This window comes from Herbiconiux moechotypicola (assembly GCF_024979255.1).
Lineage (GTDB): Bacteria > Actinomycetota > Actinomycetes > Actinomycetales > Microbacteriaceae > Herbiconiux > Herbiconiux moechotypicola.
The window spans coordinates 55609-111397 of sequence record NZ_JANLCN010000007.1; the positions used below are offsets into that span (position 1 = coordinate 55609).

Consider the following 55789-nt stretch of genomic DNA (forward strand, 5'->3'; position numbering starts at 1 on the left):
CGCCAGCTCGGCCTCAAGACGGCCGGGGTGATGGTGGAGGTGCCCTCGTCGGCCCTGCTCGCCGACCGCATCCTGGTCGACGCCGACTTCGCCTCCATCGGCACCAACGACCTCACGCAGTACACCCTCGCCGCCGACCGCCTGCTCGGCTCGGTCGCCTCGTTCCAGGACCCGTGGCACCCCGCAGTGCTGAAGCTCGTGGGCGAGGTGGGCAAGGCCGGCCGTGCGTCGGGCAAGCCCGTGGGCATCTGCGGCGAGGCGGCGGCCGACCCGCTGCTCGCGGTCGTGCTCGTGGGCCTCGGCGCCACCACGCTCTCCATGTCGCCGTCTGCGCTCGCCGACGTGCGGGCCGAGCTCGGGCAGTACACGCTCGAGCAGGCCACCGCGTTCGCCGAGCTCGCGCTCACCGCGTCGAGCGCCGTCGAGGCCCGCGCCGCGGTCACCGCCGCTGCCGCGGCGAAGTGAGACCAGCACCACCCCGCACCCCCTACCTCGCACCACCCCTGAACACCATCACAGAAGAAACGGAGAAGCCGTCATGACAACGACGTCACCCACCAAGCCGGGAGGGGCACGGGTTCGCGTTCAGCGATTCGGTACCTTCCTCTCGGGCATGGTCATGCCCAACATCCCCGCGTTCATCGCCTGGGGCCTCATCACCAGCCTCTTCATCGCTACCGGCTGGCTGCCGAACGGCATCCTCGGCGGCTTCGGCAACGCCGACCTGATCGGCTGGCAGGGCGCTGCGACCGCCCTCGCGCAGGCCGAGGACGGCACCACCTTCCCGCAGTACGTGGGTCTGGTCGGGCCGATGATCACCTACCTGCTGCCCCTGCTCATCGCGAACACCGGTGGCCGCATGGTCTACGGCGCCCGCGGCGGCGTGGTCGGCACCATCGCGACCATGGGTGTGATCGTCGGCGCCTCGGTGCCGATGTTCATCGGGGCCATGATCATGGGCCCGCTCGGCGCGTGGCTGATCAAGCAGGTCGACAAGATCTGGGCCGGCAAGATCAAGGCCGGCTTCGAGATGCTGGTCGACAACTTCTCGGCGGGCATCCTGGCCGGCGCGCTCGCGATCGCCGGGTTCTTCGGCATCGCCCCGGTCATCCAGGCCCTCTCGGCCGCCCTCGAGGCCGCCGTGAACTGGCTGGTGACCCTGGGTCTCCTGCCGCTCGCGTCGATCTTCGTCGAGCCGGGCAAGGTGCTCTTCCTCAACAACGCCATCAACCACGGCGTGTTCACCCCGCTGGGCATCCAGCAGGTGGAGCAGACCGGCAAGTCGATCCTCTTCCTCATCGAGGCGAACCCCGGCCCCGGCCTCGGCATCCTGCTCGCCTTCGCGATCTTCGGCATCGGCCTGGCCAAGGCGAGCGCGCCCGGTGCGGCGATCATCCAGTTCTTCGGCGGCATCCACGAGATCTACTTCCCGTACGTGCTGTCGAAGCCGCTCACCATCCTGGCCGCGATCGCCGGTGGCGCCACGGGCGTGCTGGTGAACGTGCTCTTCCAGACCGGCCTCCGCGCTCCGGCTTCGCCCGGCTCGATCATCGCGATCCTCGCCATGACCGCTCCCGACAGCTACGTGGGCGTCATCCTCTCGGTCATCCTCTCGGCGACCGTGTCGTTCCTCATCACCGCGGTCATCCTGCGGGCCAGCCGCAAGCGCGACCTGGAGAAGGGCGACGCCGCGGGCGACCTGTCGGCCGCCATCGCGCAGACCGAGGCGAACAAGGGCAAGGAGTCGAGCGTGCTCGGCAACCTGCGCGCCGAGGGCGTGCCGGCCGGCGACGCCGAGGTGGTGGCCGAGGAGACCTCGCTGCTCACCGACACCCGTCCGATCAAGAACATCGTGTTCGCCTGCGACGCGGGGATGGGGTCGAGCGCCATGGGCGCATCGGTGCTCCGCAATAAGATCAAGAAGGCCGGCATCGACGGGGTGACCGTCGTGAACAAGGCGATCGCGAGCCTGGAGGACGACGTCGACCTCGTCATCACCCAGCGCGAGCTGACTCCGCGGGCGCAGCAGCGCACGCCGAGCGCCGAGCACGTGTCGGTGGACAACTTCATGAACAGCCCCCGCTACGACGAGGTCGTGGCCAAGCTGAAGGAACAGAGCGGCGCCGAGTAGGCGTCGCGAGCAGAGGGAGAGGCCCATGTCCGTTCTGGAACCGTCGCAGATCAACCTGTCGGGTGCCGCGAAGACGAAGGATGACGCGATCGCCGAGGCGGCCGCCATCCTCGTGGCCGCGGGTGCCGTCACCGGCGACTACCTCGAGTACATGCTGCAGCGCGAGGCGACGGTCTCGACGTACATGGGCAACTTCCTCGCCATCCCGCACGGCACGAACGAGGGCAAGGACACGATCCTCGCCTCCGCGCTCTCGTTCGTGCGGTACGACGAGGCGCTCGACTGGGGCGGCGAAGAGGTGCGCTTCGTGGTCGGCATCGCCGGCAAGGAGGGCGGGCACATGGAGATCCTCACGAAGATCGCCATCGTGTTCAGCGACGAGGACGAGGTGGCGAGGCTGCTCGCCGCCGGCAGCGCCGACGAGGTGCTCGAGATCCTCGGCGACATCAACGAGTAAGAGAATCAGGGAGCACCCATGAAGGCCGTCCACTTCGGCGCAGGCAACATCGGACGAGGGTTCGTGGGGCTCATCCTCCACGACGCCGGCTACGAGCTCGTCTTCGCCGACGTGAACGCGGGGCTGATCGACGCGCTCGCCGCCAGCACCTCCTACCAGGTGCACGCGGTCGGCGAGAACGCGTCGACCAGCACCGTGACGAACTACCGCGCCCTGAACAGCGGCACCGACGAGGATGCGGTGGTCGCCGAGATCGCGACGGCCGACATCGTGACCACGGCGGTCGGCCCCACCATCCTGAAGTTCGTGGCGCCGGTGATCGCCCGCGCACTGGCCGCACGCGACGCCGCGCTCCCGCCCCTGGCGGTCATGGCGTGCGAGAACGCCATCAACGCCACCGACCTGCTGCGCGCTGAGGTGGTGAGCCGGCTCGACGGTGGCGAAGGGTCGCCGGCTCTCGACCGCGCCGTCTTCGCCAACACCGCGGTCGACCGCATCGTGCCGAACCAGGCTCCGGATGCGGGCCTCGACGTGACGGTGGAGGACTTCTTCGAGTGGGCGATCGAGGAGGGGCCGTTCGGCGCCGCCGTGCCGGTCATCCCCGACGCGCACTTCGTGCCCGAGCTCGCGCCGTACATCGAGCGGAAGCTCTTCACCGTCAACACCGGCCACGCCACCACCGCTTACCACGGCTGGGTGGAGGGGGCGACGACGCTCGCCGACGCCCTCTCGATCCCCGAGGTGTTCGCCGAGGTGAAGGCGGTGCTCGAGGAGACCAAGGCGCTCCTGGTGGCCAAGCACGAGTTCGATCCGGCCACCCAGGAGGCGTACCTGGAGAAGAACCTGGTGCGCTTCGCCAATCCCTACCTCTCCGACACTCCTGAGCGTGTGGGCCGGCAGCCGCTGCGCAAGATCTCGCGCCACGAACGGTTCATCGGGCCCGCCGCCGAGCTCGCCGAGCGGGGGCTGCCCACGGAGGCGCTGTTGCGGGCGGTGCGCTCCGCCCTGCGCTTTGACGCGCCGAGCGACCCGCAGACCGCCGAGCTCGCCGAGAAGCTGTCGACCCTCCCACCCGAGGCCTTCGCCGAGGAGGTGTGCGGCATCGCCCCCGGGCATCCGCTCTTCGCCGCGCTGGTGGGCACTATACGATCGGTCGACGCGTTCCGCTGATTGTCAAGCGGCGTTTCTTCGTGTAAGCTCGATCTTTGGTGTTTTCGGCCCATTTTGCATGAGCCGATCTCCGCATGACCAGCACATCCAATTTTAGTGACAGTGAGGCTATGGCCAAGAAAGACGGTGTAATCGAGATCGAGGGCGCAGTCGTCGAAGCTCTCCCCAACGCGATGTTCCGCGTGGAGCTGACGAACGGCCACAAGGTTCTCGCCCACATCTCGGGCAAGATGCGCCAGCACTACATCCGCATCCTCCCCGAGGACCGCGTGATCGTGGAGCTGAGCCCCTACGACCTCACCCGTGGCCGGATCGTCTACCGCTACAAGTAGGACGCTGCTGGAAAGTAACGGCCGAGCGGCACCCCGCACGGTACGAGGACAGCGAAGAAAGAAACGAACATGAAGGTCAACCCCAGCGTCAAGCCCATCTGCGAGCACTGCCGCGTCATCCGCCGCAACGGCCGCGTGATGGTCATCTGCAAGTCGAACCCGCGTCACAAGCAGCGCCAGGGCTAGTCCCACCCATACAACGGCAGTGCCAGAAGCGGCCCGGTGCGAACCGGGCCGTGGACACCCCCGGTAGGAGGCCGGGGCACAGGCACTGTCGCAGACCTCCACTCATCACCAGGAGATAGCCGCCATGGCACGTCTAGCAGGAGTCGACATCCCCCGCGACAAGCGCGTGGAAGTCGCACTGACCTACATCTACGGGGTGGGCCGCACGCGCGCGCTCAAGACCCTCGCCGACACCGAGATCTCGGGCGACATCCGCGTCAAAGACCTCACCGACGACCAGCTCGTCGCCCTCCGCGACTACATCGAGGGCAACTACAAGGTGGAGGGTGACCTCCGCCGCGAGGTCGCCGCCGACATCCGCCGCAAGGTCGAGATCGGCTCGTACGAGGGCGTCCGCCACCGTAAGGGCCTCCCGGTCCGCGGTCAGCGCACCAAGACCAACGCTCGCACCCGCAAGGGCCCGAAGCGCACCGTCGCCGGCAAGAAGAAGGCCGGCCGCTAAGAGCGCCGACTGACAGGACCAGGAGAGAATTATGGCAACCCCCAAGTCGGCCGTTCGCAAGCCGCGCAAGAAAGAGAAGAAGAACGTCGCCGTGGGCCAGGCCCACATCAAGTCGACCTTCAACAACACGATCGTCTCGATCACCGACACCACCGGTGCGGTCATCAGCTGGGCCTCCTCGGGTGGCGTCGGCTTCAAGGGCTCGCGCAAGTCGACCCCGTTCGCCGCGCAGCTGGCCGCCGAGTCGGCCGCCCGCCAGGCGCAGGAGCACGGCATGAAGAAGGTCGACGTGTTCGTGAAGGGTCCGGGCTCCGGCCGCGAGACCGCGATCCGCTCGCTGCAGGCCGCCGGCCTCGAGGTGGGCTCGATCAACGACGTGACCCCCCAGGCGCACAACGGCTGCCGGCCGCCCAAGCGCCGTCGCGTGTGACGCCCTTTCAGCACTGAACCACCGGCAGAGCACGTTCGTCGTGCTCTGCCGGTGAAGTGGTTTCCCACAACTCAATACCTCGCCACGTGAGTGTCATATAGCGGACACTCAGCCGAAAGGAATAACAGTGCTCATTGCACAGCGCCCCACTCTCACCGAGGAGAACATCTCGGAGTTCCGCTCGCGGTTCGTCATCGAGCCGCTGGAGCCCGGCTTCGGCTACACCCTCGGCAACTCGCTCCGCCGCACCCTGCTCTCGTCGATCCCCGGCGCGGCCGTGACGAGCATCCGCATCGACGGCGTGCTGCACGAGTTCTCCACCATCCCCGGGGTGAAGGAGGACGTGACCGAGATCATCCTCAACGTCAAGGGCCTCGTCGTCTCCTCCGAGCACGACGAGCCGATCACCGCCTACCTCCGCAAGCACGCGGCAGGCGAGGTCACCGCGGCCGACATCTCGGCCCCGGCCGGTGTGGAGATCCACAACCCCGAGCTGGTCATCGCCACACTCAACGACAAGGCGAAGTTCGAGCTCGAGCTCATCATCGAGCGCGGCCGCGGCTACGTGTCGGCCACCCAGAACCGCAGCGAGTTCTCCGAGGCGGGCCAGATTCCGATCGACTCGATCTACTCGCCCGTGCTGAAGGTCACCTACCGCGTCGAGGCCACCCGTGCCGGCGAGCGCACCGACTTCGACCGCCTCGTGGTCGACGTCGAGACGAAGCCGGCCATCTCGCCGCGCGACGCCATCGCGTCGGCCGGCCGCACGCTCACAGAGCTGTTCGGTCTGGCACGCGAGCTCAACTCGGCCGCCGAGGGCATCGAGATCGGCCCCGCGCCGGTCGACGCCGTTCTCTCCTCCGAGCTCTCGGTTCCGATCGAAGACCTCGACCTGTCGGTGCGCTCGTACAACTGCCTCAAGCGCGAGGGTATCAACACCGTCTCGGAGCTCGTCGCGCTCAGCGAGACCCAGCTCATGAACATCCGCAACTTCGGCCAGAAGTCGGTCGACGAGGTGAAGGACAAGCTCGTCGAGCTCGGCCTGTCGCTGAAGGACACGGTTCCCGGGTTCGACGGCGCGCACTTCTACGGCGGCTACGACGACGAGAACGTCTGAGACGCCCCGTCACCGCTGACCAACCCGACAACCTGACCCACACCTGGAGATAAGACATGCCCAAGCCGACCAAGGGACCCCGTCTCGGCGGCGGACCGGCGCACGAGCGCCTTCTGCTCGCCAACCTGGCTGCCGCTCTGTTCACCCACAAGAGCATCAAGACCACCGAGACCAAGGCGAAGCGGATGCGTCCGCTGGCCGAGCGCCTCATCACCTTCGCCAAGCGCGGTGACCTGCACGCCCGTCGTCGCGTGCTCGCGGTGATCGGCGACAAGGCCGTCGTGCACGAGCTCTTCACCGAGATCGCCCCGCTCGTCGCGGAGCGCGACGGTGGCTACACCCGCATCACCAAGCTCGGCTTCCGCAAGGGCGACAACGCCTCGATGGTGCAGATCGAGCTCGTGCTCGAGCCCGTCGTGGCCAAGAGCAAGCCGGCCGCCAAGGCCGCCGCTCCGGCTGCGCCCGCCGAGGAGGTCGTCGAGGAGGCTCCTGTCGAGGAGACCGCCGCCGACGAGGCTCCCGCGGAGGAGACCGACGCTGCGGAGACCGAGGCTGCTGAGGCCGAGGCGACCGAGCCCGAGGCTGAGGCCGCGGCCGACGAGGCTCCCGCCGAGACCGAGGAGAAGGACGCCAAGTAGCGTCCCGCCCCACCGCACGACGGCCCCGCATCCGAGAGGATGACGGGGCCGTCGTCGTAGGATGGCACGCGTGATCGACGCGCCGGGCCTCCACCGCATCCGGCTCGACCTGGCCTACGACGGCACCGCCTTCTCGGGCTGGGCCCGGCAGCCGGGTCTGCGCACGGTGCAGGGTGTAGTCGAAGAGGTGCTCGCGACGCTCTTCCGCCGGCATCCGCCCGCGCCGCTCGTGACGGTCGCCGGGCGCACCGACGCGGGCGTGCACGCGAGCGGCCAGGTGGCCCACCTCGACCTCGGCGAGGTCGCGTTGGAGAGTCTCGCCCGCCGGAGCGACGGCCGGGCGCTCCCTCCGGAAGCCCTGGCGCGCATCCTGGAGAGCCGGATGAACGGGGTGCTGGGCGCCGACTCCGACGTGGTGGTGCACCGCAGCTCGCTCGCCCCCGCGGGCTTCGACGCCCGGTTCTCGGCGGTGTGGCGGCGCTACGAGTACCGGGTCGCCGACCCGCGCACCCCCCGTGACCCGCTCACGCGGCATCGGGTGGTGCGGCACCCGGCCGAGCTCGACGTGGAGGCGATGGACGTGGCCGCCGCCGCCCTGCTCGGGCTGCACGACTACGGCAGCTTCTGCAAGCCGCGCGAGGGCTCGACCACGATCCGCACCCTGCAGGCGTTCCGGTGGCGACGCGATGGGTCGGGCGTGCTCGTCGCGCAGCTGCAGGCCGACGCCTTCTGTCACAGCATGGTGCGCGCCCTGGTCGGCTCGACCGTGGCGGTGGGCGCGGGAACGCTCAGCGGGGAGGAGCTGGTCGCGCTTCGCGATGCCGCAGAGCGCACCAGCCGCTTCCTGGTGATGCCCGCGAAGGGTCTGGTGCTCACCGAGGTGGGCTACCCCGACGACGAGGAACTCGGGATACGGGCCGAGCAGACGAGGGCGCGTCGCGAGCTCGGTTGACCGCCGGGGTGGTATCGCGTATTCTCTTTCTTTGGTGTGCGTGCTTTGCTGCGCGTGCATCCGATGTTGAGCCCTCCACTGGGGCGTTCCCGGCCATCGGCCGCGAACTCCTCCCGGAGCGGGATTCACGAACTCCTCACTCGAACAGAAAGCAGCACTACTGTGACGCGCACCTACACCCCGAAGGCCAGTGAGATCCAGCGCGGCTGGGTCGTCATCGACGCCACCGACGTCGTTCTCGGCCGCCTGGCCAGCCACGCCGCCGCCATCCTCCGCGGCAAGAACAAGGCCACCTTCACCCCGCACATGGACATGGGCGACTTCGTCATCATCGTGAACGCCGACAAGGTGGCGCTCACCGGTGCGAAGGCCGCGCAGAAGAAGGCCTACCGTCACTCGGGCTACCCGGGTGGTCTCAAGGCGGTCGGTTACGCCGAGCTGCTCGAGAAGAACCCCGAGCGCGCGGTCGAGAAGGCCATCCGCGGCATGCTCCCCAAGACCGCCCTCGGTCGCGACCAGTTCCGCAAGCTCAAGGTGTACGCCGGCGCCGAGCACCCGCACGCCGCGCAGCAGCCCACCCCGTACACCCTCGACCAGGTCGCCCAGTAGCGTCCCGCGTTCGCTCAGAGACTCAGACAACAAAGGACTTATCACCGTGGCGAAGATCGCAGACCAGATTGACGTGGCTCCCGAGAGCTACTCCACCGAGACCCCGGCCGAAGAGGCGCCCCGTGCGCCCCGCGCCGTCCTGAACGTGTCCGGCGGTGCCGTCGGCCGTCGCAAGCAGGCCATCGCCCGCGTGCGCCTCGTGCCCGGCGCCGGCACCCTCACGGTCAACGGCCGTGAGTTCGCGGACTACTTCCCGAACAAGCTGCACCAGCAGCTCATCACCGACCCCTTCAAGGTGCTCGACCTCATCGGCTCCTACGACGTGGTCGCGAAGATCACCGGCGGCGGCCCCTCGGGCCAGGCGGGCGCCCTGCGCCTCGCCATCGCGCGCGCTCTCAACGAGATCGACCGCGAGAACAACCGCCCGCAGCTGAAGAAGGCCGGCTTCCTCACCCGTGACGCCCGCGTCATCGAGCGCAAGAAGGCCGGTCTCAAGAAGGCGCGCAAGGCCTCGCAGTTCTCGAAGCGCTGATCGCACTTCGGCTCTACGCTTAGCCTATGGCTCGCCTTTTCGGCACCGACGGGGTGCGTGGGCTCGCGAACCAGGACGTCACCGCAGACCTCGCCTTGCGCATCGCGCAGGCGGGGTCGCGGGTTCTGGGCGCGGCCGCCCGTGACGCCGGGCGGCGCCCGGTCGCGGTGGTCGCGCGCGACCCCCGCCAGTCCGGCGACTTCATCGCCGCCGCCGTCTCGGCCGGGTTCGCCGCGTCCGGCGTCGACGTGCTCGACGCGGGCGTGCTGCCCACCCCCGCCGCCGCCTTCCTGATCGCCGACATCGGCGCCGACTTCGGCGTCGTCATCTCGGCCTCCCACAACCCGGCGCCCGACAACGGCATCAAGTTCTTCGCGTCGGGCGGCACCAAGCTGCCCGACGACGTGGAGCTGTCGATCGAAGCGGCGCTCGAGCATCCGCCCCTCGCGCCCACCGGCGCCGGCATCGGCCGCATCCGCCGTTTCGCCGACGCAGAAGATCGCTACGTGGTGCACCTGCTCACCACCCTCACGCACCGTCTCGACGGGTTGCACGTGGTGCTCGACTGCGCCCACGGCGCCGCCGCCGGCGTCTCACCCGAGGCGTTCAGCCAGGCCGGCGCCCGCATCACCGTCATCGGCAACGATCCCGACGGCATGAACATCAACGACGGCGTGGGGTCGACTCACCTGGCGAAGCTCGCCGAGGCCGTGCTGGCCGCGGGAGCCGACGTCGGCATCGCCCACGACGGCGACGCCGACCGCTGCCTGGCGGTCGACGCCGAGGGCCGCATCGTGGACGGTGACCAGATCATGGCGATCCTGGCGATCGCCCAGGCCGAGCGCGGCGCGCTCCGCCAGGACACGCTCGTCGCGACCGTCATGTCGAACCTCGGGCTGCGCGTGGCGATGGCCCAGCACGGCATCACGATGCTCGAGACCAAGGTGGGCGACCGCTACGTGCTCGAGGCCATCAACGAGAAGAAGCTGAGCCTCGGCGGTGAGCAGTCGGGGCACATCGTGTTCGCCGACCACGCCACCACCGGCGACGGCATCCTCACCGGTCTGCAACTGCTCAGCCGCATGGCGGCCACGCGCAAGAGCCTGGCCGAGCTCGCCGGCGTGATGAAGGTCTACCCGCAGACGCTCGTGAACGTGCGCGGCGTCGATCGCGACGGAGTGGCGAACGACACCGTGCTGGCCGCCGCCGTGGCCGAGGCCGAGGCCGATCTCGGTGAGACCGGCCGCGTGCTGCTGCGCCCCTCGGGCACCGAGCCGCTCGTGCGCGTGATGGTGGAGGCGGGCGACCAGGCCACGGCCGACCGCATCGCCGAGTCGCTCGCCGAGGTGGTGCGCCAGCGCCTCTCCACCGGTGTGGAGCAGTTCGGCTGATCCGCGGGGCGATCGCTCGGGCGACCGACAGGGCTAGAGCTTTCTCAGCAGCACCTTGCTGACCTTGTGGTCGGAGTCCTTGCGCAGCACCAGCGTGGCCCGTGAGCGGGTGGGGCGGATGTTCTCCATCAGGTTGGGCAGGTTGATGGACTCCCAGATCGACCGGGCCGTGTCGCGCGCCTCGGTGTCGGACAGGCTCGCGTAGCGGTGGAAGTACGACTGCGGGTTGGCGAAGGCGCCGCGCTGCAGGTCGAGGAAGCGGCTGACGTACCAGTCGGCGATGTCGGGGGTGCGGGCGTCGACGTAGATGGAGAAGTCGAACAGGTCGCTCACCGCGAGCCGGTTGGCCGTCGGCGGCTGCAGCACGTTCAGCCCCTCCACGATGAGGATGTCGGGCTGTCGCACCACCACCTGCGCCTCGGGCACGATGTCGTAGCTGAGGTGGGAGTAGAACGGGGCGCGCACCTCGGGGTTGCCGCTCTTGACCGCGGTGACGAAGCGCAACAGCGCCCGCCGGTCGTACGACTCGGGGAAGCCCTTGCGCTGCATGAGACCGCGGCGGGCGAGCTCGGCGTTCGGCAGCAGGAACCCGTCGGTGGTGACGAGCTCGACGCGCGGGGTGTCCGACCAGCGGGCCAGCAGCTCGCGCAACAGGCGCGCGGTGGTCGACTTGCCGACAGCGACCGAGCCGGCGACGCCGATCACGAACGGCATCGACTTCGAGCGCTCGCCGAGGAAGTCGCTGGTGTCGCGGTGCAACCGCTTCGCGTTGGCCGCGTAGAGGTTGATGAGCCGGGCCAGCGGCAGGTAGACCTCGGTGACCTCGGTGAGGTCGAGCGGGTTGCCGAGACCGCGCAGCTGCACGATCTCGGTCTCCTGCAGGGGCAGCGGGGTCGACGGAGCCAGGGCGGCCCAGTGCGCCCGGTCGAACTCGCTGAACGGGCTGAACTGCGCGATTCCGGGGGTGGCGGCGGATTCGGGCATAGGACTCCATCATGCCCGATCCACCTTCCAGGGTGGGCCCCGTCACCTCGGTTAGACTCGCTCGCATGTGTGGAATCGTGGGTTACGTCGGCTCGAACAGCAGCCTCGAGGTGCTGCTCGGAGGCCTGCGCCGGCTGGAGTACCGCGGGTACGACTCGGCGGGTGTGGCGGTCGTGGCCGACGACGGCACCCTCTCCACCCGCAAGCGCGCCGGCAAGCTCGCCGTGCTGGCCGACGACCTCGCCGCGCGACCGTTGGCCGACGGAGGCACCGGCATCGGCCACACCCGCTGGGCCACCCACGGCGGCCCCACCGACGGCAACGCGCATCCGCACCTCTCGGCCGACGGCCGCATCGCGCTCATCCACAACGGCATCATCGAGAACTTCGCGAGCCTCAAGCAGGAGTTGCTCGACGACGGTTTCACCTTCGACAGCGAGACCGACACCGAGGTGGCGGCCAAGATGCTCGGCCGCGAGTACGAGCAGGGCGACGGCCTGCCCGCCGCGCTCGCCCGGGTGGTGTCGCGACTCGAGGGCGCCTTCACGCTGCTCGCCCTGCACCAGGACGAGCCGGGCGTGGTGGTGGGCGCCCGCCGCAACTCGCCGCTCGTGATCGGGCTCGGCGAGGGTGAGAACTTCCTCGGCTCCGACGTGGCGGCCTTCGTGGAGCACACCCGCCGCGCGGTGGCCATCGGGCAGGACCAGATCGTCGTCATCACACCCGACAGCGTGACCGTGACCGACTTCGACGGCGCCGAGGTGCAGGCCCAGGAGTTCGAGGTGTCGTGGGACGCCTCGGCCGCCGAGAAGGGCGGCTGGTCGAGCTTCATGGCGAAGGAGATCAGCGAGGAGCCCGAGGCCGTGGCGAACACCATCCTCGGCCGCGTGGTCGACGGCCAGGTGGTGCTGCCCGAGCTGGCGGAGCTCGACGAGGTGCTGCGCGACATCGACCGTGTCATCGTGATCGCGTGCGGCACGGCGAGCTACTCGGGCCTGCTCGGCAAGTACGCCCTCGAGAAGTGGGCGCGCATCCCGGTGGAGGTGGAGCTCTCGCACGAGTTCCGCTACCGCGAGCCCGTGCTCACGCCCCGCACCCTGGTGGTGTCGATCAGTCAGTCGGGCGAGACCATGGACACGCTCATGGCGGTGAAGTACGCCATCGCGAACGGGGCGCGCACGCTCTCCATCTGCAACACGCAGGGCGCGACCATCGCCCGCGAGTCCGACGCCGTGGTGTACACCCACGCCGGGCCCGAGGTGGCGGTGGCGTCGACGAAGGCGTTCGTGGCGCAGATCACGGCGCTCTACCTCTTCGGTCTTCACCTCGGCCGGGTGCGCGGCACTCTCGACGCGGCGACCGGGGCCCACCAGCTCGCCGAGCTGCAGAGCATCCCCGCGAAGATCGCCCGGGTGCTGAAGAACGCCCCCGAGATCACGCAGCTGGCCAAGTGGATGTCGGACTCCCGCGCCGTGCTCTTCCTCGGCCGGCACGTGGGCTACCCGATCGCGCTCGAGGGTGCGTTGAAGCTCAAGGAGCTCGCCTACATCCACGCGGAGGGCTTCGCCGCGGGCGAGCTGAAGCACGGCCCGATCGCGCTCATCGAACCCGGCCAGCCGGTGTTCGTGGTGGTGCCGAGCCCCCGCGACCCGAACTCGCTGCACGCGAAGGTGGTGTCGAACATCCAGGAGATCCGGGCACGAGGCGCGCGTGTGCTCGCCATCGCCGAGGAGGGCGACGTGGCGGTACTGCCGTTCGCCGACGAGGTCATCCGCATCCCGCTCGCCGCCCCGCTGTTCGAGCCGCTGCTCACCGTGGTGCCGCTGCAGCTGTTCGCCATGGAGCTCGCCACCGCGAAGGGGCTCGACGTCGACCAGCCGCGCAACCTCGCGAAATCGGTGACGGTCGAGTAGTCGATGATCGTGGGTGTGGGGGTCGACCTGGTCGACGTGGCCCGCTTCACGCGGGCGCTCAAGCGCACCCCGAAGCTGCGCGAGAGGCTGTTCGCCGAGAGCGAACGCGACCTCCCGGTGCGCTCGCTCGCCGCGCGCTTCGCCGCGAAGGAGGCGCTCATCAAGGCGGTCGGCCACTCCACAGAGTTCCGCTGGCACGACATGGCGGTGGTCTCCGACGAGCACCGCAACCCGGGCTTCGCCGTGAGCGGGGGAGTGGCGGCGGCGCTCGCCGAGATCGGCGCCACCCGGGTGCACCTCAGCATGAGCCACGACGGCGGCAACGCGATGGCGTTCGTGGTGGCCGAGGGGGATGCGCGGTGAGCGGCGCGCAGTCGCCGGCGGTCCCCGCACTCCGCCGTGCGCACATCGACCATGCCGCCCTCGCGGCGAACCTCCGCCACGTGCTCGACACGGTGCGGCCGGCGGCGGTGATGGCCGTGGTGAAGGCCGACGCCTACGGTCACGGCGCCGTCGAGGTGGCCCGCACGGCAGTCGCGGCGGGTGCGGAGTGGCTCGGCGTGGCCGACGTCGACGAAGCGCTCGCGCTCCGCGACGCCGGCATCGAGGCGCCGGTGCTCGCGTGGCTGCACGGCCCCGATCCCGACTTCGCCGAGGCGGTCGCGCGCGACGTGACCCTCGGAATCAGCACCGCCGGGCAGCTCGCCCGGGCGGTCGCGGCCGGCGCACCCGAGGCTCCAGCCCGGGTGCACCTCAAGGTCGACACGGGGCTGGGCCGCAACGGTCTCGGCCGGGAGGAGTGGCGCACGGTCTTCGAAGCCGCAGCCGCCGCCGAGGCGGCCGGGCGCATCCGGGTGGAGGGCCTGTTCAGCCACCTCTCCGGAGCGAGCCCTGACGACGATCTCGCCCAGCTCGCGGCCTTCGAGGAGGCGACGTCGCTGGCCCGCTCGCTCGGGCTAGACCCTGGGCTGCGGCACCTCGCGTCGACCGCCGGCGCGCTCAGCCTGCCCGCGACCAGGCTCGACCTGGTGCGCCTGGGCATCGGCCTCTACGGGCATTCGCCGTTCGACGACCGCACCGCCGCCGAGCTCGGGCTGGTGCCCGCCATGCGCCTGGAGAGCCGCCTCATCTCGGTGAAGCACGTCGCCGCAGGCACCGGCGTCTCGTACGGCTACACCCACCACGTGGAGCGGGACTCGTGGCTCGGGCTGGTGCCCCTCGGCTACGCCGATGGCATCCCCCGGCACGTCTCGAACACCGGCTCGGTGTGGGTGGGCGGCCGCGTGCATCCGATCGTCGGGCGCGTGGCGATGGACCAGTTCGTGGTGGAGCTCGGTGAGCACGAGGCCCGGGTGGGCGATCGCGTGGTGCTCTTCGGCGACCCGTCGGCGCCGGAGGCCGCCCCCGAGCGCTACCCCGGAGCAGACGACTGGGCGCGGGCCGCCTCGACCATCACGTGGGAGATCGTGACGAGACTCGGCCGGCGCGTGGAACGGGTGCACTCGTGAGCGGCGCGGCACCGCAGCGCGAGGCGCTGATCGACCTCGACGCCTTCCGGCACAACGTGCGCACCCTCGCCGCCATCGCCCGCCCGGCCGAGACGATGCTGGCCGTGAAGGCCGACGCCTACGGTCACGGCATGGTGCCGCTCGCCCGGGCGGCGCTCGAGGCCGGTGCGAGCTCGCTCGCCGTGCTCGACATCCCGGCGGCGCTCGCGCTGCGCGAGGCCGGCATCACCGCCCCGATCTTCGCCTGGATGCACGACCCCGACGCCCTCTTCGGCGCCGCCGCGGAGGCCGACATCGACCTCGGCGTCTCCGCCGTGTGGCAGCTCGACGCTATCGCGGCCGCGGCGGCGTCGCGGGCTCCCCGCGTGCACCTCAAGATCGACACCGGCCTGAGCCGCAACGGCGCGACCGAGGCCGACTGGCCGACGCTCGTCACCGCCGCCCTCCAGCACGACCGCGCCGGCGCCGTGCGGCTGCACGCCGCCTGGTCGCACCTCGCCGATGCCTCGCCCGCCGACGACGCCCTCGCGCTCGCCCGCCTGCGTACCGCGGTGCAGATCGCCGAGGGGCTCGGCGCCCGTTTCGAGCGACTGCACCTCGCGGCCAGTTCGGCGGGAATCCGCGAGCCCGAGGCGCGGCTCGACCTGGTGCGCTTCGGCATCGCCGCATACGGCATCTCGCCCTTCGACGACCAGACCGGTCGCGAGCTCGGGCTCCGCGGCGTCATGACCCTCCGTGCTCCCGTCGTCTCGACCAAGCGCGTGGGCGCGGGCCAGGGCATCTCGTACGGCCTCACCTACCGCACCGAGCGCGAGACCACGCTGGCTCTGGTGCCGCTGGGCTACGCCGACGGCGTGCCGCGCATCGCCTCCGGTGCGGGCGAGGTGTGGATCGCGGGTCGCCGCCACCCGATCGCCGGGCGCATCGCGATGGACCAGTTCGTCGTCGACATCGGTGACGATCCGGTGGAGGCGGGCGAGGAGGTCGTGGTGTTCGGCCCCGGTGACCGCGGCGAGCCCACCGCCGAGGAGTGGGCCGGTTACGCCGGAACCATCGGCGACGAGATCGTGGCGCGCGTCGGCGCGCGGGTGCAGCGGGTGTACCTGGGCGAGCAGGCGGTGCGATGACGACCCCGGATGCGCCGGGCCGGCTCGGTGCGCTGGGCCCGGTGCTCGAGGTGGCCGACCCCGAGGAGATGCACGCCCTCGGCCTGTCGGTCGCCGAGCTGCTCGAGGCGGGCGACGTGGTGCTGCTCACCGGAGACCTGGGCGCGGGCAAGACCACCTTCACCCGCGGCCTCGGCGAGGGCCTGGGGGTGCGCGGCCCGGTGACGAGCCCCACCTTCGTTCTGGCCCGCACGCATCCGTCGCTCGTGGGCGGCCCCGCGCTCGTGCACGTCGACGCCTACCGTCTCGGCAGCGCACTCGAGCTCGACGACCTCGACATCGACTTCGCCCGCTCGGTGGTGGTGGTGGAGTGGGGTGCAGGGCTGCTCGAGTCGCTGGTCGACTCCTATCTCTCCCTCGAGATCGACCGTCCGCACGGTGCAGGAGAGGCCGAGCCTGACGAGGCCCCGATCGAGCCGCGCACCGTGCGCATCGCGGGTCACGGTCCGCGCTGGACGTGACCGTTCGCGCGAGCGGCCGGATGCGCACGAAGGTCGCGTAGGCTCGATCTGTGCTGCTCGCCCTCGACACCTCCGCCGGCTCCTCGGTCGCCGTGATCGACGGCGACCTGGTGCTTTCGGAGCTCTCCACCGAGGACACCATGCGCCACGCCGAGGTGATCGGCGAGCTCATCGCCGGAGCGCTGGGCGAGGCCGGGGTCGACGGCTCGCGCATCCGCACCGTCGTCTCGGGCATGGGCCCCGGCCCGTTCACCGGTCTCCGGGTCGGCATCGCCGCGGCACGCGCCTTCGCCTGGGGCGTGGGCGCCGAACTGCTGCCCGCCACGAGCCACGACGCCGTGGCGTTCGGCGAGTGGGAGGCGGGGTTCCATGGGCCGTTGCTGGTGGTGACGGATGCGCGCCGTCGCGAGCTGTACTGGTCGAGCTATGACGTGGCCGAGTCGGGCATCGCACGCACCGACGGCCCGGCGCTGTGCAAGCCCGACGAGGTGCCGTACCCGGACTTCGAGCGTGTCGACGCCACCCAGGTGAGCGCGGGTGCGCTGGGGCGGCACGCCTGGGCCGAGCGGCAGCGCGGGGTGGTGGAGGAGTTCGGCGAGCCGCTCTACCTTCGCGCGCCCGACGTGACCGTGCCCGGTGCGCGGAAACGGGTGTCGTGATGGCCGTCGACCTGAGGCCCGCCGTGCTCGCCGACCTCGACGCCATCATGGCGATCGAAGAGGCGTCCTTTCCGACCGACGCGTGGTCGCGGGAGTCGATGCGGGCCGAGCTCGGGAGCGTGCACGGGGTGTATCTCGTCGCGGTCGACGGTGAGACGGTCGTGGGCTACGGCGGGCTGTCGAGTCCGGCCGGGGCCGACGACGCCGACATCCAGACTATCGCCCTGGTCGAACGCGCCCGCGGTGCGGGCCTCGGCCGACGGCTCATGCGGGCGCTCCTGGGTCACGCGCGCGAGCGCGGTGCCCGCCAGGTGTTCCTCGAGGTGCGCGCCGACAACCCGGTGGCCAAGGGGCTGTACGACGCGCTCGGTTTCGAGGAGATCGCGGTGCGTCCGCGCTACTACCAGCCCGACGGGGTCGACGCCCTGGTGATGCGGCTCGAGCTGCCGCAGACACCCGCCGAGCCCGTGGTGCTCGGCATCGAGACCTCGTGCGACGAAACGGGCGTGGGGATCGTGCGGGGAACCACGCTGCTGGCCAACGTGATCGCGTCGTCGATGGACGAGCACGCGCGCTACGGCGGCGTGGTGCCCGAGGTCGCGGCCAGGGCCCACCTCGAGGCGCTCACACCCACGCTCGACGCGGCGCTCGCCGAGGCGGGGATCGCGCTCGACGAGGTCGACGCGATCGCGGTCACGAGCGGTCCCGGTCTCTCGGGGGCGCTCATGGTCGGTGTCGGTGCGGCCAAGGCGCTGGCCGTGGGCAGCGGCAAGCCGCTCTACGCCGTCAACCACCTCGTGGGACACGTCGGGGCCGACGTGCTCGCCGACGAGCCGATCGAGTTCCCCACGATCGCGCTGCTGGTCTCGGGCGGGCACACCTCGCTGCTCGTGGTGCGCGACCTCGTCGACGACGTCGAGCTGCTCGGCGAGACCATCGACGACGCCGCGGGAGAGGCCTTCGACAAGGTGGCGCGCATCCTGGGCCTGCCCTACCCCGGTGGCCCGCAGATCGACAAGGCCGCGGTGGGCGGCGACCCGACGGCCATCCGGTTCCCGCGTGGGCTGCTGCATCCCAAAGACGCCGAGAAGCACCGCTACGACTTCTCGTTCTCGGGGCTCAAGACGGCGGTGGCCCGCTGGGTCGAGCGCGCGGAGGACGCGGGGGAGGCCGTGCCGGTGGCCGACGTGGCCGCGAGCTTCCGTGAGGCGGTGGTCGACGTGCTGCTCACGAAGGCGTTTCGCGCGTGTGCCGACCTCGGCATCCCGCGCCTGCTGCTCGGCGGCGGGGTGGTGGCCAACGCGCGCGTGCGCGAGGAGGCGGCGGCGCGTGCCGCCTCGCAGGGGGTGACCCTGCGCATCCCGCCGTTGTCGCTGTGCACCGACAACGGGGCGATGATCGCGGCGCTCGGGGCGCAGCTCATCGCGGCCGGGCGGGCGCCTTCGGGGCTCGTGTTCGGCGCCGACTCCACTCTTCCCGTGACGGAGATCCAGGTGGACCGGCTTCCGTCACATCGTTGACACCCGATCCCGGGCACTGCCACGATGGGGCGGTCACGCGTTCATCGTCACATTGGAGTTCCACCTTGACCGCACCCACCCCCGGTTACGCCCCGGTTCCCGCCGAGCAGCGCACCAACGTCCTGGCCATCGTCTCGCTGGTCATCTCGATCCTCGGATTCAACGTCATCGCGATCATCCTCGGCGCCATCGCGCTGAGCCAGATCAAGAAGACCGGTGAGAAGGGCCGCGGGCTCGCGCTGGCCGGCATCATCATCGGCGCGGTCTCGATCGTGCTGGTGATCATCATCATCATCGTCTCGGTGGCGGTGGTGGCCTCCAGCGGCACCGTCACCAACTGACGACACTCATCGAGAAGGGCACACCGTGAGCGACACGAACAATCCCGCACCCGCCGGCGAGGAGCCCCCGGTTCCTCCGGTGCCGCCTCCGGGCGGCTACCAGGCGCCACCGGCACCCGCGGCACCCGTTCCGCCTGCTCCGGCCGCCCCGGTGCCGCCGGCACCGCAGTACCAGCCGCCGCAGCCGGCCTACCAGCCGCCGCCGCAGGGCTATCAGCCCCCGCAGCAGGGCTACCCGCAGACCCCTCCGCCCGGCTACCAGCCGCCGGCGGGGCAGCAGCCCTACTACGGCTACCAGCAGCCGGCCGCACCGCCCATGAACACCCTGGCGATCGTCACGATCATCCTGGCGTTCGTGTTCTCGATCGCGGGCATCGTCACCGGGCACATCGCGCTCAAGCAGATCGACCGCACCGGGGAATCGGGGCGGGGGCTGGCGAAGGCGGGTCTCATCCTGTCGTACGTGTTCACAGGGCTCTGGCTGCTCGCCATCATCGGCTACGTCGTGTTCTGGATCCTCATCATCGCGGCGGCGGGCGCGGGCGGCTACTACTACTGAGTCACCCGCTCCACCAGCAACGCCTCGTGCGCACCGGCGACCCTCGTGAGAACGAGGGTCGCCGTTCGGTTCCCCCGGAGTCCCAGCCGCTTGCGCAGTGCGGCGGGGTCGACGTCGGTGCCGCGCTTCTTGATCTCCAGCGTGCCGACGCCGCGCTCCCTCAGGGCCCGCTTCAGCGCCGGTTCGCTGGCCGGCAGGCGCTCCAGGATGCGGAAGGACGTCGCGAAGGGGCTCGCCAGAGGTGCATCCGAGGTGAGGTAGGCGATGCCCTCCGAGAGCATCCCGGCTCCGGCGCGTTCGGCCAGTTCGCCGATGAGCCGGGCGCGGATGACGGCGCCATCGGGTTCGTGTAGGTAGTCGCCGAGCGAGCGCACCTCGGCGTCGGGGCTGTCGGCGGGAGCGGAGAGTTCGGCGGCGCCGTCGCGCGAGAGCACGAGCGCTGAGCGGCGGATGCCGTCGCGGGCGAGAGAGCCGAACCACAGCCCCATCTCCACGAGCTGGCCCTCCACCGACACCCATTGCGCCTCGGCGCCGGTGGGGATGAGCGAGCGGTCGAAACCGGGACCGAGCTTCACCCCGGTGGGCAGCCGCTCCGCCAAGCCGAACGCGAAGTCGATCGACGGGGTGTAGTCGTCGGGCCGGGTGAGGCGGGAGGTCTGCCCGGTGCCCGTCGTGCGGCGCGCCGGGTCGAGATAGACGGCGTCGACGCCGTCGAGCGGCTGCTGCTCGGCTGAGCCCAGCACAACCTCGGCGTCGGGGAAGGCGGCGAGGTTGTACGTGGCGACGGCGGCCGTCACCTCGTCGCGCTCCACCGCGAGCACTCCGATGCCGAGGGCGGCGACGGCCAGTGCGTCGCTGCCGAGGCCGCAGCCGAGGTCGGCCACCCGTTGCGCCCCCGCATCCCGGAACCGCCCGGCGTGGAGGGCGGCGACCCGGAGCCGGGTCGCCTGCTCGAGCCCGGCCGGAGTGAACAGCATGCGCTCCGCGAACTCGCCGAACTTCGCTCGGGCCTTCTCGCGCAGCCGGGCCTGGGTGAGCACCGCGGCGACGAGCTCGGCCGGGTGGCCTGCGCGCCGGAGCGAAGCGACCTGATCGGAGCCGCCCCCCGCGGTGTACGGCGGGAGGGAGTCGAGCAGCCGCAGGCCCTCGGGCGTCAACAGCCGGGCGAGCTCTGCGGAGTCCATCCGGCAACGGTACCAACTGCCCGGCAGGTGTTGGCACTCACGTTGCGCGAGTGCCAACACTGGCTCTAAACTCCCTTTAGCACTCTCTCTGCGAGTGTGCTAACCCAGACGTTTCAGAACTGAGAAAGAAGAGGTCAACCGTGTCGGTCTCCATCAAGCCGCTCGAGGATCGCATCGTCATCAAGCAGGTCGAAGCTGAGCAGACCACTGCTTCCGGTCTCGTCATCCCTGACACCGCCAAGGAGAAGCCCCAGGAGGGCGAGGTCGTGGCCGTGGGCCCCGGTCGCATCGACGACAACGGCAACCGCGTTCCGCTCGACGTCGCAGTCGGCGACAAGGTGATCTACTCCAAGTACGGCGGCACCGAGGTCAAGTACGCCGGTGAGGACTTCCTCGTGCTCTCGGCGCGCGACGTGCTCGCCGTCGTGGTCCGCTGAGCGACCGCAACGAGTTCCGGGAACCCGGGCGGCCCGTGCCGCCCGGGTTCTCTGCGTCTGCGGGCGCTTCGGCAGCAGCGGCGGCGCGTTCCACGTTCCGGGCCGGGCTCGTCGCCGTCGGGGGAGCCTACGTGCTCTGGGGCGTCTTCCCTCTCTACTTCTTGCTCATGCGGCCGGCCGGAGGTGTCGAGGTCGTGGCGTGGCGGGTGCTCTTCTCGCTGGCTTTCTGCGCCGCGCTGCTGGTGGCCACGCGTGGCTGGCGCCGGGTCGCCGAGATCGCGCGCCGGCCGTCGCTGCTGCTGTTCATGGGCCTCGCTGGGGCGCTCGTCTTCGTCAACTGGCTGGTCTACGTGTGGGCCACGCTCGACGGCCAGGTGGTCGAAGGATCTCTGGGCTACTTCATCAACCCGGTCGTGACCGTGCTGCTCGGGGTGCTGGTGCTCCGGGAGCGGCTGCGGCCGCTGCAGTGGGTCGCGGTGGGCGTGAGCGCCGTCGCGATCCTCGTGCTCTCCTTCGCCCACGGCTCCGTGCCCCGGATCGCCCTGGTGCTGGCGTTCTCGTTCGGGCTCTACGGCCTGGTGAAGAAGCACGTGGGGCCCCGGGTCGACGCCGTGAGCGGACTCACCCTCGAGACCGCCTGGCTGGCACCGCTCGCCGCCGTCATCGTGGTCGTGCTCGCCTCCACGGGCTCCCTCACCTTCGCCGCCGACGGTGTGGGGCATGCCCTCCTACTCGTCTCCACCGGGGTGGCGACGGCGGTGCCGTTGCTCCTGTTCGCCGCGGGCACGCGGCGGCTGCCTCTGGTCTACGTGGGCTTCGCGCAGTTCATCGCCCCGCTGCTCATGTTCGTGATCGGCGTCGCGGTGCTGCACGAGGACATGCCGCCCGAGCGCTGGGCGGGATTCGCGATCGTGTGGGTGGCACTGGTGCTGCTCGTGGTCGACATGGTGCGCGCGGCCCGGGCGGCGCAGGTCACCGGAAGGTAACGATTCGGCCGCGTTACATGCATGTAACACCGGCGTATTGTTCCCGGCCCCGTTGGCGCATAGCGTGTTGCCACGGCTGATTCTCTGAGTCTGCCGAAAATCTGCACTCAATCACATAAGGAGCACCATGAGCGTATTTGCGAAGGTCCAGACCTCGCGCTCGAAGCCCCTCTCCATCGTTGCGGGTGTCGCCGCGTTCAGCGCTAGCGCTCTGCTGCTGGCCTCGTGCGCGTCGACGCCGAGCACCGACGGCGGAGAGACCACCGCGGCGGCCGCCCTCTGCGGCCCCGACGCCGCCACCGCGGCGGCCGACATCACGGCAGAGGCGCCTGCAGCGGCCCTCGACCGCGCCGTGAGCCTGAAGCTCGGCTCGATCCTGCCGACCACCGGCAGCCTGGCCTTCCTCGGCCCGCCCGAGATCGCGGGTGTCGACCTGGCCGTCGACGAGATCAACGCCTCCGCTCCGGGCGTGCTCGGCGGCAACGTCGAGGTCATCCACCGCGACTCCGGTGACACCACCACCGACATCGCCACCCAGTCGGCCACCGACCTGCTCAGCCAGGGCGTCGCCGGCATCGTGGGTGCCGCGTCGTCGGGTGTGTCGTTCACCTTCATCGACCAGGTGACCGGTGCGCAGGTCGTGCAGGTGTCGCCGGCGAACACCTCGCCCGACTTCTCCACCTACGCCGACGGCGGCTACTACTTCCGTACCGCTCCCTCCGACGTGCTGCAGGGCCGCGTGCTCGGCAACCTGATCGTGGGCGACGGCGCCACCAACGTGGGCATCATCTACCTCAACGACGCCTACGGCTCCGGCCTCGAGGAGAACGTCGCGACCGCCATCGAGAACGCCGGCGGCACCGTCGTCGCCTCGGAGGCGTTCAACGAGGGTGACAGCCAGTTCAGCGCCCAGATCGACGCCGTGCTGGCCGAAGACCCCGACGCCATCGCGCTGATCGCCTTCGACCAGACCAAGGTCATCATCCCCGAGCTCGTGGGCACCAAGGGCTTCGACGGCAGCAAGGTCTACTTCGTCGACGGCAACCTGGCCGACTACTCGGCCGACTTCGACGAGGGCACCCTGAACTGCGCCAAGGGCACGCTCCCCGGCGTTCTGGCCGACGACTCGTTCAAGGCCAAGCTGCTCGGTGTGAACCCCGACCTGACCGACTTCAGCTACGCGGCCGAGTCGTACGACGCGGTCAACCTGATGGCGCTCGCCGCCATCGCGGGTGGCTCGGCGACCGGTCCGGCGATCCAGGCCAACATGCAGGCCGTCTCGGAGGGTGGCACCAAGTGCACCAGCTTCGCCGAGTGCGCCGACCTGCTGGCCGCGGGTGAAGACATCGACTACGACGGTGTCTCCGGCCCGATCACCTTCGACGAGAACGGTGACCCGACCGAGGCCTACATCGGCATCTACCAGTACGGTGCCGACAACACCTACGCGCCGCTGAACGTCGAGTTCGGTTCGCTCGCGGAGTAGTCACCCCGCGGGTGTAGTCATAACACACCGGAAGGCCCGGCCCCTCACCGAGGGTGCCGGGCCTTCTGCTGTTCCAGCCACTCGAGTGCCGTCTCGTCGGCCGTGGCGGTGTCGATCGCGCCCCGGGGGAGGAAGGCGATCGAGTCTCCTCCGTGGAGGGCGTCGATCGCCGCCTCCCGGTCGCCGCGCACGATGTGCTCCACGAGGAGGCGGTGCCTCGCGGCGCGCGCCACCAGGCTCTCGCTCTCCCGCCGGGCGACCCGGTTCAGGGTCATCAGCACCTGTACCTGGAGCGAGATCGCCCGGTAGGCGTTCGACAGGCGGCTGTGCCCGGCCAGACCCACCAGGGCTTCGTGAAAGCGCGCGCTGTCGGCCACGGCCTCCGCCTCGAGACCCTCCTCGGCGTGACGCTCCATCACCTCGAGCGCTGCGGTGAGAGCGTTCAGCGCCTCCTCCGATGCCCCGGGCACCGAGAGTTCGAGGGCGGTGCGCTCGAGGCTCTCCCGCAGGGTCACGATCTCGCGCACGTCGGCCAGGCCGAACCGTGCGACCACCGCGCCGCGCCGCGCGACCAGCTCGACCAGGCCGTCGGCGGAGAGCAGACGGAGGGCCTCCCGCACGGGGGGCCGGCTCACGCCGAAGTCGGCGCACAGCTGCTCTTCGATGAGACGGGAACCGGGGGCCAGATCGCCGGAGACGATGCGGTTGCGGAGCGCGTCGGCGACGAGCGCGGTGAGACTGGGCGGATCGGTGATGAGGTACCCGACCCGGGGCGACGATGCCATCATGAGGTAAGCCTACCCTATCTCTGTATACAATGAACCGGTGATCATCGAGCAGCAGCGTGCGTCGCCCTCACGCGCACGCCGGAGGTCGCGTCTGGTGCTCCTGGTGTCGCTCGTCGTGCTCGCGCTCCTGGTGGTCTGCAGCGTGATGATCGGCGCCCGCCCTGTCGCCTTCGACGCGGTGCTGCAGATTCTCACCGGCTCCGACGACCCGCGGTTGCGTGTCGACTCCGTCGTCATCTGGACCCTGCGACTGCCGCGCACGGTGCTCGCGATCGTGGTGGGTGCCGCCCTCGGGGTCGCTGGCGCGCTCATCCAGGCGGTCACCCGCAATCCGCTCGCCGATCCCGGCATCATCGGGGTCAACGCGGGCGCGGCTCTGCTCGTGGTTCTCGCCGTGTCGGTGTTCGGCTGGAGCGGAGTGCTCGCCACCACGGGCGCCGGGATGCTCGGAGCCCTGGCAGCCCTCCTCGCGGTGGCGGTGCTCTCCACCCGCTCGCGCATGTCGCCCCTCGTGCTCGTGCTCGCGGGCACCGCCCTGGCGGCCGCGGTCGGCGGGGTGACCTCGGGCCTGCTCATCCTCGACTCGGGTGCGCTCGACCAGGTGCGCTTCTGGACGGTGGGATCGCTCGCCGGGCGCGATCCCGAGCTCATCTGGCCCTCCGTGGCCCTCGTCACCCTGGCGGTGCTGGTCGGTGGCGCCATCGCCGTGCGCGTGAACACGCTGGCGCTCGGCGACGAGATGGCCAAGAGTCTGGGTACCTCCGTGGCCCGCACCCGGGCCATCGCGGTCGTCGTGGTCGCGGTACTGTGCGGAGCCGCGACGGCCGCCGCCGGCCCGATCGGTTTCGTCGGCCTCGCCGTCCCGTTCGCGGCACGGCTCGTCGCAGGGCTCGATACGCGGTGGGTGATCCTCCTCTCGCTGAGCTTCGGCGCCGTGCTGCTCCTGGCCGCCGACGTGGTGGGCCGCGTGATCGCCGGCTCGGGGGAGCTCGAAGCGGGGATCGTGGTGGCTGCGGTGGGGGCGCCGTTGTTCATCGCACTCGCACTGCGGCAGCGGATGGAGCGGCTGTGAGCGCCGCGCGCGCCACCGTGCGGCTGCTCGGTGAACGGGTGTCGTTCCGCGTCGGGCGCCGGCTGGTGGCGACGGTCGGAGCAGTGCTCCTCCTGCTCGTGGTCTGCGCCGCCATCGCCCTCTACACGGGCAACAGCGCGATCAGCGTCGACGGGGTCACGGCGATCCTGCTCGGCGACTACGCGGGCAGCACCTCGTTCGAGATCTACACCGTGCTCGACGTGCGGTTGCCCCGGATGCTCGCGGCGGTGATCGCCGGAGGGGCGCTGGGCATCAGCGGGGCGATCTTCCAGCGGCTCACCGACAACCCCCTGGGCAGTCCCGATCTCATCGGGTTCACCGGCGGGGCGGCGACCGGCGCACTCCTCGTCATCACCACCGGTGGCGGCCTCGCCGTCGGAACCGCGCTCGGCGCCTTCGCCGGGGGCGTCGTCGCGGCCGCGGTCATTCTCGCGCTGGCGTGGAGGTCGGGTCTCGAGGGCTACCGCCTCATCCTGGTGGGCATCGGGGTCACGGCCGTGCTCTCGGCCGTGCGCGCCTATCTGCTCAGCCGCGCCGACCTCGAAGACGCTCAGGCGGGGCTGCGCTGGCTGACCGGCAGTCTCGACGGGCGCGACTGGGGTGACGTCGGCATCGGCGCGGTGGCGTGTCTGATGCTCGTACCGGCGACGATCCTCGCCCACCGACCTCTCGACCGGCTCGCCGTCGGATCCGAGCTCGCCACGGCCCAGGGGCTGACCGTCTCGCGGTGGCGCATCGGCATCGCCCTGATCGGCACCGCGTGGGTCGGGGTGGCCGTGGTGATCGCGGGACCGGTGGCGTTCGTCGCTCTCGCCGCCCCGCACATCCTGCGCTCGCTGACGGGCGGTGCCGGCCCCCTGCTGCTGAGCTCGGGGCTGCTCGGAGGGCTGCTCCTGCTGCTGGCCGACCTGGTGGGTCTGCGGCTCTTCGCGCCCACCCAGCTGCCCGCGGGAGTGGTGACCGCCGTGGTCGGTGGAGCCTACCTGCTCTGGATACTGCAGCGCCGCCGAGGAAGGACGATGGGATGACCGGAACCGACGCGAGCCCGGATGCGCTGGAAGCGAGAGGCGTGTCGCTCGGCTATCCCCGGCGCGAGGTGATCGAGGGGCTCGACCTGCGCATCCGGCGTGACTCGTTCACCGTGCTGATCGGGCCGAACGCGTGTGGCAAGTCGACGGCTCTCAAAGGTCTCGCGCGCCTCATCGATCCGAGTCGGGGCAGCATCGTGCTGAACGGGCACGACATCGCCCATCGCCGCACGCGGGACGTGGCGCGGGAACTCGCGCTGCTGCCGCAGTCGCCCATCACGCCGCCGAGCGTGACCGTGGGCGATCTCGTCGCCCGGGGGCGCGCGCCCTACCAGAGCCTGCTGCGCCAGTACTCCCGCGACGACGAGCGCATCGTGCGGGAGTCGCTCGCGACCACCGGAACGCTCGACCTCATCGACCGCACCGTCGACGAGCTGTCGGGCGGCCAGCGCCAGCGGGTGTGGATCTCGGTGGTGCTGGCTCAGCAGACGGGGGTGCTGCTGCTCGATGAGCCGACCACCTACCTCGACCTGGCGCACCAGATCGAGGTGCTCGACCTCTGCGCCCGGCTGCACGCCGAGGGTCGCACCCTCGTGGTCGTGCTGCACGACCTCACCCTCGCCGCCCGCTACGCCACCGACATCGTCGCGTTCAAAGCCGGAAGAGTGGTGGCCCAGGGCGCCCCCGCCGAGGTCATCACCGCCGCGACCGTGCGGGAGGTGTTCGGCGTGGAGTGCGCCGTGATCGCCGACCCCCACACCGGGACACCTCTCGTGGTGCCCGCCCGACCACCCCATCTCGGCGGGGAGACACAGCCGCCCGCCGAGCCGACACACCGAGAGGATCGATCACGATCATGACCCCCTTCCGATTGCCCGCACGCCGTGCGCTCGCGCCTGTGGCCCTGGCTGCCGCGGCGGGTCTCCTGCTCGCCGGCTGCGCCCGCGATGAGCGCCCCACCGACACCGCCGGTGACGGCGCGACCTACACGGTCGAGCACGAGCTCGGCACCACCGAGATCCCCGTCGACTACGATCGGGTGGCCGTGACTTTCACGGCGCTCGCCGACTCGGCCATCGCCGTCGGGGTGGTGCCGGTCGCGGCCCCGAAGTCGTTCTCAGGCTTCCCTGCCTACCTCGGCATCGACGACTCCGAGGTGGCGAGCCTCGGCGACTCCGACTCGGAGATCGACATCGAGCTGATGGGCGCACAGGAGCCCGACCTCATCCTCATGAACATGGAGAGTGGCACGGCGATCGAGGACACCGACTACGAGCAGCTCAGCCAGGTGGCCCCCACCGTACCCATCATCACCGGTGAGCAGAACCCTGTGAAGGTGGCGGAGCAGGTGGCCGTGGCGCTCGACCGGGTGGAGGAGATGGCCGAGGTCGCCGCTGCCTACGAGACCCATGCCACGGCGGTGCGAGAGGCGCTCGCCGAGGTTCCGGCCGCCGCGCTGCCGGTGTCGCAGGTGCGGCTGCGCCCCGATCACGTGCGCATGATGATGGAGGGCACGAACGCCGGGGTCGCCATGGTCGACGCCGGGCTCGTGTTCGAGGAGCCGATCGCCGAGGTGGAGGACGGCGGGTACTACGAGATCAGCCTGGAGCTGTTGCCCGAGGCGACCGGTGACTACGTGTTCGTCTACTCGACCGACGAGGGAGTGCTCGAGAACGTGCAGACGCTGCCCATCTGGCAGGAGGTGCCCGCCGTGCAGAACGGCACGGTCTTCGACGTGGACTTCGAGGCCTGGATGCGCGGTCAGGGCTACCTCGCTCTCAACGAGGTGCTCGACGAGATCGCCGCGGCTTACGGTGTGACCGCCGACTGACCCGGCCGTCAGCTCAGCCGCTGGAACTCCCGCCAGAGCCGGTGCCACTCGGCGGGTGACGAGAAGTCGAAGGCCGGCACCACCTCGCTCCGGCCGTCGACGATCACGTAGCCCGAGATGAGACCCGTCGGATGCTCATAGTTGCCGGCCTCGACGCTCGCGCCGCCCACCGATCCGGTGAGGCGGCGGAGCGCCCGGCCGCCGGTGTCGGAGAACCGCAGGCCGGGGGTGCTCGGCGACACCGCGCCCCGCTCGTAACGGAGTCCGTTGCGGGCGGCGCAGGCGGCGAGGCGGTACTCGCGCCGCATCGTCATGGCCCTGGTGGAACGGGCGCAGAGGGCGGCCCCGATGGCGGAGCCGATGGCCAGGAGCGCGCACAGCAGCACTGCACGGGGTTCGGCGTGCAGGGTGCCGAGCCCGATCGCCGCAGTGCCCGAGACCACCAGGAGCGTGGTGTAGCCGATGCCGCCCAGGCACGGACGCACCCGCACGCGCGGCCCCGTGAACCCGGCCCGCCCCCGGCGATAGGCCCGCACCTCCGCGGCACGCGGGAGGACGGTGAGGGCAGTGGTGTCGACGACGGACAGGGCGGAAGGCGCGAGCGGCATGGCAGTCAGTATCCACGCGCTCGGCCGGTACCCGGCCTGAGTACTTCTTGCCTAGTGCGAGATCAGTAGCCCTGGTCGGCCGCGAGGGTGCCGAGGTAGAGCTCGATCACCTTCGGGTCTTTCATGAGCTCGCGACCGGTGCCCGTGTAGGCGTCACGACCCTGATCGAGCACGTAGGCGCGGTCGCAGATCTGCAGGCAGCGGCGGGCGTTCTGCTCCACCATGATGACCGAGACACCGGCGCGGTTGATCTGGTGCACGCGCATGAAGGTCTCGTCCTGGCGCACGGGGGAGAGGCCGGCGGAGGGCTCGTCGAGCAGGAGTACGGACGGCTCCATCATGAGCGCCCGGCCCATCGCCACCATCTGCCGCTCGCCGCCCGAGAGCGAGCCCGCGCGCTGCTTGCGGCGCTTGCCCAGCTCGGGGAAGAGCGTGGTGACGAAGTCGAACCGCTCCGCGAAGATCGACGGCTTCTGGAACAGGCCCATCTCGAGGTTCTCCTCGATCGTGAGGCTCGGGAAGACGTTGTTGTTCTGCGGCACCATGCCGACGCCCTTGGCGACGAGCTTGTTGGCCTTGAGGCCCGTGATGTCCTCGCCCTTCAGCACCACCCGGCCGCCGCGGATCTTGATCTGGCCGAAGATCGCCTTGAGCACCGTCGACTTGCCGGCGCCGTTCGGGCCGATGATGCCGATGAGCTCACCGGGATAGGCCCCGATGGTGCAGCCGTTCAGGATGTTCACCCCGGGCAGGTACCCGCCCACCAGGTTCTCGGTCTTCAGCACCGCGTCGCCGCGGTCGGTGGGTGCCCCGGTGTGCCGTGTCGGCGCGGCGGCGGGTGCCGCGGACTCCTCCGCGAGGAGGTTGGTCTCGGCGTTGACCTCGTTGGGATCGATGTCGCTCATCGGATCACTTCTCCTCGGGCTCGGGGGTCGTGGTGACGCCGTAGCCGGCCTCGGCGCTGTCGGCGTGCGCCTCGTGCGCCTTGCGCTCGGCCTCGAGCACCGGGTTGGGGCCGTCCTCCATGAGGTCGCCGAGGTCGGTGTCGTGGTGGGCGCCGAGGTAGGCGTCGATGACGGCCGGGTCTTTCATGACGGTCTCGGGCGGACCCTCGGCCACCACGCGGCCCTCGGCCATCACGACCACCCAGTCGGAGATGTGCATGACCATGTGCATGTCGTGCTCCACGAACAGCACGGTCGTGCCGTCGGACTTGAGGTCTTTGATGTGGCCGAGCAGCGACTGCGTGAGCGCCGGGTTCACACCCGCCATCGGCTCGTCGAGCATGATGAGCCGGGGGTTCGACATGAGCGCCCTGGCCATCTCGAGCAGCTTGCGCTGGCCGCCGGAGAGCGACGCGGCGTAGTCTTCGCGCTTGGCGTCGAGCTTGAAGCGGGTGAGCAGCTCATCGGCCTTGACCGTGTTCTCCTCCTCCTGCTTGCCCCAGATGCCCTTGAACAGCGAGGCGAAGAGCTTCTCGCCCTTCTGGCCGGTGGCGCCGAGCAGCATGTTCTGCAGCACCGAGAGGCGGCCGAGCGACTTGGTGAGCTGGAAGGTGCGCACCATGCCGGCCCGGGCCACCTTGAAGGCGGGCACGCCGGCGAGCGAGGTGCCGTCGAACTCCCAGGTGCCGGTGTTCGGCTTGTCGAACCCGGTGAGCAGGTTGAACATGGTGGTCTTGCCGGCGCCGTTCGGGCCGATGAGCGCGGTGATCTTGCCGCGCGGGATCTCGAGGTGGTCGACGTCGACGGCCTTGAGTCCGCCGAACTGGCGGGTGACGTGGTCGGCGATGACGATGGGGTCGACCTTCGCGCATCCGGGCCCCACCTCGCCCTTGACGAGCGGATGCGTGACCGGGACGGTGGGTTCTTGGACGTTAGACACTGAAGGACAGCTCCTTCTTGTTTCCGAAAATACCTTGCGGTCTGAAGATGACCAGGAGCATCAGCGCCACCCCCACGAGGATGAAGCGGATCTGCCCGGCCTGGGTGGTGGAGAGGAACGACAGCGCGCCCGACTCGATCGCGCCGTAGAGGATGCCCTGCGTGAGCGAGAGCACGACCCAGAAGATCATCGACCCGACGATGGGGCCGAAGATCGTGGCCGCGCCGCCGAGCAGCATGATCGTCCAGATGAAGAAGGTGAGGCCGGTGGTGTAGTTCGCCGGCTGCACCGCGCGGGGCAGGATGAAGATGATGCCGGCCACCGAGCCGAGACCGCCGCCGAGGATGAGGGCCTGCATCTTGTAGCTGTAGACGTTCTTGCCGAGGCTGCGCACCGCATCCTCGTCTTCACGGATGCCCTTCACCACGCGGCCCCAGGGGCTGCGCATGAGAAGGAACACCAGCACGCTCGCGAGGGCGACGAGCACCCAGCCCACGATGCGCACCCACCAGTCGTACTCGTTGTAGGTGAACGGACCGAAGCCGTAGGTGCCCTCGGGGATGGGGTTGACGGCGGCGAAGGTGCCCTTGAAGCCCGAGAGGCCGTTGGCGGCGCCGGTGAAGTCGGTGAGCCCCGTGGTGGTGACGATGTAGCGCACCACCTCGGCGCTCGCGATGGTGACGATCGCCAGGTAGTCGGCCCTCAGCCGGAGGGTCGGGATGCCCAGGATGAACGCGAAGATCACCGAGCAGACGATGGCGCAGAGCACCGCGACGATGAGCGGTGCGCCGGCGAGCGTGGGAATCGCGAAGCCGTAGGCGCCGATGAGGAGGAAGGCGGCCTGACCGAAGTTCAGGAGGCCGGTGTAGCCGAAGTGGATGCCCAGTCCGATCGCCGCCAGCGCGTAGGCCGCGGTGGTCGGGCTGATGATCTCGCCGACGGCGTTGCCGAAGATGTTTCCCCAGTCCATGAGTGTCTCCTTCCTTCCTTATCCGACTCGTTCTTTACGGCCCAGGATGCCCTGGGGCCGCACGAGCAGCACGACGATGAGCACGACCAGCGCGGCCGCGTATTTGAGGTCCGGCGGTATGAAGAGGGTCGAGAGCTCGACGAACAGACCCACGACGATGGAGCCGACCAGGGCGCCGTACGCCGAACCCAGACCACCGAGGGTGACCGCGGCGAACATGAGCAGCAGCACCTGGAAACCCATGTCCCACGACACCTGCCGGTACAGGGCGAGCATCACGCCGGCCAGGGCGGCCAGGCTGCCCGCGAGCACCCACACGATGCGGATGATGCGGTCGACGTCGATTCCGGATGCGGCGGCCAGCGACGGGTTGTCGGAGACGGCGCGGGTGGCCTTGCCGATGCGGGTGCGGGTGAGGAAGAGCCCCACCAGTACGAGCACGATCACCGAGAGCGCCATGCTGATGATCGAGCCGGTGGTGATGCGCACCGGGCCGAGCACGACCGCATCCGACAGGCCCACGTTCATGGTCTTGGTGTCGCCGCCGATGAAGAAGAGGTAGAGGTAGCGCAGCGCGATCGCCAGACCGATCGACACGATCATGGCCTGGACGAGCTTCACCCCCTTTCGCCTCAGGGGCTTCCAGAGCAACCAGTCGTTGAGGTAGCCGAACACGCCGCCCAGGATGAGCGCGACGATCATGGCGACGAAGATGTTGACGCCGAGCAGCACCGAGGTGACCCAGGCCACGATGGCGCCGAAGGTGACCATCTCGCCGTGGGCGAAGTTGTTGAGGCCCGTGGTGCCGAAGATGAGCGTGATGCCGATGGCCGCGAGCGCGATCAGCAGGCCGAAGTTGAGGCCGGCCACGAAGCGCTGCAGGAACTGCTCGAAGAAGCCCGTGGTCTGCCGGGTGTCGACGCCGAGCGGGAACGACCGGGTGATGGTGTTCGTCAGCCATTCGTCGGAGCCCACCGTGGCCGAGGCGCGGTCGGGGTCGCGCAGCTCCACGCCGTCGGGCAGGGTCTCGACGTCGAGGGTGACCGTGTACTCGCCGCGGCCGGGCACCGCCACCGACCAGCGGCCGGAGTCGTCGCTCGTGGCGGTCTCGGTGAACCCGTCGCCCTCCACAGTGACCTCGGCGCCCGCGACGAGGTTGTCGCCGTCGCGCAGGATGCCCCCGATGGTGTAGGTCGACGTGAAGTCGCCCTCCTCGGTCGGTGTCGGCGTGGGTGCCGGAGCCGTGCTCGCCGAGGCGGAGAGCGCCCCGGAACCGATGACGAGGCCGGCACAGAGGGCGATCACCGCCAGCAGCATCGTGGTCAGACGCGTTGCGCGTCCGAGACGGATTCCTGCGATCAAGACAGCACCTCCTGTGGAAGGCCGCCGGGGGTTGTGGCGGGCACTTCGTGTCTCTGGTCGTAGCGACTTTGCTAGACCATACAGTCGATTTGTGTCCACGGTGTTTCAGGTGGCCATCTTGTTCGACGTCCGTTATTTCTACACGGAATGAACCCCGCACGCGAACGGTTACGATGGGAATCGAACTCGCGCGCGGAGGAGAATCATGGACCAGTCGGATCCGTTCGGCTTTGTCGGTTTGACCTATGACGACGTGATGCTCCTGCCCGGGCACACCGACGTCATCCCGAGCGAGGCCGACACCGCGTCGCGCCTCACCAAGCGCATCTCGGTGGCCACTCCTCTTCTCTCCGCGGCGATGGACACCGTCACCGAGTCGCGCATGGCGGTCGCCATGGCGAGACAGGGCGGCATGGGCGTGCTGCACCGCAACCTCTCCATCGCCGACCAGGCCGAGCAGGTCGACCGGGTCAAGCGCAGCGAGTCGGGCATGGTGACCGACCCTGTCACCACCACCCCCGATGCCACGGTCGCCGAGGTCGACGCGCTCTGCGGCGTCTACCGGGTGAGCGGGCTCCCCGTCGTCGACGGCCAGGGCGTGCTCGTGGGCATCGTCACCAACCGCGACATGCGCTTCGTCTCCCCGTTCGAGAAGTCCACCACGCTCGTGCGCGACGTGATGACCCCCATGCCCCTCATCACCGCCCGGGTCGGCGTCGACCCCGATGACGCGGTGGCCATCTTCGCCCAGCACAAGATCGAGAAGCTCCCCATCGTCGACGACGCGGGCCGGCTCTCCGGCCTCATCACGGTGAAAGACTTCGACAAGAGCGAGAAGTACCCCAACGCCACGAAGGATGCGGCGGGCCGGCTGCGCGTCGGCGCCGCGATCGGCTTCTTCGGCGACGCCTGGCAGCGTGCCGGCCAGCTGCTCGACGCGGGCGTCGACGTGATCGTGGTCGACACCGCCAACGGCGACAGTGCCGGTGTGCTCGAGATCATCCGCCGGCTGAAGGCCGACCCGGCGTTCGAGGCGGTCGACGTGATCGGCGGCAACGTGGCCACCCGCTCCGGTGCCCAGGCGCTCGTCGACGCCGGTGCCGACGCCATCAAGGTGGGCGTGGGTCCCGGCTCCATCTGCACCACCCGCGTCGTCGCGGGCGTGGGCGTGCCCCAGGTGACCGCGGTCTACGAGGCTTCCCTCGCCGCCCGCGAGGCCGGCGTGCCGGTGATCGCCGACGGCGGCCTGCAGTACTCGGGCGACATCGCCAAGGCGCTCGTGGCGGGCGCCGACACCGTCATGCTCGGCTCGCTGCTGGCGGGCTGCGACGAGAGCCCCGGCGACCTCGTGTTCGTCAACGGCAAGCAGTTCAAGAACTACCGCGGCATGGGTTCGCTGGGAGCGCTGCAGACCCGCGGCGAGAAGACCTCCTACTCGAAGGACCGCTACTTCCAGAGCGATGTGCCCTCCGACGACAAGCTCATCGCCGAGGGCATCGAGGGTCAGGTGCCCTACCGCGGCCCGCTCGCGAACGTGGCCTACCAGCTGGCCGGCGGCCTCCGGCAGTCCATGTTCTACGTGGGTGCGCGCACCATCCCCGAGCTCAAGTCGAAGGGGCGCTTCGTGCGCATCACGGCCGCCGGGCTCAAGGAATCGCACCCGCACGACGTGCAGATGGTGGTCGAGGCCCCCAACTACCGGCGCTGACGGGAGCGCCGACCGTGGCCGACATCCTCGAGTCCGTCCAGCTCGCGCTCTTCGAGCGGCTGATCGACGTCGGCCGGCTGTTGGAGCGACGCTCCGACAAACTCATCCGCGAGGTGGGCGGCATCAAGTTCTCGCAGTACGAGGTGCTCATCCGCCTGCGCAACGCGGGTGGCGAGCTGCGCATGACCGACCTCGCCAACAAGCTCGTGAGCACCCCGAGCGGGCTCACCTACCAGCTGACGCTGCTCGAGAAGGACGGGCTGGCCGAGCGCGGGGTCGTCGAAGGCGACGACCGGGGGGTGCTCGCCCGCATCACCCCGAAGGGGCGCGAGCTGCTGCTCGAGATCTCGGCCCGCCAGAGCGCCATGATCCTCGAGTCGACCATCGATCCGCTCACGCGCGACGAGGTCGACGAACTGCACCGGATGCTCGGCCTCCTCCAGATCGCCATGCGCGGCGAGGCCACGGGCGGCATGCTCCCGAGCCAGGTGCCTACCGCCATCTCCTGATCCCGTTTTACAAATTCGAAACACTCGCGTCGAGCATCCGTAATCTGCGGTGCGTATCTTCAAATTTGTAAGAAATACGCAACGGCGGGAGTGTCACCCATGCTCAATCTCATGACCGGCCTCGGCAACATCGGCGGCCACCTCGGCGGCTGGCGGCATCCCGCCTCGTGGAACTGCACGGCGATGAACCTCGGCCAGCACATCGAGACCGCGAAGCTCGCCGAGCGGGGCAAGTTCGACCTCCTCTTCCTCGCCGACGGCAATGCCGTGCGGCAGATGGACAAGCCCGCCCTGTTCGAGGCCAACAGCCCCTCCGACCGCCCCTCGGTGTTCGAGCCCGTCACACTGCTCTCCGCCATCTCGCAGCACACCAGCCAGATCGGCCTGCTGGCCACCGCGACCACCACCTACGAGGAGCCCTACCTGCTCGCGCGCAAGTTCGCCTCGCTCGACCACCTCAGCGGGGGCCGGGCCTGCTGGAACATCGTCACCGGCTCCTATCCCGGCGACTCGCTCAACTTCGGCCGCGAGGAGCACGTGCCCCGTGCGGAGCGCTACGAGCGCTCCGAGGAGTTCGTGGAGGTCGCCAAGGGACTCTGGGACAGCTGGGACGAGGACGCCTTCGTCGAGGACAAGGCGAGCGGCCGCTACCTCGACCGCGAGGCCGTGCACGTGCTCGACCACGTGGGCAAGCACTTCTCGGTGAAGGGCCCGCTCAACGTGGCGCGCATGCCCCAGCGCTACCCCGTGCTCTTCCTCGCCGGGCAGTCCGAGCAGGGCAAGGAGCTCGCCGCCAAGCACGCCGACTGCGTGTTCTCGGTGTCGGCCGACATCGCCACCGGCAAGGCGTTCAGCGATGACGTGAAGAACCGCCTCGACCGCTACGACCGCGCACCCGAGTCGCTCCGCATCATCCCCGGCACCTCGGTGTTCGTGGGTTCGAGCGAGGCCGAGGCCGACGACCTCTACGAGGAGCTGCAGTCGCTCATCTCGCCCGCGGTCGGGGTGCCCTACCTCTCCAAGCTCGTCGAGATGGACCTCACCCCCTACCCGATCGACGGCCCGCTGCCCGACCTCTCGGGCGAGGTCGTGGGCATCTCGAGCTTCCGCAAGAACATCGCCGCGATGGCGGCGCGTGAGAACCTCAGCATCCGCCAGACCTACGAGCGGGTGCTTCCCTCCATGGGCCACGTGCTGTTCAAGGGCGACGCGGTGCAGGTCGCCGACCAGATCGAGGAGTGGTACCGCAGCGGGGCCAGCGACGGCTTCATGCTGGGCGCCCCCGTCATGCCCCTGGGCCTCGAGCGCATCGTCGACCTCCTCATCCCCGAGCTGCAGCGCCGCGGGCTCTTCCGCACCGAATACACCGGCGGCACCCTCCGCGAGAACATGGGACTCGAGCTCGGGGTGTCACGCAACGTGCTCGCCCGGTGACCGTGCGCCGCGGGGTGGTGCCCCTCATCGCGGTCTGCTGCGGCGTGACCGTGGCGAACATCTACCTGGCCCACCCCATCCTCTCGCTGCTCGCCCAGTCGTTCGGCGTGGCCGACGCCGACACCGCCTTCATCGTGACGGTGGCGCAGATCAGCTACGCCTGCGGGCTCTTCCTGCTGGTGCCGCTCGGCGACGTGGTGCGGCGCAAGCGGCTGCTGGCCGTGCTGCTCGCGGGCACCGGCGTGGGGCTCGCGCTTGCGGCGCTCGCCGGCGGGCTCGGGATGCTCGCCGCGGCCACCGTGCTCATCGGCGCGTTCACCGTCGCCCCGCACGTGCTCATCCCGTATGCCGTGTCGGTGGTGGAGCCCGGGCGGCAGGGCCGCGCGCTCGCGGCCATCAACGCGGGCATGACGGGCGGCATCGTGCTGTCGCGGGTGTTCGGCGGCGCCCTCGGGGAGTACCTGGGCTGGCACTCCGTGTACCTGTGCGCCCTCGTGCTCACGGCGGGCGTGGGGCTCGCCACCGTGCTGGTGCTGCCGAAGGAGCCCCGGCGCGAGGGCCCGAGCTACCCGCGGCTCATCGGCTCGACCCTCCGGCTGCTCGTCGACGAGCCCGGGGTGCGCTGGGCCGTCGGCGTGCAGGTGCCGGTGTTCGCCACCTTCAACGTGATCTGGGTGATGATCGTCTTCCTGCTCACCGACCGGTACGGGATGAGCGTGGCCGCGGCCGGGCTGTTCGGCCTGTTCTCGCTGGTCACGATGGCCACCGCCCCCTTCGTCGGCCGCTTTCTCGATCGGCGGGGGTCGACGATGGTGATGGGCGTGTTCCTCGGGGTGCTGGTGGCCGGCGCTGTGCTGTTCCAGTTCTCCGAGCTGGCCATCGGCTTCGTCGTGGCCGGCATCATGCTGCTGAACCTCGGGCAGCAGGGGGCGGGCATCGCGAACCAGTCGCGCATCCTGAACCTCAGGGCCGACTCGCGCAGTCGCCTCAACACCCTCTACATGACCAGCAACTTCGTGGGCGGGTCGCTGGCCTCGCTCGTGGCGGTGGCGGTGTTCGCCACCGCGGGCTGGAGCGGCGTGGTGCTCACGGCTTTGGTGCTCTCGCTCGTCGCCTTCGGAGTGTGGCTGGCCGACGCGCTGCGCCGCCGTCGCCTCGGCCGCCGTCGCCTCAGCCGGCCGGATGCGCCCCTCGGGCCACCTCGTCGAACACGGGCCGCCAATGCTCGGTGATGAGACGGGCGGCCTCGTCGGCGTCGTGGCGCGTGCAGGCGTGCAGCAGCGCGATGTGCTCGGCCAGGCCCTCCGTGCGCCGCTCGGCCAGCCGCGCGAACGCGAACGGCAGGTAGGCGGGCGTGGCGTCGTGCAGGTTGCGCAGGATGGTCGCCAGCCGCGGCGAACGGCCGCAGTCGTAGAGGAAGTAGTGGAACTCGCGGTTCAGGCGCAGGAAGCCCTGATCGTCGGCCCGTTCCATCTCGGCCTGGATGCGCCAGGCGGCGGCGAGCTCGTCGTCGGTGATGTGCAGGGCCGTGAGGCGGGCGAGCTCGGGCTCGAGCAGTTCGCAGAGACGGCGGATCTCGGCCATGTCGCCGGGGTCGGTCATGCGCACGATCGCGCCGCGGCGGGGCACCAGGGTGAGCAGGCCCTCGGCGTGGAGATCGCGCATGGCCTCGCGCACCGGGGTGGCGCTCACACCGAGCCGCTCGGCGACCTCGGTCTGCACCACTTTGGAGCCCGGGGCGAGCGCACCCGTCTGGATCGCGTCGCGCAGCCAGTCGCGCACCCGCTCGTGCACCGTCTCGGAGAGCTCCGCCGTCATGGCCACAACTCTATAGAAAAGTCGCGCAATGCATTTATATCGTTGGATCAGCCTGTCATCTCGGCACTCCGACCGATCAGTTCCTCTTTTCTATAGAAAATGATCGGCCCAACTCGTAATGCTCTCGTAACACGGCAGCACCTCGGCGGAAACGTCGGGTGCTTAGTCTCGAAGTCAATCCTTCAATTTCGAACAAACAAGGACGGTGCTGGATGCTCTACGTGCTGAGGCGGGTACTCGCCGCAGTGTTCGTGATGTGGGCGGCCTTCACGGTGACGTTCATCATCCTCTACCTGGTGCCGGGCGATCCGGCCCTGCTCATCGTGGGCGGCGACGGAGGCGTGCAGGCGACCCCCGAGGAGCTCGCCGCGGTGCGCGCGGAATACGGCTTCGACCAGCCCGTCATCGTGCAGTACTTCCAGGCGCTCGGGGGCGTGCTCACCGGCAACCTCGGCATGTCGTACCAGATGCGCCAGCCCGTGACCGAGCTCATCGGCGCCCAGTTCGGCAGCACCTTCGCCCTGGCCATGTTCGCGCTCGTCGTCGCGGTGGTCGCCGGCCTCGTGATCGGCGGCGCCGCCGTCTACACGAAGTCGCGCATCCTGAGCCAGCTGCTCGACTCGCTGCCGCCCATAGGCGCCTCGCTCCCCACGTTCTGGGTGGGCCTGGTGCTCATGCAGGTGTTCTGCTTCCAGCTCGGCTGGTTCCCCTCGGCGGGGGACAGGGGCTTCGACTCGCTCGTGCTGCCCGGCATCACGATGGCCATCCCCGGCGCGGCCTCGATCGCCCAGGTGTTCGCCAAGTCGCTGCGGGCCTCGAGTCGCGACGACTACGTCACGGTCGCCACCGCCAAGGGCGCGAGCCGGATGCGCGTGTTCATCGGGCACGCGGCCCGCAACGCCCTGCTGCCCACCATCACCGTGGCGGGCATGATCGTGGCCGGGCTGTTCGCCTACTCGGCGATCACCGAGAGCATCTTCTCCCGGGCCGGCCTCGGCATGGCGCTCGACAACGCCGTGCAGGCCAAGGACATCCCGATGGTCTCGGGCATCGTGCTCGTGATCGCCGCGGTGTTCGTCGTCACCAACCTCATCGTCGACCTGGTCTACCCCATCATCGACCCCCGACTGCGCCGGCCCGGCGCGTCGAAGGCCGTCCGACTCCAGAGAGGGCTCGTCGAAGCATGAGTGTCGTCGACACCCCGGCCGCCGTGGACGCGGTCGCCCCGTCCGTCCCCGCACCGACCGTCGCGCCCGCCGCCCCTCCCGGCGGCCGCAGGCGGGGCAGCGCTGCTGCCACCCTCGTGGGTCTGCTGCGCAAGCCCACCCTCGTGCTGTCCGCACTCGTGGTGCTCGTGGTGGTGCTCTGGGCGCTCGTGCCCGGCCTCTTCTCGGGCTACGACCCGCTCTACGCCGACACCTCGCAGGTGCTGCTGCCGCCGAGCTTCGAGCACCTCTTCGGCACCGACGAGCTCGGCCGCGACGTGTTCACCCGCATGGTGCACGGCACCGCGCTCACACTGCTCACCACGGTGGTGGCCGTCGTGATCGGCTTCGCCTTCGGCTCGGTGATCGGCCTCGCCGCCGGCTACTTCGGGCGCATCGCCGACGGGGTGCTCATGCGCGTCGTCGACATCCTGCTCGCCATCCCCATGCTCGTGCTCGCGATGGCGATCGTCACCGCCATCGGCTTCGGCTCGGTGCAGCTGGCCATCGGCGTGGGGATCGGCATGATCGGCAGCGTGGCCCGCGTCATGCGCTCGGAGGTGATGCGCGTGCGGCAGTCCACCTTCATCGACGCCGAGCGCTCGATGGGCGCTCGCGACGGTTACATCATCGCCCGGCACGTGCTCCCCAATGCCGTGGGGCCCGTGCTGGTGCTGGCCATCCTCGACTTCGGCGCCGCCATCCTCACCATCGCCGCCCTCAGCTTCCTCGGCTACGGCACGCCACCGCCCACACCGGAGTGGGGCTCGCTCGTGGCCTCGGGCCGCGCCTACCTCACCACGGCGTGGTGGATGTCGACGCTGCCGGGCCTCACCATCGCCGTGTTCGTGGTGTGCATCAACCGCATCGCCCGCGAACTGCAGAACGACAGGAGCAGCCGATGAGCGGCACCGACCCCCAGCCCCTGCTGGCCGTCGACGACCTCAAGGTGTCCTACGGCAGCCGCAGCCACCGCACGCCGGCGCTGCACGGGGTGTCGTTCTCGATGGTGCCCGGCGAGAAGATCTCGATCGTGGGGGAGTCGGGCTCCGGCAAGTCCACCACCGCGCACGCGCTCATCGGGCTGCTGCCCGCCGGCGGGCGGATCGACTCCGGCGCCGTCTCGTTCGCAGGGCGCGACCTCACCCGACTCGGCGACCGCGCGCTGCGGGCGGTGCGCGGTGCCGAGATCGGCCTCATCCCGCAAGACCCGATGACCTCGCTCAACCCGGTGCGCCGCATCGGCAAGCAGGTGGAGGAGGCGCTCGCCGTGCACGGCCGGGCCGGCCGCGGCGTCGAGCGGCGGGTGCTCGAGGGGCTGCGGGATGCGGGACTGCCCGACCCCGAGCGGGTCGCCGCCCAGTTCCCGCACGAGCTCTCCGGCGGCATGCGGCAGCGCGTGCTCATCGCGATCGCCTTGGCCTGCAGCCCGCGGCTGGTGATCGCCGACGAGCCCACGAGCGCGCTCGACGTGACGGTGCAGCGCCAGATCCTCGACCACATCGACCGGGTCACCGCGGCCGAGGGCACCTCGATGCTGCTCATCACCCACGACCTCGGGGTGGCAGGCGACCGCACCGACCGCATCATCGTGATGAACGAGGGCGAGATCGTCGAAGACGGTCCGGCCGACTCGGTGCTGGGCTCGCCGGCCGACGCCTACACGAAGCGGCTCCTCGCCGCGGCTCCGAGTCTCTCCAGCCGCGTGCTCTATTCGGGCCAGACCGTCGCCACCGCCGAGACCGCGGCGGCCGGCCCGCTCGTGTCGGTGCGGGCCCTGCGCAAGGAGTTCCACACGGCGGCGGGGTCGCACCTCGCCGTCGACGACGTCTCCTTCGACATCGCCGCGGGGGAGACTCTCGCGATCGTGGGGGAGTCGGGTTCGGGCAAGTCGACCACGGCCCGATTGCTGCTGCAGCTCGAGAAGGCCGACGCCGGGTCGGTGACCCTCGACGGTGCCGAGCTCACGGGGCTCAGTGCCGCGCGCATCCGGCCCCACCGGCTGGCGATGCAGATGGTGTACCAGAGCCCGTACGCGAGCCTCAGCCCGCGGTTCTCGGTGGGCGACATCATCAGCGAGCCGCTGCGCATCCACCGCATCGCCTCGGCGGCCGAGCGGCGGCGCATCGCGGCCTCGCTGCTCGACCAGGTGGCGCTGCCCGGCTCGGTGCTCGACCGCAGCCCGGCCGAGCTCTCGGGCGGCCAGCGCCAGCGCGTGGCGATCGCGCGGGCGCTCGCGCCGCAGCCGAAGCTCATCGTGTGCGACGAGGCCGTGTCGGCGCTCGACGTGTCGGTGCAGGCGCAGGTGCTCGAGCTGCTCGCCGAGATCCAGCGCGAGCGCGGGGTGGCCTACCTGTTCATCTCGCACGACCTCGCCGTGGTGCGGCAGATCGCCCACCGGGTGGTGGTGATGCGCCGTGGGCGCGTGGTCGAGCAGGGTGACACCGAGGCGACCTTCGCGCATCCGGTCGACGAGTACACCCGGCAGCTGCTCGACGCCATCCCAGGGCGGCAGCCCGTGTCGACCTGATCCGCGGGGCGCGACCCGCCCCATCCGCTTCTCCACTCTCACCGCTCCACCCTCCCCTGCACAGCCCTGCCCTCCTTCGTCGTGCATCCGCATCGACCCCGTCAGAAAGGCTCCATCGTGTCCTCCACCGCTCCGAAGCCGCGTCGCGCCGCACTCGCCGTCGCCTCGTTCGCCGCCGTCGCGATCGCCCTCACCGCCTGCTCCTCGGGTGCCGGCGCCAGCGACCCCTCCGCCACCCCGACCGCGGGCGGCGTGCTGCAGGTCGACCTCTCGGCCGCCCCGAACTGCCTCGACCCCGCGGTCGCGCTCAGCCAGAACGAGCGCGCCATCGTGCGGGCGAGCGTGGACTCCCTGCTCGACATGGACAAGGACGGCACCCTCGTGCCCTGGCTCGCCGAGTCGTGGGAGGTGAACGACGACGCGACCCAGGTGGTGTTCCACCTGCGCGACGGCGTCACCTTCAGCGATGGCACCCCGCTCACCGCGGAGGCCGTGAAGACCACCTTCGACTACATCAAGCAGCAGCTCGGCTCGAAGTCGTCGCGCGGCAACGGCTACCTCTCCACCTACACCGGCACCACCGTGGTCGACGACCTCACCGCCCAGGTCGACTTCTCGGCCCCCGCCGTGCAGTTCATCGCGGGCGCCGCCACCACCACGCTCGGCATCATCTCGCCCGAGAGCGCCACGAAGACGCCGGAGGAGCGCTGCACCGGCGACTGGGTCGGCACCGGCCCCTTCACCCTCGATTCCTACACGCAGGGGCAGGGCGCCACCTCCACCGCGCGCTCCGACTACGACTGGTCGTCGGAGCTCGCCGCCCACACCGGGGCGCCCTACATCGAGGGCATCGAGTACCAGGTCGTCGACACCTCCAACGCCCGCGACGGCGCGCTGCAGGCCGGGCAGACCGACGTGGCCCTCGACGTGGCGAGCCAGGACGTGCCGCAGCTCGAGGCCGCGAACGTGCAGATCCTCGTGGGGACTCTGCCCGGCATGCCCTCCTCGCTCATCGTCAACACCACCAAGCCGGGTCTCGACGACCCCGCCGTGCGCGAGGCGATGCTCAAGGGCTTCGACCGCGAGGGCGACGTGAAGGCCGTACTCGGCGAGTACTTCACCCCCGCCACCAGCGCGCTCACCTCCACCTTCCCCGCCTACAAGGACGAGACCGAGCTGCTCGGCTACGATCTCGACGCCGCCGAGGCGCTGCTCGACGACGCGGGCTGGGTGCCCGGGGCCGACGGTATCCGCGAGAAGGACGGCGTGAAGCTCGAGTTCTCGGTGAACTACAGCACCGCCTTCGGCGCCTATTACACGAGCATGCTGCAGCTGTTCCAGCAGCACATGGGCGACCTCGGCATCGGCATCACGCTGAACGACCTGCGCAGGCCAACCTCATCGCCACCGCCACCGACAAGTCGTACGACTTCTACGCCACCTCGCTCACCGACGCCGACCCCGACATCGTGCGCAGCTCCATGGCCAACTTCGTGTTCGCCGACCCCGAGCTGCTCGCCTCGACCGGCATCACCGAGCTGTTCACCCGCTCGCAGGGCGACGCCACGGCCGAGGCGCGCAACGCGACCTACGCCGAGCTGCAGGATGCGATCGTGGGCAACGCGCTCATCCTGCCCTACTGGGAGGGCGGCCAGATCGCCGGTGTGCGTGAGGGCGTGAGCGGTGTGCGGCAGGACTTCCTGGCGGCGCTCAACCTCTACGACGCCTCGATCGCCGAGTGAGGCGCCGCGTGAGCGTGACGGAGACGGGAACGGAGACGGTCGCAGCATGATGCACCTCATGACGGGGCTCCTGCCCCTCGGGTTCCACCTGGCAGGCTGGAGGCATCCCGACGCCTACGAGCACCAGACGATGAACCTCGAGCAGGCCATCGAGGTGGCGAAGCTGGCCGAGGCGGCGAAGTTCGACATGCTCTTCGTCGCCGACGGCAACGCGGTGCGGCAGATGGACAACCCCGACCTGTTCGAGGCGAACAGCATCTCCGACCGGCCGGCGGTCTACGACCCCGTCACGCTCTATGCGGCCCTCTCGCAGCACACCTCGCACATCGGGATGCTCGCGACCTCGTCGACCACCTACGAGGAGCCCTACATCACCGCCCGCCGCTTCGCGTCGCTCGACCACCTGAGCGGCGGGCGGTCGTGCTGGAACATCGTCACCGGCTCGTACCCCGGCGACTCGGTGAACTTCGGGTTCGCCGAGCACGTGGAGAAGTCGGTGCGGTACGAGCGCTCCGACGAGTTCGTGGAGGTGTGCAAGGGCCTGTGGGACAGCTGGGCGGCCGACGCCTTCGTGGAGGACAAGTCGTCGGGGCGGTACCTCGACGCCTCGAAGGTGCATACGCTGAACCACGTCGGCACGCACTTCTCGGTGAAGGGGCCGCTCAACGTGGCCCGTATGCCGCAGGGCTACCCGGTGCTGTGCCTGGCCGGCCAGTCGGAGGCCGGCCGCGAGATGGCGGCGAAGCAGGCCGACGTGGTGTTCTCGGTGGCGTCCACCCTCGCCGAGGCGCAGGCGTTCTACGCCGATGTCAAGCGGCGTCTGCCCGCCTACGGGCGCTCGGCCGACGAGCTGAAGATCATGACCGGCGTCACCGTCTACGTGGGCGAGACCGAGGCCGAGGTCGACGAGCTGGATGCGCAGCTGCAGGCCCTGATCGAGCCGAGGGTGGGCGTGGCCTACCTCTCGAAGCTCGTGGAGATGGACCTGCGCGGCTACGACGTCGACGGCCCGCTGCCCGACCTCTCGGGCGACACCAATGCCATCGCCGCCTACCGCATCATGATCAGGGCCATGTCGGAGCGGGAGGGTGGGCTCACCATCCGGCAGGCCTACGAGAGGGTGCTGCCCTCGATGGGCCAGACGGTCGTGAAGGGCACGCCCGTGCAGATCGCCGACCAGCTGGAGGAGTGGTACCGCGGCGGTGCGGCGGACGCCTTCAACGTGGGCTTCCCGGTGATGCCCACCGGCCTCCGCCGCTTCGCCGAGCTCGTGGTGCCGGAGTTGCAGCGACGCGGCCTCTTCCGCACCGAGTACGAGGGCACCACCCTCCGCGACTCCCTCGGCCTCCGCTACCCGGTCAACCCCTACTTCCCCGCCCCCGCAAGCGTTCGACCCGTTCAGCCAGTGAACGGCGAAGCTCTCTGAGGAACTCGGAATCGATCGCGGCGGCCGCCTCGTCGGAACAGACGAGGTCGATCCTGTCTGCGACCAAGTCGGTCAGTCGCCGTATCTCCTCGGTGACGTACTCGGGGTCGAGACCCAGCCTGATCGCCTGGGCCTGCCACTCCCTGGGGCCGATCTCGCCCATCCGATAATGGCCGTCGACCGATTGGGCGAGCCGCACTCGGAGGGGGTCGTATCGCGGGTAGGGCGTGATGCTCGCGATGTCGTACAGCGGTGCCAAGGAGACCTGGCCCCGCCGGAGCAGGACCGAGTAGTTCTTCGCGTGGGCATCGGTACCGCCGATCAGCCAGTTGAACGCCGTCGCGAGGAGCACACGGGTGATCGAGCGCGTCGCCTGATCGGAACGCTGGGAGGCCCTCATGGCCCCGGCCATGCGCGAGAGGCCGGGCCCGCCGTCGTCTTGATATTTCTGCGACGGCATCACGCCGAGGGCCTGGCAGAAGTCCTCTTGATGGATGCGTGCAATGGACTTCTCGCCGGCGATCCGGTCGTACCGCTCTACGACGATCGCCGCTTCTCCGTCGAACTCGCGGATGGAGCTGCGGGCCGACGGAAGACCGACGGCGGAGGCGAGGTTCAAGCAGATGTGCTCGTTCAGTGCGGACGACCTGAACTCGGGAATGCCGGGTTTGACGATGTGCGTCGTCGGCGTGGCGCCCTGCGGGCGACCCCAGCGGTCTCCGTCGTGCAGGAGGGCGAACTTCGCTTGGGCTCCCGCGAGGCTGAACCGTCCGCCGGTGTCGTCGAAGGTCCACGCGTTCGGATCGCGGCGAAGCGCACGGAGCTGGTGGCCGATGTCGGAGTCGGTGAGCCACTGAGTGGGCCCGGACTCTCCCGCGCTGTCGAACTCCTCGGGCCGGATGAACTGGATCGCTCCCGCGCAGTCGCGGCCGTAGTGCTCGAGGAGGGTGAAGGGATTGTGCTCGTCGGCCGGGGGTGACGCGAGCAGCGCCCAGCGCTGGAGAGTGTCGCTGCTGTCGGGAAGGAGGCCCCAGAGGAACGGGTCGACGATGTCGGGCGGGAAGGTGCCTGGTCGGAGGGGCATCGACAAGGAGATCGGTGTGGAGTCGGGTCGCGCGAGATACTCGTCGTCGTACTCGAAACGCGACGAGCGCACGTCGCAACGGAGCATGCCTGCTCGCACCTCACCCAGGAGGACTATCAGACTGCGCGTCATGGTCGGGGTCCGCTCACGAAGCCGCTGACGTAGTCGTCGAGGTCGTCGTCGGGCTCCGGCGGGAGTGCGAGCCGGAGCCTCAACTCGAAGATCGTGCGGAGCAGAGGCTCGAGTTCGGCCCGCGGATTGCCGCGTTCCAGCCGGACGATCCACTGCCGCGCCACGCCGACCCGCTCGGCGAGCTCCTGCTGTGTCCAGCCCAACTCACGTCGTCGATGGCGGATCGTGGCCCCCACGCCGGCCGAGCGAGTGTACGCGAACGAAGACATTCCCCTAAAGTACGCGTTCGCATACTTCATTTCAAGAGTACGCGAACGCAGACACAAGCAACCATGTACGCGAACGCGTACCAACCGGGTCAGCCGGTGACGGCGGTGCCGGCGACGGGGGTGGCGATGCCGAGGAAGGCGACGATCTCGTGGCCGCCGGGGTTGGTCTGGACGGGGTCGAGCTGCCAGTTGTTGGTGGCCCAGACGTTGCCCGACGGGTCGACGGCCACGCCTGTGGTGCGCTCGAGGCCGTCGAAGGAGTAGCCCGTGTCGGCGGGCGAGAGCGGGTCTCCCGTGCTCGAGCCCGGCGGGCAGGCGGAGACGTCGAAGCCGCAGAACGCCACGAGCCGCTGGCCCGAGAACTCGCCGACCCACACGTTGCCCGAGCCGTCGGTGGCGATACCCCACGGGGTGCTCACGCCGCCGCCCTGGAAGGGTCCGACCACCGCATCCGTTCCGGCCGCGATGTAGGAGACCGACCCGGTGGCGGGCGGGCCCACCTCGGGGCGGTCGGGGCAGGGGAGGGTGATGGCGCCCGAGTTCGCGATCCACACGTTGCCGGCGTCGTCGGACGCGATGCCCATGGGGCGGTCGAGGCCGCCGCCGCTCAGCGGGCTGCCCGCCACGACCGAGCCGTCGCGGTTCAGCACGGCCACAGTGCTGCTCGCCGTGCCGGTGGCGAAGATGCTCGTGCCGTTATCGACGATGCCGAAGGCCTCCTCGAGGCCGAGGTCGCCGATGACCTCAGCCTGCGACGGGTCGGCGTCGGGGTAGCGGGTGATCGTGCTGGTGTTGCAGTTCGTGATCCACACGTTGCCCTCGTCGTCGAAGATCGTGCCCTGCGGCCAGTTGAGCGCTCCGTCGGTGATGCCGGTGTCGGGGGTGAGCGGCTCGCCGGCCGCCGAGAAGATCGACACGCTGTTGTGCGGGGGCTGGTCGGCAGTCGGGCAGCCGGGGTCGGGAGCCGCGAACCCGTAGTTCGACACCCAGATGTCGCCCGTCGAGGGATCGATCACCACGCCGAAGCCCGAGCCGCTGAGCCCGCCGCCCTGGTAGGGCGACCCGTCGACGAACTGGCCCGTGGGCGAGAACTTGAACAGCTCGTCGCTCGCGCACACGCCCACGTGCGGGTCGGAGCCGTACTGGTAGTTGTTGTTCACCCAGATGTTGCCGTCGGCGTCGATAGCGAAGTTGCCCGGGCCGTCGAGCGACTGGCCGTCGCCGTCGAACCGCAGGGCCAGCGTCCAGGCGTCGGGGGCCGAGGCCAGGCCGGGCTGCGACGGCAGTGCGCCCCGCTGGGCGAGGTCGAACAGCGGCACGACCGCCGAGGCCGGGCTCTTCGCGATGTCGGCGAAGGCGCGGAACGTGTCGGCGGGCCGCTCACCGCCGGGCGGGGTCGCGGCGTCGAGCAGTGCGGCGCAGTCGCCGTCGTCGGCGACGCAGGCCGACAGCATCCCGACCAGCGACTGGAACGCCGGCAGGGTGTCGGTCTCCGAGCCGTTCGGCGACGAGGTGATGACCTCGGCCAGCTCCCCGGTGTGCGGGTCGACGAGGTTGCCCGCCATCGCGGCCGAGTTCACCACACCGGGGGCGGTGCCGCCCACACCCTCGGCGCCCACGAACTGCGCCATCGCGAACCCGGTCGCCACGGTGGTGCGCTCGTTGACGGCCACGTCGTCGAGCGAGCCGTCGGCATCCGGATGCGCGACAACGGCCGCGAGCACCGCCTGCCTGGCTTCACCCAGCGGCTCCGCCAGCAGGTACACCACGGCGTCGTCGCGCAGGGGGTCGGCGCCCAGCGCCACCTCGAAGGAACCGTCGGTGCCGGTGCGGGCCGTTCCCAGCTCGCGCGGCGCGATCTCGTCGGTGCCCGACTCGTACGCGGTCACCCGCCACGCATCGGCTTGGGCGCCCGTCGCGAGCGGCGCGACCGAGCCGGCGAGCCGCGCACCCTCCTCAGGCGCGGGGGCGCCGGTGCATGCCGCGAGCAGGGCGACACCAGTCAAGCCCACGACCACCGCCACGATGCGTCGTCGGTTCCTGGTCATTCGCGTAGCCGCCATGGTCGCCCCCCTTCGGCACAGTCTAGCCAGGGAGGGTGTCCGGACAGGAGGCGAGGTGACGCCGATCGGACCGGTGGCCGCCTGTTGGGGCAGGCGGCCACCGTGTGGTCTGGCACCGGGGTGCATCAGACCCTCTCGCGCATCCCGATCGCGCGAGAGGGATCACGTCGCGGTAGTGGGGTCCGGCGAGTGATCCACGAGGAGCCCAGCGCCGGTCAGGGCGTAGGGGCCGAGCTGAGGAGCACGTTGGTGTTGTTGATGGCGGCCGGGTTGCGCACGAGGGCGACAGTGGTGCCGGCGACACTCGCGAAGCGCCGCGTGATGGCGGTCTGATTCGCGTAGTAGGGACTGCTCGCCCGGAAGAAGAAGTCCACCGGGATCGAGGTCGTGGCACCCGTGGCCACGACGGGCGGGGTGTAGGTGGACTGATAGACGCGGTAGGACACCCCGTTCACCGTCTCGGTCGCTCCCGTCGCGGCGAGGGTGGTCCAGTCGCCGTTGCTGCCGGGGAGGGCGACGAAGGTGAGTGCGGGCCAACCCACCGAGATCAGGGCCTGGAAGAACACGTTCGAGACCACGTCTCCGGGCTGCGTGCCGGTGACGCGGAAGTACTTGTCACCGGCGTCGGCGTCGTACTGCAGGGCACCGGATGAGGTCTGGCCCTGGGTGACCGGATACCAGCCGACCCCGAAGGAGGACTCGATCGCGAACTCACGCGGCGGCACGGAAGCCGCCGCCATCGGCGCGGCGACGGCCGCGGCGATCACGGGCACCGACCAGGCAGCGCTGGCCACAACCGTGCGGCGACTGACACCCCCTGCGGGGAGGGTGGCGGGTGGGGCGTCGGGCCCGAGGGGTTCAGGGGTGTCCATTCTCGTCTCTTCTCCTGCAGGGCAGTGGCTGCATCACGGTTTCGGTGTGCAGCACACTGCCCCAGTCGGGGCGGACGAGAACGGGTTCGACGAGGAATGGAAACAGTGGGGCTCGTGTGTGGAAACACCGTGTCGATGGCGGCGTCAGGCCACCGTGGACCCCTTCGGCTCCGACGCGAGCTGCAGGGTGACGGTGAGTCCGCCTTCCTCGCGTGGCACCAGGTCAAGCCGCGCGTCGTGGGCCTCGACAACAGTCCGCACGAACGGCAGGCCCAGCCCGTGTGAGTCCGGCGCCGTCGGGTCGTGGCGGTAGAACGGATGCGTCAGCCTGGCGAACTCTCCGTGGTCGACCATCCTGCCGGTGTTCTCGATCACGATCTCCACGGTGCCGGGCGCCACTCGACTGCGTAGCCAGACTCTGCCGCCCCTCCGGTTGTGCTTGACGGCGTTGCCCACGAGGTTGACGAGGGCCTGCTCGAGCAGGAGCGGGTCGCCGTAGACCGATCCGGGCAGGTCGCTCGTGGTGATCTCGACCGATGCCGCCGCTGCGCGGCCGGCCGTCGCGGCGACCGCGGAGTCGACCAGGGCGGACACCTCGACGTGTTCACCCACGAGGTCGACGAGCGAGAGCTCGGCGAGGTCGAGCACCGATTCGACCAGCGCGATGCTTCGCTCGTTGCTCACTCTCAGTCGATCCAGGAGTCGAGCGGCCGCCTCGGCGTCGAGCGGCTCGCCTGCTCCCTCCTCGAGCAGCACCCGGGTGGTGGTGAGTGGGCCCTGCAGCTCGTGCGAGGCCTGCGCGGCCACCCGCCGCTGGTCGCGCACGAAGCGCTGCAACCTCGAGAGCATGTGGTCGAACGTCTCCGCCAGCTCGACCACCTCGTCGCGACGGCCACCGACCGCCACCCGGTGACCGAAATCGCCCCGCGAGGCCGACTGCGCCGCATCCTTCAGCTCGCGGAGGGGGCGGAGCAGTCGGCCGACCAGCAGCCAGCTCGCGAGGGTGCTGAGTGCCGCGATCACGAGCAGGCAGAGCGACCCGACGCCGAGGAACTGCAGCAGCACGCGCTGCGGGTCGTCGAAGTAGAGCCACTCGTCCGGCGCGTCGACGGGCCCGGCGTAGTACCCGCCCTCGGAGAAGTCGACGCATTCGGAACCGTCGTCGGGGCAGATGATGCCGTCGTCTGGAAGGACCTCGGTCCAGAACCCGTCGCCGGAGCCGGTGGTGTCGGTGAACTGGGGATCCTCGTCGGACGGGATGCTCACGAGATAACTCGGGACGGCCACCATGAACGCGAAGAGGCCGCCGATGAGCGCAGCTCCCGCCACCGTGAACACCGCTGCGAACGCGAGGGTGAGACGGGCGCGAAGGGTGAACCGGGATCCGCGTCGGGTCGAACCGGGAGGCGTGCGTCGATCAGCCACGGATCCGGTATCCCACGCCGATGACCGTCTCGACCGCAGCGGGCGCACCGAGCTTGCGGCGCAGCGACGAGAGCGTCACGCGAACGGTGTTCGTGAAGGGGTCGGTGTTGACGTCCCACGCCTTCTCGAGCAGCTGTTCGGTGCTCACCACCGCGCCGTCCGCCTCGAGCAGCAACTCGAGCACCGCGAACTCCTTACGGCCGAGTGCAAGCACCCGGCCGTCACGGCTCGCCTCGTGCCGATGCGGGTCGAGCGCGATCCCGCCCTTTCGCAGCAGCGGTGGGATCGATGCCGAGGGGCGCCGGGTGATGGCTCGCAGACGCGCGACGAGCTCCACCACGGCGAACGGCTTCGCGAGGTAGTCGTCGGCTCCGGCGGCGAGCCCGTTCACGCGATCGTCAAGGGAGGCTGTGGCGGTGAGCATGAGCACTTTCACCCGCGGTGTCGACCCGACGATCCACTCGAGCACCTCGTCGCCGTGCAGACCTGGGAGTGCACGGTCGAGAACCACTGCGTCGTAGTCGTGCACCATGAGGTGCTCGAGAGCGCTCTCGCCATCGAGCACGACGTCGGCCGCGATCGAGGCGCGCTGCAGGCCCCGTGCCACCGCCTCGCCGAGCACCGCGTCGTCGTCGACGATCAGCACCCGCATCCACGTCCCCCGATCGCTTATGAAGGTTTTACAGTACCGCTGACACGGTGAGGGCATGGCGACACGGAGCGAGGGCTGACGCCCGTGCGCGCCGGGGACCTTCTCCTGGGTGCGGCGGCGGAGTCCGCCCTCCTCGGGGTGGGCTGGAGGCTCACCGCACCCTCGGCCGAGCCGCGTGCCGTGATCGACGCGGCGGAGTTCGGCGACGTGCGGGTCGCTCGGCTGTGGCTCCCCGCCGGCACTCGGGAGGCGGTTCGCTCCCCGACAGCTCTCCGCGCCCTCGTCGTCGTGGCGATGGACGGTGCGGTCTCCGTGAGGGTGGGGGAGCACGGCCTCACCCTCGAGCCGGGCCACGGCACGGTGATCGACCTCAGTCTGCCGACCAGCGTGACCCACACGGCGGCGACCACCGTGGTGGAGGTGACCCTGCCGCTCGCGCTGCTCGATCGTGCCGCACCCGCGTCGCCTCCCGCGATGCTCGGAGCGGGACTCGCCCCGCTCCTCGGTCTGGCCACCACCCTCGTTTTCCGACGGCTGCACGAGGGTGCGGGTGCTCCGCAGTGGCGGCGGATGCTCGTGGAGGCGGTCGCGGGCGCTCTCGCGCATGAGCGAGGCGGGCCCTGCGGGGTCGCCGAACCGGCACTCACGGTGGAGCGACCCACCGCGGCCGCGCTGCTGCTCGCCCGGCTGCGACGGCACATCGAGCTGCATTACGCCGACCCCGCACTGACCGCGACTGCTCTGGCCGGTGCGCTCAACGTGTCAAGGGTCTACCTGCACAAGGTGGCTGCGGTGTTCGGTACCACTCCGGCGCGGGAGATCGAGTCGGTCCGTGTGCGGGAAGCGCTCGCCATGCTCGCAGACGGCCGGGAGAACAGCCTGGAACGGGTCGCCCAGCGCACGGGGTTCGCGCACGGGAGGCTGCTGGAGCGGGCGATCCGTCCCGGTCCGCACACGACGGCGACGGCGCGGAAGGTACATGATGCTCACGCGAGGCGGGCCGGCTCCAACCGAGCGTCGAGCCAGGAGAAGGTGCGGGCGAGGTAGAGCTGCCGGGCACCTGTCTCGCAGTGCTGGCCCGCGCCCTCGGCTTCGGTGAACAGGATGATCTCCTTGTCGGAGACGGTGAGCGCCTCGTAGAGTTCGGGGGCCGAGGCGCCGATGTCGTCGCCTTCGGCGTGGGTGACCAGCACCGGGCAGGTGATGTGCTGCGCCGCCTCGCGCAGGGTGAACGAGCGGGCCACGCGGAAGAACTCCATCGCGTCGGGCACGTCGTGGGCGTAGAGGTTGCGGCGCAGCGCCCAGCCCCCCGTGGGGTTCTTCTCCAGCCGCTCCACCATCGCCTCGACGAGCTTGCGGGCGGCGTCGTTGCCGTCGGGGATCTGACCGCGCAGCGGCTTGGGCACCCGGGCGACGCTCGCGTCGAACAGGTCGAACGCGCCCGAGTCGGCGATGCACGCGGCCACCCGGTGCTCGCGGCTCGCGGCGCGCGGGGCGAGGTAGCCGCCGAGGCTCAGCCCGATGAGCGCGACCCGCTCGGGGTCGACCTCGGGCCTCTGCAGCACGAAGTCGATCACCGGGGTCACCACGTTCTCGTAGTCGGGCCGCAGCGGCAGACCCTGGTCGACGAGCACCGATCCCTGCCCCGGCCCGTCGAAGGCGAGCACGTTGTAGCCGCGATCGAGCGCGGCCTGACCGTTCCAGAAGTACAGCTCTTCGACCGAGCCGTCGTAGCCGTCGACGAGCACCACCGTCGCCCTCTTCGCCGCCGCGCCGGGCGCATCCGGAGCCACCGCCGAGAAGAAGTAGCCGGGCAGCGTGGTGCCCTCGTAGGGGATGAGCACGGGCTCGACGGGGGTGCGGAAGTGGGCGATGGCGCGGCGGAACGCCTCGGTCTGCCGGGCGAGGCTGGCGGGCAGTCGCGGGTCGACGGGCCGCGCGAGGAAGACCGAGCCCGCCGTGCGGAAGTAGGTGGTGGCGCGGAGGAAGGCCAGCCGGGCCGTCTCCGACTCGCCGCGGGCCTCGGCGGTGACCCCGATGGCGTAGGCCGCCTCGGCGGCGGCGTTCCACTCCGCGTGCCAGCTGTCGAAGTCGGTGCCCTTCACCCGGCGGGCGATGGCGACCGTCTCGAACACGTCGGCCCCGCCGAAAGGGGCCGTCGCCGCAGCCCGCAGCGTCTGCGCATCCAGCAACTCGTCCTTGACCGCGAATCCGCTCATGGCGTCAGGGTAACCACCCCCGTGCCGCGGCGCGAGGGCCCGATAGGATGAGGCGTGATGGAAATTGAAATCGGCCGTGCCAAGCGCGGGCGCCGCGTCTACTCCTTCGACGACATCGCGGTCGTGCCCAGCCGTCGCACCCGCGACCCCCAAGACGTCTCGGTCGGCTGGAACATCGACGCCTACCACTTCGACATCCCCGTGCTCGGGGCCCCGATGGACTCCGTCGTCTCGCCGCAGACCGCCATCATGATCGGCCAGCTCGGCGGCCTCGGCGTGCTCGACCTCGAGGGTCTGTGGACCCGCTACGAAGACCCCGAGCCGCTGCTCGCCGAGATCCGCGAGCTGCCCGAGGGGCGGGCCACCGAGCGCATGCAGCAGATCTACGCCGAGCCCATCAAGCCCGAGCTGGTGGCCGCCCGTCTGGCCGAGATCCGCGCCTCCGGGGTCACCGTCGCCGGCGCCCTCTCGCCGCAGCGCACGCAGGAGCTCTACGAGACCGTGGTCGGCGCCGGGGTCGACCTGTTCGTCATCCGCGGCACCACCGTCTCGGCCGAGCACGTGTCGAAGACCGTCGAGCCGCTCAACCTCAAGAAGTTCATCTACGAGCTCGACGTGCCCGTGATCGTGGGCGGCGCCGCCACCTACACCGCGGCCCTGCACCTCATGCGCACCGGCGCCGCCGGCGTGCTCGTGGGCTTCGGCGGCGGCGCGGCCTCCACCACGCGCGCCACCCTGGGCATCCACGCCCCCATGGCCACCGCGGTGGCCGACGTGGCCGGCGCCCGCCGCGACTACCTGGACGAGTCGGGCGGCCGCTACGTGCACGTCATCGCCGACGGCGGCCTCGGCACGAGCGGCGACATCGTGAAGGCCATCTCGGTGGGCGCCGACGCCGTCATGCTCGGCACCGCGCTCGCGAGGGCCACGGATGCGCCGGGCGGCGGTTGGCACTGGGGCCCCGAGGCCCACCACTCGCAGCTGCCGCGCGGCAACCGGGTGCACGTGGGCACGGTGGCGCCGCTCGAGCAGATCCTCTACGGCCCCTCGCCGGTGGCCGACGGCACGGCGAACCTCATCGGGGCGCTGCGCCGCTCGATGGCGACCACCGGGTACTCCGACCTCAAGGAGTTCCAGCGCATCGAGGTGGTTGTCGCCCCCTACCGTCCGCACTAGCGTGGAGGGCACCAGGAGCTAGCTCCTAGCTCTGCGACGAAGGAGGGTCTCATGGCCGCGCACACCTCGGTTTCGCACTCGACGAAGATCGGGCCGGAGGAGCGGGCGAAGGCCATCGAGACGCTCAAGGAGAAGGAGCTCGACATCCTGGTGGTCGGGGGCGGCATCGTCGGCACCGGCAGCGCGCTCGACGCGGTCACCCGCGGCCTGCGGGTGGGCCTCGTCGAGGCCAGGGACTGGGCCTCGGGCACCTCCAGCCGCTCGTCGAAGCTCGTGCACGGCGGCATCCGCTACCTCGAGCAGCTCGACT

Annotated in this window: 58 protein-coding genes (2 of these 58 running past the window's edge); 42 read left to right on the forward strand and 16 right to left on the reverse strand. The window is 70.2% G+C overall.

Annotated elements, in window-relative coordinates; genetic code table 11:
* From ptsP to glmM, 14 genes are all read left to right on the forward strand, one after another.
* A protein-coding gene (ptsP, locus tag N1031_RS12355) for a phosphoenolpyruvate--protein phosphotransferase (RefSeq protein ID WP_375163641.1) crosses the window boundary here: on the forward strand, positions 1 to 465 show its final stretch. It extends 1134 nt beyond the left edge of the window; 465 of the gene's 1599 nt are visible here — the last part of the coding sequence; its start codon lies off the left edge, out of view; its stop codon occupies positions 463 to 465.
* Positions 466 to 538: 73 nt separating this feature from the next.
* The gene (locus tag N1031_RS12360) at positions 539 to 2131 is read left to right on the forward strand and encodes a PTS mannitol transporter subunit IIBC (protein ID WP_259479979.1); all 1593 of its coding nucleotides are present in this window, start codon (positions 539 to 541) and stop codon (positions 2129 to 2131) included.
* A 25-nt stretch (positions 2132 to 2156) separates the two neighbouring features.
* The gene (locus N1031_RS12365; protein ID WP_259479980.1) at positions 2157 to 2588 is read left to right on the forward strand and encodes a PTS mannitol transporter subunit IIA; all 432 of its coding nucleotides are present in this window, start codon (positions 2157 to 2159) and stop codon (positions 2586 to 2588) included.
* A gap of 18 nt (positions 2589 to 2606) precedes the next feature.
* On the forward strand, positions 2607 to 3758 hold the full coding sequence (locus tag N1031_RS12370; RefSeq protein WP_259479981.1) for a mannitol-1-phosphate 5-dehydrogenase: 1152 nt from the start codon (positions 2607 to 2609) through the stop codon (positions 3756 to 3758).
* A gap of 110 nt (positions 3759 to 3868) precedes the next feature.
* Positions 3869 to 4090, forward strand: a complete 222-nt coding sequence (gene infA / locus N1031_RS12375; protein WP_022883252.1) for a translation initiation factor IF-1 — start codon at positions 3869 to 3871, stop codon at positions 4088 to 4090.
* A gap of 69 nt (positions 4091 to 4159) precedes the next feature.
* A complete protein-coding gene (gene rpmJ / locus N1031_RS12380; RefSeq protein WP_022898361.1) occupies positions 4160 to 4276 on the forward strand; it encodes a 50S ribosomal protein L36 in 117 nt (38 codons plus the stop codon).
* Between the two features lie 124 nt (positions 4277 to 4400).
* On the forward strand, positions 4401 to 4778 hold the full coding sequence (gene rpsM, locus N1031_RS12385) for a 30S ribosomal protein S13 (RefSeq protein ID WP_171703640.1): 378 nt from the start codon (positions 4401 to 4403) through the stop codon (positions 4776 to 4778).
* Between the two features lie 31 nt (positions 4779 to 4809).
* Positions 4810 to 5208: a 30S ribosomal protein S11 gene (rpsK, locus tag N1031_RS12390; RefSeq protein ID WP_022896808.1), complete on the forward strand. Its 399-nt coding sequence runs from the start codon at positions 4810 to 4812 to the stop codon at positions 5206 to 5208.
* Positions 5209 to 5335: 127 nt separating this feature from the next.
* Positions 5336 to 6325, forward strand: coding sequence for a DNA-directed RNA polymerase subunit alpha (locus N1031_RS12395; RefSeq protein WP_259480000.1), 990 nt, complete (start codon positions 5336 to 5338; stop codon positions 6323 to 6325).
* 56 nt (positions 6326 to 6381) lie between these two features.
* Entirely contained in the window at positions 6382 to 6963 is a 582-nt protein-coding gene (gene rplQ, locus N1031_RS12400; protein ID WP_259480002.1) for a 50S ribosomal protein L17, read from the forward strand.
* Positions 6964 to 7033: 70 nt separating this feature from the next.
* The gene (locus tag N1031_RS12405; RefSeq protein WP_259480004.1) at positions 7034 to 7915 is read left to right on the forward strand and encodes a tRNA pseudouridine synthase A; all 882 of its coding nucleotides are present in this window, start codon (positions 7034 to 7036) and stop codon (positions 7913 to 7915) included.
* A 162-nt stretch (positions 7916 to 8077) separates the two neighbouring features.
* The gene (gene rplM / locus N1031_RS12410; RefSeq protein WP_259480006.1) at positions 8078 to 8524 is read left to right on the forward strand and encodes a 50S ribosomal protein L13; all 447 of its coding nucleotides are present in this window, start codon (positions 8078 to 8080) and stop codon (positions 8522 to 8524) included.
* A gap of 46 nt (positions 8525 to 8570) precedes the next feature.
* Positions 8571 to 9056, forward strand: a complete 486-nt coding sequence (gene rpsI, locus N1031_RS12415) for a 30S ribosomal protein S9 (protein WP_259480008.1) — start codon at positions 8571 to 8573, stop codon at positions 9054 to 9056.
* Positions 9057 to 9082: 26 nt separating this feature from the next.
* Complete coding sequence (gene glmM / locus N1031_RS12420) at positions 9083 to 10447, forward strand: phosphoglucosamine mutase (RefSeq protein WP_259480010.1); 1365 nt, start codon at positions 9083 to 9085, stop codon at positions 10445 to 10447.
* A 33-nt stretch (positions 10448 to 10480) separates the two neighbouring features.
* On the opposite strand, the gene coaA is transcribed toward glmM, so the two are convergent.
* Complete coding sequence (coaA, locus tag N1031_RS12425) at positions 10481 to 11431, reverse strand: type I pantothenate kinase (RefSeq protein ID WP_259480011.1); 951 nt, start codon at positions 11429 to 11431, stop codon at positions 10481 to 10483.
* A gap of 65 nt (positions 11432 to 11496) precedes the next feature.
* Between coaA and glmS the strand changes: the two genes are divergently transcribed.
* The 9 genes from glmS (at position 11497) to N1031_RS12470 (ending at position 19558) form a co-directional block, all read left to right on the forward strand.
* Entirely contained in the window at positions 11497 to 13344 is a 1848-nt protein-coding gene (gene glmS / locus N1031_RS12430) for a glutamine--fructose-6-phosphate transaminase (isomerizing) (RefSeq protein ID WP_259480012.1), read from the forward strand.
* 3 nt (positions 13345 to 13347) lie between these two features.
* Positions 13348 to 13707: a holo-ACP synthase gene (locus tag N1031_RS12435; RefSeq protein WP_259480013.1), complete on the forward strand. Its 360-nt coding sequence runs from the start codon at positions 13348 to 13350 to the stop codon at positions 13705 to 13707.
* A complete protein-coding gene (gene alr / locus N1031_RS12440) occupies positions 13704 to 14852 on the forward strand; it encodes an alanine racemase (protein WP_259480014.1) in 1149 nt (382 codons plus the stop codon). Before N1031_RS12435 ends, alr (N1031_RS12440) begins: the two co-directional genes overlap by 4 nt.
* On the forward strand, positions 14849 to 15979 hold the full coding sequence (alr, locus tag N1031_RS12445; RefSeq protein ID WP_259480015.1) for an alanine racemase: 1131 nt from the start codon (positions 14849 to 14851) through the stop codon (positions 15977 to 15979). The genes alr (N1031_RS12440) and alr (N1031_RS12445) overlap by 4 nt, the downstream gene beginning before the upstream one ends.
* A complete protein-coding gene (gene tsaE, locus N1031_RS12450; RefSeq protein ID WP_259480016.1) occupies positions 15976 to 16479 on the forward strand; it encodes a tRNA (adenosine(37)-N6)-threonylcarbamoyltransferase complex ATPase subunit type 1 TsaE in 504 nt (167 codons plus the stop codon). Before alr (N1031_RS12445) ends, tsaE begins: the two co-directional genes overlap by 4 nt.
* Positions 16480 to 16529: 50 nt before the next feature.
* Complete coding sequence (gene tsaB / locus N1031_RS12455; RefSeq protein WP_259480017.1) at positions 16530 to 17138, forward strand: tRNA (adenosine(37)-N6)-threonylcarbamoyltransferase complex dimerization subunit type 1 TsaB; 609 nt, start codon at positions 16530 to 16532, stop codon at positions 17136 to 17138.
* The gene (gene tsaD / locus N1031_RS12460; protein ID WP_259480155.1) at positions 17138 to 18658 is read left to right on the forward strand and encodes a tRNA (adenosine(37)-N6)-threonylcarbamoyltransferase complex transferase subunit TsaD; all 1521 of its coding nucleotides are present in this window, start codon (positions 17138 to 17140) and stop codon (positions 18656 to 18658) included. The genes tsaB and tsaD overlap by 1 nt, the downstream gene beginning before the upstream one ends.
* A gap of 65 nt (positions 18659 to 18723) precedes the next feature.
* Positions 18724 to 18999, forward strand: a complete 276-nt coding sequence (locus tag N1031_RS12465) for a DUF4190 domain-containing protein (RefSeq protein WP_259480018.1) — start codon at positions 18724 to 18726, stop codon at positions 18997 to 18999.
* A 25-nt stretch (positions 19000 to 19024) separates the two neighbouring features.
* A complete protein-coding gene (locus tag N1031_RS12470; RefSeq protein ID WP_259480019.1) occupies positions 19025 to 19558 on the forward strand; it encodes a DUF4190 domain-containing protein in 534 nt (177 codons plus the stop codon).
* Here the strand turns inward: N1031_RS12470 and N1031_RS12475 are convergent.
* Complete coding sequence (locus N1031_RS12475) at positions 19552 to 20742, reverse strand: THUMP-like domain-containing protein (protein ID WP_259480020.1); 1191 nt, start codon at positions 20740 to 20742, stop codon at positions 19552 to 19554. The two genes, N1031_RS12470 and N1031_RS12475, sit on opposite strands and share 7 nt — an antisense overlap.
* Positions 20743 to 20882: 140 nt before the next feature.
* Between N1031_RS12475 and groES the strand changes: the two genes are divergently transcribed.
* From groES to N1031_RS12490, 3 genes are all read left to right on the forward strand, one after another.
* Positions 20883 to 21179 (forward strand): co-chaperone GroES, encoded by a 297-nt coding sequence (groES, locus tag N1031_RS12480; RefSeq protein ID WP_066041091.1) that lies wholly within the window; start codon positions 20883 to 20885, stop codon positions 21177 to 21179.
* A 35-nt stretch (positions 21180 to 21214) separates the two neighbouring features.
* Complete coding sequence (rarD, locus tag N1031_RS12485; protein ID WP_259480021.1) at positions 21215 to 22165, forward strand: EamA family transporter RarD; 951 nt, start codon at positions 21215 to 21217, stop codon at positions 22163 to 22165.
* Positions 22166 to 22292: 127 nt separating this feature from the next.
* Positions 22293 to 23651, forward strand: coding sequence for an ABC transporter substrate-binding protein (locus tag N1031_RS12490; RefSeq protein ID WP_259480022.1), 1359 nt, complete (start codon positions 22293 to 22295; stop codon positions 23649 to 23651).
* 44 nt (positions 23652 to 23695) lie between these two features.
* Here N1031_RS12490 and N1031_RS12495 read toward each other — a convergent pair whose 3' ends face one another.
* Positions 23696 to 24439: a GntR family transcriptional regulator gene (locus N1031_RS12495; RefSeq protein WP_259480023.1), complete on the reverse strand. Its 744-nt coding sequence runs from the start codon at positions 24437 to 24439 to the stop codon at positions 23696 to 23698.
* A 37-nt stretch (positions 24440 to 24476) separates the two neighbouring features.
* On the opposite strand from N1031_RS12495, the gene N1031_RS12500 reads away from it, so the two are divergent.
* Genes N1031_RS12500 through N1031_RS12515 form a run of 4 tightly spaced genes read left to right on the forward strand, consistent with a single transcriptional unit; the run spans position 24477 to position 28391 of the window.
* Positions 24477 to 25511, forward strand: coding sequence for a FecCD family ABC transporter permease (locus N1031_RS12500; RefSeq protein WP_259480024.1), 1035 nt, complete (start codon positions 24477 to 24479; stop codon positions 25509 to 25511).
* Positions 25508 to 26560, forward strand: a complete 1053-nt coding sequence (locus N1031_RS12505; protein ID WP_259480025.1) for a FecCD family ABC transporter permease — start codon at positions 25508 to 25510, stop codon at positions 26558 to 26560. The genes N1031_RS12500 and N1031_RS12505 overlap by 4 nt, the downstream gene beginning before the upstream one ends.
* Complete coding sequence (locus tag N1031_RS12510; RefSeq protein ID WP_259480026.1) at positions 26557 to 27420, forward strand: ABC transporter ATP-binding protein; 864 nt, start codon at positions 26557 to 26559, stop codon at positions 27418 to 27420. The genes N1031_RS12505 and N1031_RS12510 overlap by 4 nt, the downstream gene beginning before the upstream one ends.
* Positions 27417 to 28391: an ABC transporter substrate-binding protein gene (locus N1031_RS12515; RefSeq protein WP_259480027.1), complete on the forward strand. Its 975-nt coding sequence runs from the start codon at positions 27417 to 27419 to the stop codon at positions 28389 to 28391. The genes N1031_RS12510 and N1031_RS12515 overlap by 4 nt, the downstream gene beginning before the upstream one ends.
* Before the next feature lie 8 nt (positions 28392 to 28399).
* Here the strand turns inward: N1031_RS12515 and N1031_RS12520 are convergent, their stop codons facing one another.
* The 5 genes from N1031_RS12520 to N1031_RS12545 all read right to left on the reverse strand — a co-directional run bounded on the left by N1031_RS12520 (position 28400) and on the right by N1031_RS12545 (position 33215).
* A complete protein-coding gene (locus tag N1031_RS12520) occupies positions 28400 to 28999 on the reverse strand; it encodes a hypothetical protein (protein WP_259480028.1) in 600 nt (199 codons plus the stop codon).
* A gap of 62 nt (positions 29000 to 29061) precedes the next feature.
* The gene (locus N1031_RS12525; RefSeq protein WP_259480029.1) at positions 29062 to 29904 is read right to left on the reverse strand and encodes an ABC transporter ATP-binding protein; all 843 of its coding nucleotides are present in this window, start codon (positions 29902 to 29904) and stop codon (positions 29062 to 29064) included.
* A 4-nt stretch (positions 29905 to 29908) separates the two neighbouring features.
* A complete protein-coding gene (locus tag N1031_RS12535) occupies positions 29909 to 30883 on the reverse strand; it encodes an ABC transporter ATP-binding protein (RefSeq protein ID WP_310795692.1) in 975 nt (324 codons plus the stop codon).
* The gene (locus N1031_RS12540; protein WP_259480030.1) at positions 30876 to 31853 is read right to left on the reverse strand and encodes a branched-chain amino acid ABC transporter permease; all 978 of its coding nucleotides are present in this window, start codon (positions 31851 to 31853) and stop codon (positions 30876 to 30878) included. The genes N1031_RS12535 and N1031_RS12540 overlap by 8 nt, the downstream gene beginning before the upstream one ends.
* Positions 31854 to 31871: 18 nt before the next feature.
* Positions 31872 to 33215 (reverse strand): branched-chain amino acid ABC transporter permease, encoded by a 1344-nt coding sequence (locus N1031_RS12545; RefSeq protein WP_259480031.1) that lies wholly within the window; start codon positions 33213 to 33215, stop codon positions 31872 to 31874.
* Between the two features lie 205 nt (positions 33216 to 33420).
* Between N1031_RS12545 and guaB the strand changes: the two genes are divergently transcribed.
* The 4 genes from guaB to N1031_RS12565 all read left to right on the forward strand — a co-directional run bounded on the left by guaB (position 33421) and on the right by N1031_RS12565 (position 38098).
* Entirely contained in the window at positions 33421 to 34923 is a 1503-nt protein-coding gene (guaB, locus tag N1031_RS12550) for an IMP dehydrogenase (protein ID WP_259480032.1), read from the forward strand.
* A gap of 14 nt (positions 34924 to 34937) precedes the next feature.
* Entirely contained in the window at positions 34938 to 35432 is a 495-nt protein-coding gene (locus tag N1031_RS12555; protein ID WP_259480033.1) for a MarR family winged helix-turn-helix transcriptional regulator, read from the forward strand.
* A gap of 111 nt (positions 35433 to 35543) precedes the next feature.
* Complete coding sequence (locus N1031_RS12560; RefSeq protein WP_259480034.1) at positions 35544 to 36866, forward strand: LLM class flavin-dependent oxidoreductase; 1323 nt, start codon at positions 35544 to 35546, stop codon at positions 36864 to 36866.
* Positions 36863 to 38098: an MFS transporter gene (locus tag N1031_RS12565; protein ID WP_259480035.1), complete on the forward strand. Its 1236-nt coding sequence runs from the start codon at positions 36863 to 36865 to the stop codon at positions 38096 to 38098. Before N1031_RS12560 ends, N1031_RS12565 begins: the two co-directional genes overlap by 4 nt.
* On the opposite strand, the gene N1031_RS12570 is transcribed toward N1031_RS12565, so the two are convergent.
* A complete protein-coding gene (locus N1031_RS12570) occupies positions 38037 to 38684 on the reverse strand; it encodes a GntR family transcriptional regulator (protein WP_259480036.1) in 648 nt (215 codons plus the stop codon). The genes N1031_RS12565 and N1031_RS12570 overlap by 62 nt on opposite strands.
* Positions 38685 to 38896: 212 nt before the next feature.
* On the opposite strand from N1031_RS12570, the gene N1031_RS12575 reads away from it, so the two are divergent.
* From N1031_RS12575 to N1031_RS12595, 5 genes are all read left to right on the forward strand, one after another.
* Positions 38897 to 39871 (forward strand): ABC transporter permease, encoded by a 975-nt coding sequence (locus N1031_RS12575; protein ID WP_259480037.1) that lies wholly within the window; start codon positions 38897 to 38899, stop codon positions 39869 to 39871.
* Positions 39868 to 40794 (forward strand): ABC transporter permease, encoded by a 927-nt coding sequence (locus tag N1031_RS12580; protein WP_259480038.1) that lies wholly within the window; start codon positions 39868 to 39870, stop codon positions 40792 to 40794. The genes N1031_RS12575 and N1031_RS12580 overlap by 4 nt, the downstream gene beginning before the upstream one ends.
* A complete protein-coding gene (locus N1031_RS12585; RefSeq protein WP_259480039.1) occupies positions 40791 to 42419 on the forward strand; it encodes a dipeptide ABC transporter ATP-binding protein in 1629 nt (542 codons plus the stop codon). Before N1031_RS12580 ends, N1031_RS12585 begins: the two co-directional genes overlap by 4 nt.
* A gap of 117 nt (positions 42420 to 42536) precedes the next feature.
* Positions 42537 to 44099, forward strand: coding sequence for an ABC transporter substrate-binding protein (locus N1031_RS12590; protein WP_259480040.1), 1563 nt, complete (start codon positions 42537 to 42539; stop codon positions 44097 to 44099).
* A gap of 120 nt (positions 44100 to 44219) precedes the next feature.
* Positions 44220 to 45587, forward strand: coding sequence for an LLM class flavin-dependent oxidoreductase (locus N1031_RS12595; protein WP_259480041.1), 1368 nt, complete (start codon positions 44220 to 44222; stop codon positions 45585 to 45587).
* Here N1031_RS12595 and N1031_RS12600 read toward each other — a convergent pair.
* The 6 genes from N1031_RS12600 to N1031_RS12625 form a co-directional block, all read right to left on the reverse strand.
* Positions 45520 to 46803: a type II toxin-antitoxin system HipA family toxin gene (locus tag N1031_RS12600; RefSeq protein WP_259480042.1), complete on the reverse strand. Its 1284-nt coding sequence runs from the start codon at positions 46801 to 46803 to the stop codon at positions 45520 to 45522. The genes N1031_RS12595 and N1031_RS12600 overlap by 68 nt on opposite strands.
* The gene (locus N1031_RS12605) at positions 46800 to 47072 is read right to left on the reverse strand and encodes a helix-turn-helix domain-containing protein (RefSeq protein WP_259480043.1); all 273 of its coding nucleotides are present in this window, start codon (positions 47070 to 47072) and stop codon (positions 46800 to 46802) included. The genes N1031_RS12600 and N1031_RS12605 overlap by 4 nt, the downstream gene beginning before the upstream one ends.
* An 89-nt stretch (positions 47073 to 47161) precedes the next feature.
* Complete coding sequence (locus N1031_RS12610; protein WP_259480044.1) at positions 47162 to 49120, reverse strand: NHL repeat-containing protein; 1959 nt, start codon at positions 49118 to 49120, stop codon at positions 47162 to 47164.
* A gap of 230 nt (positions 49121 to 49350) precedes the next feature.
* Positions 49351 to 50007, reverse strand: a complete 657-nt coding sequence (locus tag N1031_RS12615) for a hypothetical protein (RefSeq protein ID WP_259480045.1) — start codon at positions 50005 to 50007, stop codon at positions 49351 to 49353.
* A 144-nt stretch (positions 50008 to 50151) separates the two neighbouring features.
* The gene (locus N1031_RS12620; protein ID WP_259480046.1) at positions 50152 to 51432 is read right to left on the reverse strand and encodes a sensor histidine kinase; all 1281 of its coding nucleotides are present in this window, start codon (positions 51430 to 51432) and stop codon (positions 50152 to 50154) included.
* The gene (locus N1031_RS12625) at positions 51425 to 52084 is read right to left on the reverse strand and encodes a response regulator transcription factor (RefSeq protein ID WP_259480047.1); all 660 of its coding nucleotides are present in this window, start codon (positions 52082 to 52084) and stop codon (positions 51425 to 51427) included. The genes N1031_RS12620 and N1031_RS12625 overlap by 8 nt, the downstream gene beginning before the upstream one ends.
* 84 nt (positions 52085 to 52168) lie before the next feature.
* Between N1031_RS12625 and N1031_RS12630 the strand changes: the two genes are divergently transcribed.
* Positions 52169 to 53131: an AraC family transcriptional regulator gene (locus N1031_RS12630; protein ID WP_259480048.1), complete on the forward strand. Its 963-nt coding sequence runs from the start codon at positions 52169 to 52171 to the stop codon at positions 53129 to 53131.
* Here the strand turns inward: N1031_RS12630 and N1031_RS12635 are convergent.
* Positions 53071 to 54303 (reverse strand): alpha/beta hydrolase family protein, encoded by a 1233-nt coding sequence (locus N1031_RS12635; RefSeq protein WP_259480049.1) that lies wholly within the window; start codon positions 54301 to 54303, stop codon positions 53071 to 53073. The genes N1031_RS12630 and N1031_RS12635 overlap by 61 nt on opposite strands.
* Before the next feature lie 57 nt (positions 54304 to 54360).
* On the opposite strand from N1031_RS12635, the gene N1031_RS12640 reads away from it, so the two are divergent.
* Together N1031_RS12640 and N1031_RS12645 are read left to right on the forward strand one after the other, a co-directional pair.
* On the forward strand, positions 54361 to 55479 hold the full coding sequence (locus tag N1031_RS12640; protein WP_259480156.1) for a GuaB3 family IMP dehydrogenase-related protein: 1119 nt from the start codon (positions 54361 to 54363) through the stop codon (positions 55477 to 55479).
* A gap of 51 nt (positions 55480 to 55530) precedes the next feature.
* A protein-coding gene (locus N1031_RS12645) for a glycerol-3-phosphate dehydrogenase/oxidase (RefSeq protein WP_259480050.1) crosses the window boundary here: on the forward strand, positions 55531 to 55789 show its beginning. It continues 1472 nt past the right edge of the window; only the first 259 of its 1731 coding nucleotides appear in the window; the start codon lies at positions 55531 to 55533; its stop codon lies off the right edge, out of view.

Coding starts and splice junctions, on each gene's coding strand:
- N1031_RS12360 (WP_259479979.1), top strand. CDS start 539: ATGACAACGACGTCACCCACCAAGCCGGGAGGGGCACGGGTTCGCGTT.
- N1031_RS12365 (WP_259479980.1), top strand. CDS start 2,157: ATGTCCGTTCTGGAACCGTCGCAGATCAACCTGTCGGGTGCCGCGAAG.
- N1031_RS12370 (WP_259479981.1), top strand. CDS start 2,607: ATGAAGGCCGTCCACTTCGGCGCAGGCAACATCGGACGAGGGTTCGTG.
- infA (WP_022883252.1), top strand. CDS start 3,869: ATGGCCAAGAAAGACGGTGTAATCGAGATCGAGGGCGCAGTCGTCGAA.
- rpmJ (WP_022898361.1), top strand. CDS start 4,160: ATGAAGGTCAACCCCAGCGTCAAGCCCATCTGCGAGCACTGCCGCGTC.
- rpsM (WP_171703640.1), top strand. CDS start 4,401: ATGGCACGTCTAGCAGGAGTCGACATCCCCCGCGACAAGCGCGTGGAA.
- rpsK (WP_022896808.1), top strand. CDS start 4,810: ATGGCAACCCCCAAGTCGGCCGTTCGCAAGCCGCGCAAGAAAGAGAAG.
- rplQ (WP_259480002.1), top strand. CDS start 6,382: ATGCCCAAGCCGACCAAGGGACCCCGTCTCGGCGGCGGACCGGCGCAC.
- glmM (WP_259480010.1), top strand. CDS start 9,083: ATGGCTCGCCTTTTCGGCACCGACGGGGTGCGTGGGCTCGCGAACCAG.
- coaA (WP_259480011.1), bottom strand. CDS start 11,431: ATGCCCGAATCCGCCGCCACCCCCGGAATCGCGCAGTTCAGCCCGTTC.
- glmS (WP_259480012.1), top strand. CDS start 11,497: ATGTGTGGAATCGTGGGTTACGTCGGCTCGAACAGCAGCCTCGAGGTG.
- N1031_RS12435 (WP_259480013.1), top strand. CDS start 13,348: ATGATCGTGGGTGTGGGGGTCGACCTGGTCGACGTGGCCCGCTTCACG.
- tsaE (WP_259480016.1), top strand. CDS start 15,976: ATGACGACCCCGGATGCGCCGGGCCGGCTCGGTGCGCTGGGCCCGGTG.
- tsaD (WP_259480155.1), top strand. CDS start 17,138: ATGGCCGTCGACCTGAGGCCCGCCGTGCTCGCCGACCTCGACGCCATC.
- N1031_RS12475 (WP_259480020.1), bottom strand. CDS start 20,742: ATGGACTCCGCAGAGCTCGCCCGGCTGTTGACGCCCGAGGGCCTGCGG.
- N1031_RS12490 (WP_259480022.1), top strand. CDS start 22,293: ATGAGCGTATTTGCGAAGGTCCAGACCTCGCGCTCGAAGCCCCTCTCC.
- N1031_RS12495 (WP_259480023.1), bottom strand. CDS start 24,439: ATGATGGCATCGTCGCCCCGGGTCGGGTACCTCATCACCGATCCGCCC.
- N1031_RS12510 (WP_259480026.1), top strand. CDS start 26,557: ATGACCGGAACCGACGCGAGCCCGGATGCGCTGGAAGCGAGAGGCGTG.
- N1031_RS12515 (WP_259480027.1), top strand. CDS start 27,417: ATGACCCCCTTCCGATTGCCCGCACGCCGTGCGCTCGCGCCTGTGGCC.
- N1031_RS12520 (WP_259480028.1), bottom strand. CDS start 28,999: ATGCCGCTCGCGCCTTCCGCCCTGTCCGTCGTCGACACCACTGCCCTC.
- N1031_RS12525 (WP_259480029.1), bottom strand. CDS start 29,904: ATGAGCGACATCGATCCCAACGAGGTCAACGCCGAGACCAACCTCCTC.
- N1031_RS12540 (WP_259480030.1), bottom strand. CDS start 31,853: ATGGACTGGGGAAACATCTTCGGCAACGCCGTCGGCGAGATCATCAGC.
- guaB (WP_259480032.1), top strand. CDS start 33,421: ATGGACCAGTCGGATCCGTTCGGCTTTGTCGGTTTGACCTATGACGAC.
- N1031_RS12560 (WP_259480034.1), top strand. CDS start 35,544: ATGACCGGCCTCGGCAACATCGGCGGCCACCTCGGCGGCTGGCGGCAT.
- N1031_RS12570 (WP_259480036.1), bottom strand. CDS start 38,684: ATGACGGCGGAGCTCTCCGAGACGGTGCACGAGCGGGTGCGCGACTGG.
- N1031_RS12575 (WP_259480037.1), top strand. CDS start 38,897: ATGCTCTACGTGCTGAGGCGGGTACTCGCCGCAGTGTTCGTGATGTGG.
- N1031_RS12580 (WP_259480038.1), top strand. CDS start 39,868: ATGAGTGTCGTCGACACCCCGGCCGCCGTGGACGCGGTCGCCCCGTCC.
- N1031_RS12585 (WP_259480039.1), top strand. CDS start 40,791: ATGAGCGGCACCGACCCCCAGCCCCTGCTGGCCGTCGACGACCTCAAG.
- N1031_RS12595 (WP_259480041.1), top strand. CDS start 44,220: ATGACGGGGCTCCTGCCCCTCGGGTTCCACCTGGCAGGCTGGAGGCAT.
- N1031_RS12600 (WP_259480042.1), bottom strand. CDS start 46,803: ATGACGCGCAGTCTGATAGTCCTCCTGGGTGAGGTGCGAGCAGGCATG.
- N1031_RS12605 (WP_259480043.1), bottom strand. CDS start 47,072: ATGTCTTCGTTCGCGTACACTCGCTCGGCCGGCGTGGGGGCCACGATC.
- N1031_RS12610 (WP_259480044.1), bottom strand. CDS start 49,120: ATGACCAGGAACCGACGACGCATCGTGGCGGTGGTCGTGGGCTTGACT.
- N1031_RS12615 (WP_259480045.1), bottom strand. CDS start 50,007: ATGGACACCCCTGAACCCCTCGGGCCCGACGCCCCACCCGCCACCCTC.
- N1031_RS12625 (WP_259480047.1), bottom strand. CDS start 52,084: ATGCGGGTGCTGATCGTCGACGACGACGCGGTGCTCGGCGAGGCGGTG.
- N1031_RS12635 (WP_259480049.1), bottom strand. CDS start 54,303: ATGAGCGGATTCGCGGTCAAGGACGAGTTGCTGGATGCGCAGACGCTG.
- N1031_RS12640 (WP_259480156.1), top strand. CDS start 54,361: ATGGAAATTGAAATCGGCCGTGCCAAGCGCGGGCGCCGCGTCTACTCC.